Annotated in this window: 45 protein-coding genes, 1 tRNA gene, 1 other RNA gene and 2 pseudogenes (2 of these 49 running past the window's edge); 16 read left to right on the top strand and 33 right to left on the bottom strand. The window is 73.2% G+C overall.

The window, feature by feature from the left end:
* The 4 genes from CP984_RS25430 to CP984_RS25415 all read right to left on the bottom strand — a co-directional run.
* Positions 1 to 622 carry the 5' portion of a S16 family serine protease gene (locus CP984_RS25430; protein ID WP_003985664.1) on the bottom strand. The gene continues 158 nt to the left of window position 1, outside the view, so the window shows 622 of its 780 coding nt (coding positions 1-622); the start codon lies at positions 620 to 622; its stop codon lies beyond the left edge, outside the window.
* A gap of 72 nt (positions 623 to 694) precedes the next feature.
* Positions 695 to 1,336 carry an IclR family transcriptional regulator gene (locus CP984_RS25425; RefSeq protein ID WP_003985665.1) on the bottom strand — a complete coding sequence of 214 codons (642 nt, stop codon included), beginning with the start codon at positions 1,334 to 1,336 and terminating at the stop codon, positions 695 to 697.
* A 406-nt stretch (positions 1,337 to 1,742) separates the two neighbouring features.
* The gene (locus CP984_RS25420; RefSeq protein WP_003985666.1) at positions 1,743 to 3,539 is read right to left on the bottom strand and encodes a DEAD/DEAH box helicase; all 1,797 of its coding nucleotides are present in this window, start codon (positions 3,537 to 3,539) and stop codon (positions 1,743 to 1,745) included.
* A gap of 42 nt (positions 3,540 to 3,581) precedes the next feature.
* Positions 3,582 to 5,135 carry an MFS transporter gene (locus CP984_RS25415; RefSeq protein ID WP_031019972.1) on the bottom strand — a complete coding sequence of 518 codons (1,554 nt, stop codon included), beginning with the start codon at positions 5,133 to 5,135 and terminating at the stop codon, positions 3,582 to 3,584.
* A gap of 160 nt (positions 5,136 to 5,295) precedes the next feature.
* Here CP984_RS25415 and CP984_RS25410 point away from each other — a divergent pair, with 160 nt between their 5' ends.
* The 3 genes and pseudogenes from CP984_RS25410 to CP984_RS25395 all read left to right on the top strand — a co-directional run.
* The gene (locus CP984_RS25410) at positions 5,296 to 5,898 is read left to right on the top strand and encodes a chemotaxis protein CheB (protein WP_031019976.1); all 603 of its coding nucleotides are present in this window, start codon (positions 5,296 to 5,298) and stop codon (positions 5,896 to 5,898) included.
* Between the two features lie 89 nt (positions 5,899 to 5,987).
* Positions 5,988 to 6,059 (top strand) — tRNA-Cys (locus CP984_RS25405).
* 782 nt (positions 6,060 to 6,841) lie between these two features.
* Positions 6,842 to 7,585: pseudogene (locus CP984_RS25395) on the top strand (transcriptional regulator); the annotation flags it as partial.
* Positions 7,586 to 7,669: 84 nt separating this feature from the next.
* Here CP984_RS25395 and CP984_RS25390 read toward each other — a convergent pair.
* The 7 genes from CP984_RS25390 to CP984_RS25360 all read right to left on the bottom strand — a co-directional run bounded on the left by CP984_RS25390 (position 7,670) and on the right by CP984_RS25360 (position 18,292).
* Positions 7,670 to 9,988: a xanthine dehydrogenase family protein molybdopterin-binding subunit gene (locus CP984_RS25390; RefSeq protein WP_003985670.1), complete on the bottom strand. Its 2,319-nt coding sequence runs from the start codon at positions 9,986 to 9,988 to the stop codon at positions 7,670 to 7,672.
* Positions 9,985 to 12,141: a 2Fe-2S iron-sulfur cluster-binding protein gene (locus CP984_RS25385; protein ID WP_226048698.1), complete on the bottom strand. Its 2,157-nt coding sequence runs from the start codon at positions 12,139 to 12,141 to the stop codon at positions 9,985 to 9,987. Before CP984_RS25385 ends, CP984_RS25390 begins: the two co-directional genes overlap by 4 nt.
* A complete protein-coding gene (locus tag CP984_RS25380) occupies positions 12,138 to 13,034 on the bottom strand; it encodes an FAD binding domain-containing protein (RefSeq protein ID WP_030184521.1) in 897 nt (298 codons plus the stop codon). The genes CP984_RS25385 and CP984_RS25380 overlap by 4 nt, the downstream gene beginning before the upstream one ends.
* A gap of 378 nt (positions 13,035 to 13,412) precedes the next feature.
* On the bottom strand, positions 13,413 to 15,086 hold the full coding sequence (locus tag CP984_RS25375; protein ID WP_004571943.1) for a beta-N-acetylhexosaminidase: 1,674 nt from the start codon (positions 15,084 to 15,086) through the stop codon (positions 13,413 to 13,415).
* Between the two features lie 64 nt (positions 15,087 to 15,150).
* Entirely contained in the window at positions 15,151 to 16,041 is an 891-nt protein-coding gene (locus CP984_RS25370) for a carbohydrate ABC transporter permease (protein ID WP_176564550.1), read from the bottom strand.
* Positions 16,038 to 16,997, bottom strand: coding sequence for a carbohydrate ABC transporter permease (locus tag CP984_RS25365; protein WP_004571945.1), 960 nt, complete (start codon positions 16,995 to 16,997; stop codon positions 16,038 to 16,040). The genes CP984_RS25370 and CP984_RS25365 overlap by 4 nt, the downstream gene beginning before the upstream one ends.
* Positions 16,994 to 18,292, bottom strand: coding sequence for an extracellular solute-binding protein (locus CP984_RS25360; RefSeq protein WP_004571946.1), 1,299 nt, complete (start codon positions 18,290 to 18,292; stop codon positions 16,994 to 16,996). Before CP984_RS25360 ends, CP984_RS25365 begins: the two co-directional genes overlap by 4 nt.
* A gap of 299 nt (positions 18,293 to 18,591) precedes the next feature.
* Here CP984_RS25360 and CP984_RS41445 point away from each other — a divergent pair, with 299 nt between their 5' ends.
* The gene (locus CP984_RS41445) at positions 18,592 to 19,017 is read left to right on the top strand and encodes an SSI family serine proteinase inhibitor (protein ID WP_004571947.1); all 426 of its coding nucleotides are present in this window, start codon (positions 18,592 to 18,594) and stop codon (positions 19,015 to 19,017) included.
* 160 nt (positions 19,018 to 19,177) lie between these two features.
* On the opposite strand, the gene CP984_RS25350 is transcribed toward CP984_RS41445, so the two are convergent.
* Both CP984_RS25350 and CP984_RS25345 read right to left on the bottom strand, forming a co-directional pair.
* Positions 19,178 to 19,471, bottom strand: a complete 294-nt coding sequence (locus tag CP984_RS25350) for a DUF3039 domain-containing protein (protein ID WP_030184509.1) — start codon at positions 19,469 to 19,471, stop codon at positions 19,178 to 19,180.
* On the bottom strand, positions 19,458 to 20,639 hold the full coding sequence (locus CP984_RS25345; protein ID WP_004571949.1) for an MFS transporter: 1,182 nt from the start codon (positions 20,637 to 20,639) through the stop codon (positions 19,458 to 19,460). The genes CP984_RS25350 and CP984_RS25345 overlap by 14 nt, the downstream gene beginning before the upstream one ends.
* 215 nt (positions 20,640 to 20,854) lie before the next feature.
* On the opposite strand from CP984_RS25345, the pseudogene CP984_RS25340 reads away from it, so the two are divergent.
* Together CP984_RS25340 and CP984_RS25335 are read left to right on the top strand one after the other, a co-directional pair.
* Positions 20,855 to 21,219, top strand: a pseudogene (locus tag CP984_RS25340) (hypothetical protein).
* Positions 21,220 to 21,356: 137 nt separating this feature from the next.
* A complete protein-coding gene (locus CP984_RS25335; protein WP_004571950.1) occupies positions 21,357 to 22,277 on the top strand; it encodes a LysR family transcriptional regulator in 921 nt (306 codons plus the stop codon).
* A gap of 268 nt (positions 22,278 to 22,545) precedes the next feature.
* Here CP984_RS25335 and CP984_RS25330 read toward each other — a convergent pair whose 3' ends face one another.
* Positions 22,546 to 23,136 (bottom strand): YqgE/AlgH family protein, encoded by a 591-nt coding sequence (locus CP984_RS25330; RefSeq protein ID WP_004571951.1) that lies wholly within the window; start codon positions 23,134 to 23,136, stop codon positions 22,546 to 22,548.
* Positions 23,137 to 23,434: 298 nt separating this feature from the next.
* Here CP984_RS25330 and murA point away from each other — a divergent pair, with 298 nt between their 5' ends.
* Positions 23,435 to 24,781: a UDP-N-acetylglucosamine 1-carboxyvinyltransferase gene (gene murA / locus CP984_RS25325; RefSeq protein WP_004571952.1), complete on the top strand. Its 1,347-nt coding sequence runs from the start codon at positions 23,435 to 23,437 to the stop codon at positions 24,779 to 24,781.
* A gap of 479 nt (positions 24,782 to 25,260) precedes the next feature.
* On the opposite strand, the gene CP984_RS25320 is transcribed toward murA, so the two are convergent.
* The 6 genes from CP984_RS25320 to CP984_RS25290 all read right to left on the bottom strand — a co-directional run bounded on the left by CP984_RS25320 (position 25,261) and on the right by CP984_RS25290 (position 32,686).
* Entirely contained in the window at positions 25,261 to 25,542 is a 282-nt protein-coding gene (locus CP984_RS25320; protein ID WP_004571953.1) for an HU family DNA-binding protein, read from the bottom strand.
* 306 nt (positions 25,543 to 25,848) lie between these two features.
* Positions 25,849 to 27,282, bottom strand: a complete 1,434-nt coding sequence (locus tag CP984_RS25310; protein WP_030183285.1) for an NAD-dependent malic enzyme — start codon at positions 27,280 to 27,282, stop codon at positions 25,849 to 25,851.
* Between the two features lie 510 nt (positions 27,283 to 27,792).
* Positions 27,793 to 30,216, bottom strand: coding sequence for a HelD family protein (locus CP984_RS25305; protein WP_004571955.1), 2,424 nt, complete (start codon positions 30,214 to 30,216; stop codon positions 27,793 to 27,795).
* A 249-nt stretch (positions 30,217 to 30,465) separates the two neighbouring features.
* Positions 30,466 to 31,206 (bottom strand): anti-sigma factor family protein, encoded by a 741-nt coding sequence (locus CP984_RS25300; RefSeq protein WP_004571956.1) that lies wholly within the window; start codon positions 31,204 to 31,206, stop codon positions 30,466 to 30,468.
* The gene (locus tag CP984_RS25295; RefSeq protein ID WP_078575623.1) at positions 31,203 to 31,787 is read right to left on the bottom strand and encodes a sigma-70 family RNA polymerase sigma factor; all 585 of its coding nucleotides are present in this window, start codon (positions 31,785 to 31,787) and stop codon (positions 31,203 to 31,205) included. The genes CP984_RS25300 and CP984_RS25295 overlap by 4 nt, the downstream gene beginning before the upstream one ends.
* A 263-nt stretch (positions 31,788 to 32,050) precedes the next feature.
* Complete coding sequence (locus tag CP984_RS25290) at positions 32,051 to 32,686, bottom strand: CGNR zinc finger domain-containing protein (protein ID WP_004571958.1); 636 nt, start codon at positions 32,684 to 32,686, stop codon at positions 32,051 to 32,053.
* 142 nt (positions 32,687 to 32,828) lie between these two features.
* Between CP984_RS25290 and CP984_RS25285 the strand changes: the two genes are divergently transcribed.
* A complete protein-coding gene (locus CP984_RS25285) occupies positions 32,829 to 33,605 on the top strand; it encodes a methyltransferase (RefSeq protein ID WP_004571959.1) in 777 nt (258 codons plus the stop codon).
* A gap of 70 nt (positions 33,606 to 33,675) precedes the next feature.
* On the opposite strand, the gene CP984_RS25280 is transcribed toward CP984_RS25285, so the two are convergent.
* The gene (locus CP984_RS25280; RefSeq protein WP_004571960.1) at positions 33,676 to 34,908 is read right to left on the bottom strand and encodes a uroporphyrinogen-III synthase; all 1,233 of its coding nucleotides are present in this window, start codon (positions 34,906 to 34,908) and stop codon (positions 33,676 to 33,678) included.
* Between the two features lie 140 nt (positions 34,909 to 35,048).
* Complete coding sequence (locus CP984_RS25275; protein ID WP_004571961.1) at positions 35,049 to 36,449, bottom strand: nitrate/nitrite transporter; 1,401 nt, start codon at positions 36,447 to 36,449, stop codon at positions 35,049 to 35,051.
* A gap of 332 nt (positions 36,450 to 36,781) precedes the next feature.
* Here CP984_RS25275 and CP984_RS25270 point away from each other — a divergent pair, with 332 nt between their 5' ends.
* From CP984_RS25270 to CP984_RS25255, 4 genes are all read left to right on the top strand, one after another.
* Entirely contained in the window at positions 36,782 to 36,925 is a 144-nt protein-coding gene (locus tag CP984_RS25270) for a lasso RiPP family leader peptide-containing protein (protein WP_106434792.1), read from the top strand.
* Positions 36,926 to 37,268: 343 nt separating this feature from the next.
* Positions 37,269 to 39,146 carry an asparagine synthase-related protein gene (locus CP984_RS25265; protein WP_003986506.1) on the top strand — a complete coding sequence of 626 codons (1,878 nt, stop codon included), beginning with the start codon at positions 37,269 to 37,271 and terminating at the stop codon, positions 39,144 to 39,146.
* Positions 39,147 to 39,151: 5 nt separating this feature from the next.
* Positions 39,152 to 39,409 (top strand): lasso peptide biosynthesis PqqD family chaperone, encoded by a 258-nt coding sequence (locus tag CP984_RS25260; RefSeq protein ID WP_003986507.1) that lies wholly within the window; start codon positions 39,152 to 39,154, stop codon positions 39,407 to 39,409.
* Positions 39,406 to 39,816: a lasso peptide biosynthesis B2 protein gene (locus CP984_RS25255; protein ID WP_003986508.1), complete on the top strand. Its 411-nt coding sequence runs from the start codon at positions 39,406 to 39,408 to the stop codon at positions 39,814 to 39,816. Before CP984_RS25260 ends, CP984_RS25255 begins: the two co-directional genes overlap by 4 nt.
* Before the next feature lie 34 nt (positions 39,817 to 39,850).
* Here the strand turns inward: CP984_RS25255 and CP984_RS25250 are convergent, their stop codons facing one another.
* Both CP984_RS25250 and CP984_RS25245 read right to left on the bottom strand, forming a co-directional pair.
* Positions 39,851 to 40,375, bottom strand: coding sequence for a DUF4232 domain-containing protein (locus CP984_RS25250; protein ID WP_003986509.1), 525 nt, complete (start codon positions 40,373 to 40,375; stop codon positions 39,851 to 39,853).
* Between the two features lie 91 nt (positions 40,376 to 40,466).
* Positions 40,467 to 41,438 (bottom strand): LysR family transcriptional regulator, encoded by a 972-nt coding sequence (locus CP984_RS25245; RefSeq protein ID WP_030183288.1) that lies wholly within the window; start codon positions 41,436 to 41,438, stop codon positions 40,467 to 40,469.
* A gap of 108 nt (positions 41,439 to 41,546) precedes the next feature.
* On the opposite strand from CP984_RS25245, the gene CP984_RS25240 reads away from it, so the two are divergent.
* Positions 41,547 to 42,842: an MFS transporter gene (locus CP984_RS25240; protein ID WP_030183291.1), complete on the top strand. Its 1,296-nt coding sequence runs from the start codon at positions 41,547 to 41,549 to the stop codon at positions 42,840 to 42,842.
* A 96-nt stretch (positions 42,843 to 42,938) separates the two neighbouring features.
* Here CP984_RS25240 and ssrA read toward each other — a convergent pair.
* The 5 genes from ssrA to ftsE form a co-directional block, all read right to left on the bottom strand.
* Positions 42,939 to 43,308, bottom strand: a transfer-messenger RNA (tmRNA) gene (gene ssrA / locus CP984_RS25235).
* A 109-nt stretch (positions 43,309 to 43,417) separates the two neighbouring features.
* Complete coding sequence (gene smpB, locus CP984_RS25230) at positions 43,418 to 43,927, bottom strand: SsrA-binding protein SmpB (protein WP_003986511.1); 510 nt, start codon at positions 43,925 to 43,927, stop codon at positions 43,418 to 43,420.
* A gap of 18 nt (positions 43,928 to 43,945) precedes the next feature.
* Entirely contained in the window at positions 43,946 to 45,145 is a 1,200-nt protein-coding gene (locus CP984_RS25225) for a S41 family peptidase (protein WP_030183294.1), read from the bottom strand.
* 67 nt (positions 45,146 to 45,212) lie between these two features.
* Positions 45,213 to 46,124: a permease-like cell division protein FtsX gene (gene ftsX, locus CP984_RS25220; RefSeq protein WP_003986513.1), complete on the bottom strand. Its 912-nt coding sequence runs from the start codon at positions 46,122 to 46,124 to the stop codon at positions 45,213 to 45,215.
* Between the two features lie 32 nt (positions 46,125 to 46,156).
* Positions 46,157 to 46,846, bottom strand: a complete 690-nt coding sequence (gene ftsE / locus CP984_RS25215) for a cell division ATP-binding protein FtsE (RefSeq protein WP_003986514.1) — start codon at positions 46,844 to 46,846, stop codon at positions 46,157 to 46,159.
* 294 nt (positions 46,847 to 47,140) lie between these two features.
* Between ftsE and CP984_RS25210 the strand changes: the two genes are divergently transcribed.
* Positions 47,141 to 47,329 carry a hypothetical protein gene (locus tag CP984_RS25210; RefSeq protein ID WP_003986515.1) on the top strand — a complete coding sequence of 63 codons (189 nt, stop codon included), beginning with the start codon at positions 47,141 to 47,143 and terminating at the stop codon, positions 47,327 to 47,329.
* 169 nt (positions 47,330 to 47,498) lie between these two features.
* On the opposite strand, the gene CP984_RS25205 is transcribed toward CP984_RS25210, so the two are convergent.
* The 4 genes from CP984_RS25205 to CP984_RS25190 all read right to left on the bottom strand — a co-directional run bounded on the left by CP984_RS25205 (position 47,499) and on the right by CP984_RS25190 (position 53,354).
* Positions 47,499 to 48,410, bottom strand: a complete 912-nt coding sequence (locus CP984_RS25205) for a hypothetical protein (RefSeq protein ID WP_030183297.1) — start codon at positions 48,408 to 48,410, stop codon at positions 47,499 to 47,501.
* A gap of 347 nt (positions 48,411 to 48,757) precedes the next feature.
* A complete protein-coding gene (gene prfB, locus CP984_RS25200) occupies positions 48,758 to 49,870 on the bottom strand; it encodes a peptide chain release factor 2 (protein ID WP_003987432.1) in 1,113 nt (370 codons plus the stop codon).
* A 167-nt stretch (positions 49,871 to 50,037) separates the two neighbouring features.
* Complete coding sequence (locus tag CP984_RS25195; RefSeq protein ID WP_030183303.1) at positions 50,038 to 51,378, bottom strand: serine/threonine-protein kinase; 1,341 nt, start codon at positions 51,376 to 51,378, stop codon at positions 50,038 to 50,040.
* A gap of 227 nt (positions 51,379 to 51,605) precedes the next feature.
* Complete coding sequence (locus tag CP984_RS25190) at positions 51,606 to 53,354, bottom strand: serine/threonine-protein kinase (protein ID WP_003987336.1); 1,749 nt, start codon at positions 53,352 to 53,354, stop codon at positions 51,606 to 51,608.
* A gap of 480 nt (positions 53,355 to 53,834) precedes the next feature.
* Here CP984_RS25190 and CP984_RS25185 point away from each other — a divergent pair, with 480 nt between their 5' ends.
* Together CP984_RS25185 and CP984_RS25180 are read left to right on the top strand one after the other, a co-directional pair.
* Complete coding sequence (locus tag CP984_RS25185; protein WP_030183305.1) at positions 53,835 to 57,245, top strand: FtsK/SpoIIIE domain-containing protein; 3,411 nt, start codon at positions 53,835 to 53,837, stop codon at positions 57,243 to 57,245.
* Between the two features lie 228 nt (positions 57,246 to 57,473).
* Positions 57,474 to 57,671, top strand: partial view of an ABC transporter substrate-binding protein gene (locus CP984_RS25180; protein WP_078575620.1) — the beginning only. Its footprint extends 1,239 nt past the window's final position; only the first 198 of its 1,437 coding nucleotides appear in the window; the start codon lies at positions 57,474 to 57,476; its stop codon lies beyond the right edge, outside the window.

Genomic DNA, 57,671 nt, shown 5'->3' with positions numbered 1-57,671 from the left:
GGCCCGCGGCCTGCGTCTTCAGGGACACCCCGCCGACCGCGCCGACCTCGCCGTCCGCGGTGATCGTTCCGGTGCCCGCGATCTTCTGCCCGCCGGTCAGGTCGCCGCCCTGGCCGTCCCCGGCCAGCTTGTCGATGATGCCCAGCGAGAACAGCAGGCCCGCGCTGGGCCCGCCGATCGTGCCCAGGTCCAGCTTGACCTTCACGTCCTTGTCGCTCTTGTGCAGATAGTTCAGGGCGGCGCGGGTGGCGACGTCCTGGGAGGAGCGCATGTCCTTCAGGTTGTGCTCCACGGCCTTCTCTGCGGTGTCGCCGACCGGGTAGACCGACTCGACCGGCATCACGGCCTGGTCCGTACGGAACCAGCCCTTGACGATGTCCGGCAGCCGCACCGTGGCGTCCGGGCCGGTCGCCACGATCGCCGCCATCCGCAGCTGGCCGCTGGTCTCCCGGGTCGGCGCGCCGCTGATCGTGATCACCTGTTTGCCCTTGTGCTTGCCGAGCACATCCGCCGTGTCGCCGGGGAAGGCGACCGAGAACGGCAGCGGAGCGAAGGCCGCGGTGGCGAGGAGCGCGAGGACGAGGGCGGTGCAGATCCCGAGGGCGCGAGTGCGAGAAGACACCCCGCCACCCTAGATGACCTGTGGCCCGGGCCGGTCACCACGGGCGCCGCCCGGGTGCTCCGCCGTACCGGATCACCGCAGCGCTTCGGACACCTCACGGGCCGCCTCGACCACCCGCGGCCCGACCCGCTCCGGCACCGTGTCGGCGAGCATCACCACGCCGACGCTGCCCTCGATGCCGCTCACCCCGAGCAGCGGGGCCGCCGCGCCGCTCGCGCCCGCCTCCAACTCGCCGTGCGTCAGGGCCAGTCCGGCATCCTCAAGATGGCCCTGGCGGGCCTTGAGTATCGCCCGCCCGGCCGCGCCCCGGTCCAGCGGATGCCGGAAACCCGCGCGGTAGGCGACGTGGTAGTCGGTCCAGGACGGCTCGACGACGGCCACGGCCAGCGCCTCGGTGCCGTCCACGAGCGTGAGGTGGGCGGTGGCGCCGATGTCCTCGGCCAGCGCGCGCAGGGCGGGCAGCGCCGCCTCCCGCACCAGCGGGTGCACCTGGCGGCCCAGGCGCAGCACGCCCAGGCCCACCCGGGCCCGGCCGCCGATGTCGCGGCGTACCAGGGCGTGCTGCTCCAGGGTGGCGAGCAGGCGGTAGACCACGGTCCGGTTGACCCCCAGTTTGGTGGACAGCTCCGTGACGGTCAGGCCGTGGTCGGTGTCGGCGAGCAGTTTGAGGACGCGCAGTCCTCGGTCGAGCGTCTGGGAGGTCTCCGCGGTCACGACGCCCCCTCCTCGGGTGAGTGGCGGCTCATGGCGCGGGGTGCGCTGCCGGTCCCGGGGCAGCGCGCGCAAAGAGGCCGCCGGCCGCATGGCACCGGCTGCGCTCCGCGGCGGCGCTGCCACGGGGCGTGTGCGTGACCGGGACAGTAGCGAGCCGGTCCGGTCAGCGGAAGAGTCCGTCCAGAATCCGGTCTTCCGTGCCCGGAATGTCCCTGAAGATCCTCGGGGCGCGGTGGGGCGCCGGGGACGCGGCCCCTTTCGGTCTGGGTCACAACACCCGCGCACCCGGCCATGGCGACACGCGTCCGGTCAGGGACACGACAGCGGGGCAGCACACGGCATCCGTGTGCTGCCCCGCCGTAAGACCGCGGCCCGGACGCCGCATCGGTGTCCGGGCCGGGTCACCTCACTTCATGCGCGTGGCCCACTCCCGTACCTTCTTGATCCGCTCGTTGAGCTGCCCGGCGGTGGCCTCCGCGCTCGGCGGGCCGCCGCACACCCGGCGCAGCTCGGTGTGGATCACGCCGTGCGGCTTGCCGCTCTGGTGGACGTACGCGCCGACCAGGGTGTTCAGCTGCTTGCGCAGCTCCAGCAGCTCCTTGTGCGTGACCACCGGGCGCCGCTCGGCGGGCAGCTCCAGCAGGTCGGCCTCCTCGGCCGGCTTCTTCTTGCTGTGCGCGATCTGCCGCGCCTGCCGCTTCTGGAGCAGCATCTGCACCTGGTCCGGCTCCAGCAGCCCGGGGATGCCGAGGTAGTCCTGCTCCTCCTCGCTGCCCGCGTGCGCCTGCATACCGAACTCGGCACCGTCGTAGAGCACCCGGTCGAAGACCGCCTCGGACTCCAGCGCCTCGAAGGAGAACTGCTCCTGCTCCCCCGTGTCCTCGTCCTGCTGCTTGTTGGCCTCGTCCATCTCCTTCTCGGACTCGGCGTACGGGTCCTCCTCGCCGTCCTTCTTCGGCTTGTCCAGGACGTGGTCGCGCTCGACCTCCATCTCGTTGGCGAAGGTGAGCAGCGAGGGCACGGTGGGCAGGAAGACGGACGCGGTCTCGCCGCGCTTGCGGGACCGTACGAAGCGGCCCACCGCCTGCGCGAAGAACAGCGGCGTGGAGATGGTCGTCGCGTACACGCCGACCGCGAGGCGCGGTACGTCGACGCCCTCGGACACCATGCGGACCGCGACCATCCACCGGTCGTCGGAGTGCGAGAAGTCGTCGATGCGCTGCGAGGCGCCGCTGTCGTCGGACAGGACGAGGGTGGCGCCCTCACCCGTTATCTCGCGGATCAGCTTGGCGTACGCGCGCGCCTGCTCCTGGTCGGAGGCGATCACCAGCGCGCCGGCGTCCGGTATCGCCTTGCGGACCTCGGTCAGCCGCTGGTCGGCGGCCTTGAGCACCTTGGGCATCCAGTCGCCGCGCGGGTCCAGCGCGGTGCGCCACGCCTGCGAGACGGCGTCCTTGGTCATCGGCTCGCCGAGGCGGGCCGCGATCTCGTCGCCGGCCTTGGTGCGCCAGCGCATGCTGCCGCTGTACGACAGGAAGATCACCGGGCGGACGACGCCGTCGCTGAGCGCGTTGCCGTAGCCGTACGTGTAGTCGGCGGCGCTGCGCCGGATGCCGTCGTCGCCCTCCTCGTACGTGACGAAGGGGATCGGGTTGGTGTCGGAGCGGAACGGCGTACCGGTCAGCGCGAGCCGCCGGGTGGCCGGCTCGAACGCCTCCAGGCACGCCTCGCCCCAGGACTTGGAGTCACCGGCGTGGTGGATCTCGTCGAGGATGACCAGCGTCTTGCGCTGCTCGATGCGGTTGCGGTGCAGCATCGGACGCACGCCGACACCCGCGTACGTGATCGCGATGCCGTGGTACTCCCGGCCGAGCGGACCCGCGCTGTACTCCGGGTCCAGCTTGATGCCTACGCGGGCGGCGGCCTCCGCCCACTGCTTCTTCAGGTGCTCTGTGGGCGCGACCACGGTCACCTGCTGCACGACATGGTGGTGCAGCAGCCAGGAGGCGAGGGTGAGCGCGAAGGTGGTCTTGCCCGCGCCGGGCGTCGCGACCGCGAGGAAGTCGCGCGGCTGCGTCTGGATGTACCGGTCCATCGCGGCCTGCTGCCAGGCGCGCAGCTTGTTGGCGGTACCCCACGGGGCCCGTCCGGGAAAGGCCGGGGACAGGTGGTGGTTGTTGGTGGCGCTGGTGGTGGTAGTCACGGTCTCCGTCGGGCTGGCTCGGCGATCGGCAACCGCGTCAGCCTAACGCTCCGCGGGGGCCGGCGGCGTGCGCGGCCCGGACACCGGTGCCGCCGTCCCGCCACCGGCGGCGGCCGTCGCGAGGCCGTCACGGGCGGGCTTCAGGCGCGTGGCCACCCACGATCCGGTGAGGGCCACGGCCGCCATGGTGACGAAGACCGCGGCGAAGGCGGCGGGCTGCCCCCCGGATGCGGCGTTGGTCACGTCCGGCGTGGCGTGCGCGTCGACCGCGCCGCCGCCGAAGGCGCTGAACAGCAGTCCGCTGATCCCGACGAAGGTGATGTTGCCGAGGGCGTCCGAGACCTGGAGCGAGGCCGAGTTGCTCCCCGCCTCCTCCGGCGGGGACAGCTTCAGCAGCAGCACGCTCCCGCTGGAAATGTTCAGCCCCATGCCGAACCCGGCCACGATCCACGCGACCGCCACGATCCATACGGGCACACCGTCGACCAGCGCCCACGGCACCACCAGGATCGCCGCCGTCATCAGCAGCATCCCGATCCCCATGATCCGCTCCCGGTACGGCTCCAGGCGCGGCCGGCTCTGGGTGTACGAGCCCAGGGCCCAGGTGAGGCCACCGCCGGTCAGCGAGAGCCCGGCCAGCGTGGTGGACAGACCGCGCTCCGTGACGAGCATCAGCGGAATGAAACTCTCGGCGGCGAGCAGCGAACCGGCCGCCAACCCCCGAATCAGAACCACAGAGGGCAGCCCGCGGGCAGCCCGGAACGTCCCCCTGGGCAGCAGCCGAACCACGGCCGGCACCAGCAGCGCGAGCCCGGCGACCGCGGGCAGCACGGCCACCCAGTCGCGCCGCTGCGCCGCGTACTGAAGGAGCCCGGCGCCCGCGGCCACCGCGAGCGCGAGCAGGATGCGGCGCCGGTCCATCCGCTCCTCCCCCTGCCGGGGCGGCAGCTTGCGCAGCGCGGGCAGCATGACCGTCAGCGGCAGCAGCACGAGTACGGGTATGGACAGAAACACCCAGCGCCAGCCCAGCTGCTCGGTGACCGTCCCGGCGACCAGCGGCCCGACGATCACCGGCAGCACCCACGCGGCGGAGAAGGCCGCGAGCACGGACGGCCGCAGCGCCTCCGGATACGCGCGCCCCACCACCACGTACAACGCGACGATCACCAGTCCGCCCCCGATCCCCTGCACCCCGCGCCCCACCACGAACAGCCACATTTCCGGCGCGCACCCGGCGACCACCAGCCCCGCCCCGAACGTGGCGATCCCGGTGAACAGGGGCACGAGCGGCCCGCTCCGGTCGCACCACTCCCCCGACAGCGCCATCGCGAACAGGCTCGCCGTGAAGTACGCGGAGAAGGCGAACGCGTACAACGCGATCCCGTCCAGGGCCTGCCCGACCGCCGGCATGGCGGTGGTCACGGCACTCGCCTCGAACGCGATGAGCGAGACGACGGAGATGATCCCGAGGGTCAGGGCGCGGTAGGTACGGCCGAGGACGCCGCCGGGGGGCGGATCGGCCGGTACGGCCGCCGGGCCCCGAGCCGGGGCCCGGCGGGGATCATCGAGGGCATCAAGCGGGTCCACGGCAGTCATGCGGTCAGCGTAAGAGGCGTAACTCAGGTGCGCCCCTGTCGCGGGACGGAGATCTTCTCGGCCCTTGGAACTAGGTGCGCCGCCCCGCGGCCACCAGGGTGCGCCGCCCCGCGGGCCCTTGGGTGTGTTGCCCCGCGGGCGCTCCCCCTAGGCTCCCGATATGGCACCGCCGCAATGCATCGACGAGAGCTGTGCCGTAGTGGCCATCGCCGCCTCCGCGGGCGGGGTGTTCGCGCTGCTGGAACTGTTCGGCTCGTTCACCTCGGGCCCTCCGGTACCGACGCTGGTGGTGCAGCACCTCAGCCCGCGGCACCGCACCGTGCTCGACACGGTCCTCCAACGGCGCACCCGGGTACCGGTCACACTGGCCCGGGACGGCGAACGGGCCGTCGCCGGCCGGGTCTACCTGGCACCCCCCGACCGCCATCTGCTCATCGAGCCGGACGGCACACTGCGGCTGGCCGACACGGCGCGCGTCAACAGGGTCAGGCCCGCGGCGGACCGGCTGTTCACCTCGCTCGCCGAGCACTATGGGCAGCGGGCCTGGGTCTTCGTGCTCAGCGGTACGGGCCGTGACGGCGCACAGGGCGCCCAGGCCGTCAAGGACCGCGGCGGCACCGTGGTGGTCCAGGACCCGGACACCGCCGAGTACCCCGGCATGCCCGAGGCCACCCTGAAGGCCGGCGCCGTGGACCACGTACTCCCCCTGCACGCCATCGAGACCATGCTCCGCTCCTTCGCCCACCCCGCCCCGGCCCCGTGAACACCACATTGCAACCTCATGGCACCCCGCCCAGAACCCTTGCCCCGCCCCCGACCCACCGGCCTATTCTCAAAACACCACACCAACACGGCCGTGTGCCCGAGCGGTTGAGGGGCCGGACTGCAAATCCGGTTACGTCGGTTCGAATCCGATCACGGCCTCGTATATGCGTGAAGGCGGTTTCGTACTCGTACGGGACCGCCTGCACGTGCGTTCGGACTCCTCTACTGCTGCGTCGACGGCTTCACCCGATGTCTCGGATGACGTCCGATTTCGATTGCCGCGCAAACCGCTACAGCCATGAACCCCAGGTCGAGGGCCTGCCGGCGCTCATCGGCCTTCTCCTGGCACACGGAGCAGCCTTCAACGGGCGACGGATCCAGGTCGAATGGTTCCGTTAGATGGACGGGTGGGCTGAGGTATCCGCCGGGTGTCATGGGGATCGCCTCCGTGTCGTAGTACCGGGGCGGCCATTTCGCGTTCGCCCCCGGTAGCCAGCCGGAGCCCGGAAGCCCCTGCCGTCCAGTCGTTTCCTACCGAATCCACGAGCAGCACTCGGCCCCCGACCTCGCGCAACACCTTGCCGACACGGCCGTTACTCCGGTCGAACACCCAGACGCCTTTTCTGTAGGTCATCTCTCACAGCCTTCGCTTCATCCCTGCTGAGGAACCTTTACGCAAAGCCAACCGCCACGGTCCGAGGAGGGATAGCGTGGGAGGGGTAGTGAAAGGCAGTGAATTTTCTTGGCCTTTACAGCCAGCCGTGCCAATCGGGCGGGAGTCGACCGTGGCGAAAGTTCCGAATGACAAGTTGGCCGACTGGCTGGAGCGCTCGGGCTGGAGCAAGCGCGCACGGGGCCGGGCCGTACAGGTGAAGGCTGCGGAACGGGGCCACCCTCACGTGTCTTCCGACACGGCCCGTTGACCGGGCGCTCACGTAGAGGCCCTCTGTGAAGCGGCGAGCGAGCAGACCTACTTGGCCGGGTGGATGGCCTATGACAATGGCGAACACGGGACGGCCCAGCGGTTTCTGATCCAGTCGCTTCGGTTGGCGGAGGAGAGCGGCAATGCTGCCCTGGGCGCCCATGTGCTCGCCGGTATGGCCGACCAAGCCACACTGGTGGGGCACCCCGCCGAGGGCCGTCGGCTGGCCCAGGCCGGGCGGCACGGGCTGGCGAAGACCATGTCGAACGCATGCCTGGCCGACCTGTGGACGCTGGAGGCGCGCGCCCTCGCCGTACTCGGTGAGCCGAAAGCCGCGGCTCATGCGATTCATGAGGCACAGACCGCGTACACCAAGGTCGACCTGGCCGATGAGCCCGAGTGGGCGGCCTTCATCGACCCCGCCTATCTCGGCGGTGAATGGGCGAACGCTTTCCGGGACATGGGGCAGCCGGGCCACGCGGAGGAGCACGCGCAATCCTCGATCCGCCACGCGGAGCGGCAGAAGCGGGCCCGTCGTGGCGCCATGTCGCAAGCCGTGGTGGCGGTGTCCCATTTGCAGCGCAACGATCTCGATGCGGCGCACGCCGCCGGCGTACGGACGCTGTACCTGGCTTCCCAGGTGAAGTCGAGCCGTTGTGTGGAGGCCGTGCAGGACATTCAGCGCCGGATGGTTTCCTTTGGGAAGAATCCGCTTGTGGCCGACTTCAATGAGCGGGCCCGCTCGCTGGTCCGCGCCGCATAGCCGTGTAGCCGTAGCCATATGGCCGCATAGCGGAAGGCGGGCCCGTACGAGTACGGGCCCGCCTTTCACGCGCGTACGCCGCGCCTACTGCTGCGCCACCGCCGCCTGCGGCCGGATCGGGAGGCGGCCTATCGGGCGGCCCGTGGCGGCGCGTACGGCGGAGGCTACCGCGGCCGGGGAGGTGACGACCGGGACGGCGCTGGCCGGTTTGGCGCCGAAGGGGGCTACTACGTCGCGTTCCTCGACCAGTTTGACGATGCGGATGTCGGGGGCGTCGAGGGCCGTGGGCATGACGTAGCCGGTGAGGTCGGGGTGGCGGATCTGGCCGCGGGTGGTGCGGAGGTTTTCCATGAGGGCCGCGCCGAGGCCCTGGGTGACTCCGGCCTCGATACGGGCGCGCAGTTGGCGGGGGTTGAGGACGCGGCCGACGTCCTGGGCGACGGTCATCTCCACGACGCGGACGGTGCCGAGTTCGATGTCGACGTCCGCGACACAGCGGATGGCGCAGAAGGCGAGGCCGACGAAGGCGTCGCCCTGGCCGGTCTCGTCCAGGGGCTCGGTCGGGTGGGGGCGGCACTGGGCGGTGGCCCAGAGTTCCTTGCCGTCGAGGGCCTCGGCGACGGTGGTGCTGAGCACGCCGTCGTACGAGGTGATCTTGCCGTCGGTGATCTGGAGGAGTTCGGTGGACATGCCGAACTTGTGGGCCAGCGGCTGGAGGAGCTGGGTGCGCACCATCTTGGCGGCGCGTTCGACGGCACCGCCGGAGACCCAGGTGTGCCGGCCGTGGCAGGCGCGCCCGGCGGACGGCTGGTCGGTGTCGACGGGGGCGACGTGCACCTCTTCGACGCCCAGGGTTTCCTGGACGATCTGCCGGGCGAGGGTGGAGAAGCCGGATCCGGTCTCGACCGCGGCGCACAGCACGGTGGCGACCGAGCCGCTGACCTTGACCGTGGCGGTGGAGACCTCGTCGGCGCCCTCCGCGCCGAGCATGTGGACCATGCCGAGCGCGTAGCCGACGCCGCGGCGCACCGCGGACGGCTCGCCCGCGCCCTCCAGGCCGCCGGGCAGCAGCCAGTCCTCCTCGGGGGTGTCCTTGGGGAGTTCGGGCAGCGGCTCGTCCTTGACGGCGCGCAGCAGTTCGGCGACCGGCGCCGGGCAGGTGACGGTCTGGCCGGTGGGCAGCAGGTCGCCGGTGGCCATCACATTGCGCAGCCGCAGCTCGGCGGGGTCCATGCCCAGCTTGGCGGCGAGCTTGTCCATCTGGCCCTCGTAGGCGGCGCACACCTGCATCGCGCCTTCGCCGCGCAGGTGCCCGGACGGCGGGTTGTTCGTGCGGACCGCCCAGCCCTCGACGAAGGCGTGCGGGACGACGTACGGGCCGCAGGCGAAGGAGACGGCGGCGGCCAGCGCCTCGGCGGAGGTGTCCGCGTACGCGCCCGCGTCCATCAGGATCTGCGCCTCGACCTTGACCAGCTTGCCTTCGGCGTCCGCGTGGTGGCGGTAGCGCAGGAGGGTGGGGTGGCGGTGGGCGTGGCCGAGGAAGGACTCCTCACGGGTGGCGGTCAGTTTGACCGGGCAGCCGGTGCGCAGGGCGAGCAGCCCGAGAGCGAGCTGCATGCCCGGGTCCTCGCGGTCCGCGGTGGCGCCGGGCACGCCGGTGACGACGACGCGGACCCGCTCCGGTTCCAGCCCGAAGCAGGCGGCGGCCAGGTCGCGGTCGGCGTGCGGGTCGGTGGAGGCGGTGTAGATCTCGACGCCGCCGTCCGGGCGCGGCACCGCGAGTCCGGCCTCGGCGCCGATCGGCGCCGGGTCCTGGCGGCCGATGCGGTACAGGCCCTCGACGATGGTCTCGCCCACCACCTCGGGGTCGCCGAAGTGCAGCGGGATGTGCCGGATCAGGTTGCCGTCCGGGTGCAGCGGCTCGGCCTCGAAGGCGAGTTGGGGGTCGGTGACCGGCTCCAGCACCTCGTACTCGACGGCGATGGCGGCCGCCGCCAGCCGGGCCGTGTCGGGATGGTCGGCGGCGACGGCGGCGATCGGCTCGCCGTGGTGGCGGACCACGTCGTGGGCGAAGACCGGGCGGTCGGGCGTGCCCCGGCCGTGCCCGGGGTCACCCGGTACGTCCGCGTGTGTGACGACGGCCCGTACGCCCGGCATCTCGGCGGCCGGCCCGGTGTCCACCGACAGGATGCGGGCGCTGGCGTGCGGGGAGCGCAGCACCGCCGCCCACAGCAGGCCCTCGGCCCATAGGTCGGAGGCGTAGGGGAAGACGCCCTCCGTCTTGGCGGGGGCGTCGGCGGACGGCAGGGAGACGCCGAGGCCGTGCGGGGGCGGCTCGGCGGGGAGGGGGACGCCCGCGGCGGGGGTGGCGGTGACGGCGCCGCCCTCGGGTGTGCCGGTCATGCGGAGCCTCCGGACTGCGGATCTGCGCCCGGGCCGTGGGGGTGCGGCCCGTGGGGGTGGTGGCCGTGGGATGCGGGGCCCTGCGGGTCGGCGGGGCCCGCCTGGTGCGGGATGCGCGGGGTGCCGGGCTCCTCGGGGGCGGCGGCCGCGGCCTCTTCGGCGGCTGCCGCGGCGTCGGCACGGTTACGGGCGACCTCGTTGACCGCGTCGAGTACGCCCCGGTAGCCCGAGCAGCGGCACAGGTTGCCGCACAGCGCCTGGCGCGTCTCCAGCTCGGTGGGCGCGTGGTTGCCTTCCAGCAGGTCGTGGACGGTCATGGCCATGCCGGGGATGCAGAAGCCGCACTGGACGGCGCCGGATTCGGCCAGGGCGCGCTGCACGTCGGAGGGCGCGCCGTTCCGGGCCAGGCCCTCGACCGTACGGACCTCGCTGCCCGCGGTGGTCGCGGCGGGCACCAGGCACGACGCCACGAGCCGCCCGTCGACCTGTACGGAGCAGGCCCCGCACTCCCCTTGCGAACAGCCGTCCTTGGCCCCGGCGAGGCCGAGGCGCTCGCGCAGCACGTACAGCAGCGACTCGCCGATCCAGGCGTCGGTGACGGGGCGGTCGGTGCCGTTGACGGTCAGGACGTAGGAGGTGTGGGGGTGTTCGTCGTGGTCGTCGTGGGTGGTGGAGAGGGGGTCGGGGGCCGGTTCGGGGGTGGGATCGGCTGCGGCCGGGTCCGCCGCCGTGGTCGACTCCTGGGCCTCCAGGGCCGGGGCGGGCCGAGAGGTCGCGTCCTGCTGAGCCGTGGGTTCGGCGGGGGCTTCCTCGGATGCTTCCGTTTCGGGTGCTTCCCCTTCGGGTGCGTCCGGGGCCGCGGCGGGCGCCTCCGGGGCCGCGGCGGGCTCCGGCGCCGCCGGGGCGTCGGATGCTGCCTCGGGGACGGTCTCGACGTCGGCCTCGACCGGTGCGGGAACGGTTGCGGGAGCGGCTTCGGGAGCGACTCCCGGGGCCACGGCCGAAGCGTCGGCGCTCGTGTCCGTACGGGGCTCATCCGCGCGGGGCTCATCCGTACCGGCCTCGCCCGTACCCGCCTCCGTACGCGCGTCAACGGGCACCTCGGTGTCCGCCTCAGCCGTGCCCGCCTCGGCATCCGCCGGGGCATCCCCCGGAGCCTCCGCCTCAACCACAGGCTCCGGCTCAGGAACCGCCTCCGGCTCCGGCTCCGCCCGCACCTCCTCGCGCGGCATCGGCGGCCACTGCGCCAGCGCGTCGGCGGGCAGCGACCAGTTGCCGCCGCCCAACGTGCCGCCGTCGTAAGGAGCTTCAGTCGCCGGGGGCACGCCGTGCGCGGGGTCGTAGCCGGGCGTCACCTGGTCCGCCGGGCGGTGCTGCTGCGGCGGCTGGTGCTGGTGCGGCTGCTGGTGTGCGGGCTGGTCGTACGGCAGGTGACCGGCGCCCGGGTGCTGGTCCGTGGTGAAGTTCCAGTGCCCGGTCGCGGCCGGGTCGGCGGGGAGGTGGCCGTGTTCGACGTGGCCGTACGCGTTCCCGTAACCGGAGGCGGGGTTGCGGTCGTCGCCGAGCAGGTACTCGCCGGACTCCTCCAGCACCTCGTCCGGGGCGGTGGGGATGGCCCACTGGCCGGTGGTGCCGCTGCCGCCGTCCGCGCCCGGCCAGGCGTCGTGCGGCGCGGCGTCCTGGCCGCCGTCGGCGTAGTGGCCGTGCGGGCCAGGGTCCGGCATGCCGTGCGCGGGCAGGCCGGTGGCCGGTGCGTCGGCGAACGGCATCGTCCACTGGCCGGTGGCCGACGGGTCGGTGGCCGCGCCCGCGGTCGGCGGCGCGAAGGAGGACGGCGGGGTGTAGCCGTGGCCGGGCGCGGCGAGCGGGTCGGCGCCGTACCCGTCGTGGCCGGGCGCGCCACCGTGGCCGTCCGGCGCGCCGGGGGCCTGGTGGGGGTCCGGGTAGGCGGGGTAGCCGTAACCGCCCGGGTACGGGCCGCTGGTGAAGCCGTCCGGGAGCTGGACGAAGGCGGTGGCCTCCTGCTCGTACTCGTTGCCCTGGGGCAGTGGCTCCCACCGCTGCCGGTCCTGCGGGCGCACCACGCGCAGCGGCTGGGTGTCCTCGGGGCTGTTGCGCCCGTCGGGACGGTCGGGGCTGTCGGCGTCGCTCACGAGAGCGCCCTCCCAAGTGCTCGGCGGGCCAGGGCAGCCACCGTACGGCGCAGGTGCAGCGCGGCGGGCGGCAGGGTCTGCGGCTCGGTGCCGTCCGGCGGCGGGGGCGGGTCGGGGATGCAGGCGGCGGCGACGTAGTCGCCGAAGGCGGCCAGCGCTTCGGGGACCAGGGTGCGTTCGCCGTCCCAGTCGATGATGGAGGCCACCCACTCCTCGGCCTCCAGGGGGCGCAGCGGCATGGCGGCCACCGCGCCGACCGCGCAGCGCACGCCGCGCCGAGCGGGGTCGAGGACGAGGGCCACCGAGGCGGTGGCGCGGCCGGGGCCGGTGCGGCCGGTGGCCTTCAGGAAGGTCTGCGGGGCGTGCAGCAGCGGTACCCGTACGTAGCCGACGAGTTCGCCGGGGCGCAGCATCTCGCGGCCGGCCAGCAGGTGGCTGACCGGGATCTCGCGGCGGGCGCCGCCGGGACCGGCGATGACCAGGTTGGCTTCGAGGGCGGCGAGCACGGGGAGGGTGTCGCCGGTGGGGGCGGAGGTGACGATGTTGCCGCCGAGGGTGCCCGCGTTGCGGACCTGTGGGGGGCCGGCCGCGCGCGCCGCGGCGGCCAGGCCCGGGATGAGGGCGGCGAAGTCGGGGCGGCCCATCCGCGCGAGGGTCAGTCCGGCGCCGAGGAGGGCGTGGCCGTCCTGGTACTGCCAGCCGCGGATCTCGCTGATCCGGCCGAGCCCGACCAGTCCGGCGGGCCGCAGCAGCCCGGAGTTGACGGCGGCCATCAGGTCCGTACCGCCCGCTACGGGCACGGCGGTGGGCATGGCGGTGAGCGCCGCCACGGCCTCGTCGAGCGAGGCCGGCAACGCCACGGATGACGAAGCCTGCGGTGCGTGCGTGGTCAACCCAGCTGCCCCTTCCCCGGTGTCCCGGCTGTTCCGCTCCGCCGTACGGTACGTGCTCACGGTCCGGACGTGGCAACTCTGGCACATCTTTGCAGGCCCGCGGCGCCAGGGCCCGTCTTCCAGGCGCGCTCGCACGGCATCGGGCGCCTCCGGCGCGTGACAAGGCCGGTGTTCGGGGCGTACGGGATGTTCGGGACGCCAAGCGGAGTGGGGCTCCGCCGTGGCCGCGGGCGCCGGCGGCCGGGGGCCGTGGAGCGTGCGGATGGGCACGCTCCGAGGGACTTACCGGACATACATCACCTTGACCGCCGTGGGTGCGTTGGGCGGGAACCACCGTCCCAGCAACCGGCCGCCCCGGCCGCCCGCATCCGCCCCGGCTCACACGTTTGGGGGCGACCCCTCGATCGGGCGTCCGAGCAACCCGGGGCGCCGCTGCCACGGGAGGGGGCCGCCGGGCGGCCGGTAGTCGACGCCGAGCGCGTCCAGGCGGGCGTAGTGGGCGGCCATCCGGCGGGTGAATCCGGCGTGGTCGCGCTCCGCGGGCGGCGGCAGCTCGGACCAGGCGACCTCGGCGAACGCGGCGAGCCGCGGGAAGACCTGGTAGTCGAGGCGCTGCGGGGTCTCCATCACCTCGGTCCAGACGTTGGCCTGGGTGCCGAGCACGTGGGCGGCCTGTTCCGGGGTCAGCTGGGGCGGTACGGGCTCGAAGCGGTAGACGTCCTCCAAGGTCCGTACGTAGCCGATCGGTACGGGCTCGTCGGGGCCGTCGTGCTGCCGGTGGTCCAGGTAGACCTGCTGTTCGGGGCACATGACCACGTCGTGGCCCGCCCGCGCCGCGGCGATGCCGCCCGCGTAGCCGCGCCAGGAGGACACCGCGGCGCCCGGCGCGAGGCCGCCCTCCAGGATCTCGTCCCAGCCGATCAGGCGGCGGCCCCGGTCGGCGAGCCAGCGGTCGAAGTGGCGGATGAACCAGCTCTGCAGTCCGTCCTCGTCGCCCACGCCGAGTTCCTTGATACGGGCCTGGGCGTACGGCGACGCGCGCCACTGGTCCTTGGGGCACTCGTCGCCGCCCATGTGCACGAAGCGGGAGGGGAAGAGGGCGAGCACCTCCTCCAGGACCCCTTCGTAGAAGCGCAGGGCGTTGTCAGTGGGCGCCAGTACATTCGGATTGACGCCCCACGTGTCCCAGACCCCGAGGGAGTTGGTGTCGATGACGTCGGTGTTGCCCAGTTCCGGGTATGCCGCGATGGCGGCCTGTGAGTGGCCCGGGATGTCGATCTCCGGGACGACGGAGATATGCCGCGCGGCGGCGTAGGCGACGATCTCGCGGATGTCGTCCTGGGTGTAGTAGCCGCCGTGCGGGCGGTCGTCCCACAGGGGTGAGGCCCGGTGGCCGAGTTTGGTGCGCTCCCGCCAGGCGCCGGTCTCGGTCAGCTTCGGATAGCGCTCGATCTCGATGCGCCAGCCCTGGTCGTCGGTGAGGTGGAGGTGCAGGACGTTGAGCTTGTGGGCGGCGAGCAGGTCGAGGTAGCGCAGCACACCGTCCTTGGGCAGGAAGTGCCGTGCGACGTCGAGCATCATGCCGCGCCAGGCGAAGCGGGGCGCGTCCTCGATGCGTACGGCCGGTACGGCCCAGCGGTGGCCGGGGCGCAGCGGCGCGCGGCGGTGCGCGGCGGGCCCGAGCAGTTGCCGCAGCGTCTGGGCGCCCCAGAAGGTGCCTGCCGCGCCGCCGCCGAGGAGGGTGACGCCGGTGTGGCCGACGGTCAGCCGGTAGCCCTCGGGGCCGAGTGCGTCGGCGGTGTCGGCGTCGACGCGCAGGCGGATGACGCCGTCGTCCGGGCCGGTCCCGGCGCTGCCGGGTGGCAGTGGCAGGCCGGTCGCGGCGCCGACGGTGCCGCGCAGCCAGGCGGCGGTGGTCTCCGTACCGGGTCCCGCGTCCAGGACGGTGGCCGGGCCGAGGAGGAACGCGCCGTTCTCCGGGCGGGTGTCGCGGGGCTGCGGTATCAGGCCGGTCGCCGCCCGGGCGGCGTCCGCCGTCACTGCGTCGTCCATGTGCTGAGCCTTCCGTCGTGGGCTTGAAGGAGAGCGGGGGTGGTGAGCACGGTCAAGGGCATCGTCAGTCCTTCACCGCACCGCCGAGTCCCGACACCAGCCTGCGCTGTACGAGCACGAAGAACACCAGCACGGGCACGGTCATCACGGTCGACGCCGCCATGATCCCGCCCCAGTCGTTCTCGTCCGGCTTGAAGAAGACCAGCAGGGCCATCGGGAGCGTGGAGTTCTCCGTCGCGCTGATGATGAAGGACTTGGCGAAGAGGAAGTCGTTCCAGGTGCTGATGAAGGAGAAGACGCTGGTGGCGACGAGGCCGGGGAAGACGAGCGGGAAGAGGATCTGCCACAGGAAGCGCGAGCGGGACGCGCCGTCCAGACAGGCGGCCTCCTCCAGCGCCTCGGGTACGGCCTTGACGAAGCCGCGCAGCATCCAGATCGCGAAGGGCAGGGAGAAGGCGAGGTGCGGCAGGATCAGTGAGCCGAGGGTGTTCAGGCCGATGCCCGGTACGGCGTCGCCGACGTCGCGCATCAGGAAGAAGAGCGGAATGGTCAGCGCCTCGACCGGCACCATCTGCGCAACCAGGAACATGATCAGCAGGGTGGTGCGGAACCGGAAGCGGAAGCGGGTGACGGCCGTCGCCGCCAGGAAGGCGATCAGCGCGGAGGCGATGACGACGACGCCCGCCACGAACAGGCTGTTGAGGAAGTACCGCCCGAAGTCCTGCTGCTGGAAGACCCGCCGGAAGGCGTCCAGCGAGGGGTGCAGGGTCCAGGGCAGCGGCTCGGTGGACTGCACCTCGCCCGCCGGTTTGAAGGCGGACAGCACCATCCAGTAGAGGGGAAAGGCCACGGCGGCGGCGATCAGCAGCGCGCCCGCCTCGGCGGCCAGCCGCCCCGGCCGCCGGATCCGCGGCGTACGGACCGTACGCACAGTTCCTTCCCGGACCGTACTCACAGTTCCTCCCCCTGTCGGCGCAGCAGGCGCAGGTAGACGAGCGTGACGGCCAGCAGGATCAGCAGCATCACGATGCCGATGGCCGAGCCCAGGCTGTACTGGGACGAGGCGAACGCCTTCTGGTAGGCGTACACGTTCAGTACGAGGTTCTGCCCGGCGATGCCGCCGCCGTTGGTCATCACATAGATCTGGGTGAAGACCTTGAAGTCCCAGATGACGGACTGGATGGTGACGACGACGAGGATCGGCCGCAGCATCGGCGCCATGACCGAGCGCCAGATGCGCCACTGTGACGCGCCGTCCAGGGCCGCGGCCTCCAGGACCTCCTCCGGAATGGCGCGGATGCCCGCGTAGACGGTGACCATCACGAACGGGAACGAGCACCACACGACTTCCAGCAGGACCAGCGCGAAGGCGCTGTAGCGTCCGTAGGTCCACGAAAAGTCGCCGAGGCCCAGCACCCGGTTGACCGGCCCGAAGTCCGGGTCGAAGAGGAAGACCCAGACGGTGGAGCCGGTGATGGCGGGGGTGGCCCAGGCGCCGAGCGCGGCCAGCATCAGGGCCAGGCGCGGCACCGCCCGTATCCGGGTGAGCAGCACTGCGAACGAGCAGCCGACCGCCAGCGTGCACACGACACAGGCCGCGGCGAACACCACCGTGGCGAGCAGCACCTGCCAGAACTGACCGTCCCCGAACAGCTCGGCGTAGTTCGCCAGCCCCTGGAAGCTGGTCGGTTCACCGCCGCTGACCTGGGCCTGGGTGTATTCGAGGAACGAGATCAGGCCGAGCTGGTAGATCGGGTAGACGAGCAGGCCACCCAGCACGACCAGCGCGGGCGCGAGATAGAGCCAGGGCGTCCAGCGGCTTCCTCGGCGGGACGGCGGCCGTACGCGGCGGGCGCCGGTGAGCGGCGTCCGGCCGCCCCCGGCGCGTGCTTCCTTGACCGTGAGCGTCACTTCTTGAACGCCTCGTCCATCTTCTTGGCCGCGTCACCGGATGCCGTGGCGACGTCCTTCCGGCCGCTGACGATCTCCTGGTACATCGTCGGCAGTACGAGCGAGGCGTCGATGGTGGCCCAGGCCGGGGAGACCGGCACGAACTTGGCGCCCGCGTCCAGCGTCCGCACGAACGGCTTGACGAACGGCTGCTTCTTCGCCGCCTCGGCCCGTACGTCGGTGTACGTCGGCAGGAAGCCCATCGCGTCGAACAGCCGCCGCTGGGTGTCCTTGCCGGCCAGCTGCTTCATCAGGTCCACGGCCAGCGTGCGGTGCGAACTGCTCTTCAGGACGCCGATGTTGTTGCCGCCCGCGAAGGCCGGGGCGATCGAGCCCTTGGTGGTGCCGGGCAGCGGCACCACCGCGTACTTGCCCTTCACCTTGCCGGCCTCCACGGCCTGGTGGCTGAAGTCGCCGCCGATCGCCATGCCCGCCTTGCCGGCGGCGAAGGCGGCGACGGTGTCGTTGCCGCCCATCTCCGCGCACTTGGCGGCGGGGCAGTTGGCGTCGCCGAAGAGGTCCGCGTACGCCTTGATCCCCGCCTGCGACTTCTCGCTGTTCACGGCGGCGGTGAAGTCCTTGCCCCGGCCGGTGGCCAGCTCGCCGCCGTGCGCCCACAGGAAGGGCAGCGCGCCGTACGTGTACGCGCCGCCGACGGCGATCCCGTACAGCTCGGGCCGCTCGGCGCGGATCTTGCGGGCGGCCGCGGCGACCTCGTCCTGCGTGGTGGGCACGGCGATGCCCAGTTCCTTGAACACATCGGTGCGGTAGTACAGCGCCCGTACGCCGACGAACAGCGGCGCGCCGTAGACCTTGCCGTCCACGGTCACCGACTGCTTGGCGGTGGGATCGGTGTCCTTGGCCTCCTGCCAGGCGCCGAACTCCTGGCTGACGTCGGCCAGTCCGCCGTCCTTCACGTACCCGGCGGTGTCGGTGTTGCCGTACTCGATCACGTCGGGGGCGCTCTTGGGGTCGTTGAAGGCGGCCTTGATGCGCTGGGCGCGGGTGTCGACCGGGATGTAGTCGACCCGGACGTCGGTGCCCCGGTGCGCGGCCTTGAAGTCGGCCACCGCCTTGCCGACGGCCGCCTCCTTGGGCTTGTTGTTGACCTCCTGGAAGAGCCAGACCCGCAGCGTGCCGGTCTTGGTGTCCTCCTTGGCACCGCCGCCGGAGGTGGGCGGGGCGCAGCCGGCGGCGGTGGCGACGGCCAGGACAAGTGCGGCCGCGCGGGCGGCTGTTCGGGCGGAGAGCTGCATTGGGGACCCCCTGAAAGGAACGTTGCAGCATGTGCAACGGGCGTTTCGCCATGCACAATCCTCAGGAGGCTAAGCGCGCCGACGCTCCCCGACAAGAGCCGATCAGGCAACGCCGCGGGCGACACGCCACCACTGGCCCACAATCGCCGCCGTTCGGTCCCGGTACGTCTATCTATGAATCAGATGTCCCTCCTCTGCTACCGCAAGCAGCACCGGGCGCCGCGCGAGAACCAGGCTCCCGGCCGCGGCCCCCGGCAGCAGCACCCAGCCGCACCCCACACAAAGGACCGACCGAAGCCATGCGCGCCAGACCCGTACGCACCGCCCTGCTGACCGTCGCCGCCCTGGGGCTGCTGCCCTTCGCGGCCACCCCCGCCGCCGCGCACCCCCAGCCGGAGACCGGCGGCCGCCAGCACATCGCCGTCCACGAGGGCACCGGCCCCTCCGGGCCCCTCCTCGCCGCCGCCCGCCTGTACTGCTTCCCGACCGGCGGCGACCACCCGGACCCGGCGGGGGCCTGCCTCAAGCTGGCCATGGCCAACGGCGACTACACCCGCGTCCCGGCGGAGCACCGCGCCTGCCCGCGGATCTACCAGCCGGTCACGGTCGTCGCCCACGGCACGTGGCACGGCAGAACGACCGCCTACCAGCACACCTATCCGAACCAGTGCGTCGCCAACGCCGAGAGCGGCGACATCTTCAACATCATCCCCTGGCGCGACTGACACGCCCCGCACCGTACGGCCGAGGCCCGGCCCCCACACGGGGACCGGGCCTCGGTACCACGGCACAACGCACGCGGCCCGCTCCTCGTACGGGAACGGGCCGGACACGCGCAGAGCGGGCGGGAGCCGCGCGGCAGGGCGCCGGCTCCGGCGGGACGGACTACTTCTTGCCGCCGTCCTTGCCGCCCTTGTCCTTGTCGCCACCGGCGCCCATGGACTCGTAGATCTCCTTGCACATGGGGCAGACCGGGTACTTCTTCGGGTCGCGGCCCGGGACCCAGACCTTGCCGCAGAGGGCGACGACGGGGGTGCCGTCGAGCGCGCTCGCCATGATCTTGTCCTTCTGGACATAGTGGGCGTAGCGCTCGTGGTCGCCGTCGCCGTGCGACGTCTGCGGCGTCGGCTCTACGAGGGTCCCCGTACCTGCCCCGCGCTCGGGCTCAAGAGTGCTCATAACCGCCAAGGGTACCGACGCGCGCGGCGTGCCGGGAGCGGCGGCCCGCCCACAGGTGGAGCACCAGTCCGAGGGCCGCGACACCACCCGCCGCCCAGGGCAGCGCGTACCCCTCGGCCCCCGCGGCCAGGGCCAGCCCGCCCAGCGCGGAGCCGACCGCGCTGCCCAGATAGAGGGCCGAATTGTTCAGGGCGAGGGCGACCGAGCCGCGGTCGTCACGCAGGGCGAGCAGCCGGTGCTGCTGCGGCACCTGGAGCGCCCAGCCCGCCGCGCCCCAGAGCACCAGGGCCGCGGCCGCGCCCGGCAGCGCGGCGGAGGCCAGCAGCGGCAGCAGGACCTGGGCCACGGCGACCGTCACCAGCACCCCGCCCACCAGGGCCGCGGCTTTCCCCGTACGGTCCACCAGCGGCCCGGCGACCAGGCTCCCCACCACGCCGCCGATCCCCCACGCCCACAAATACGGGCCGACCTCTGTCACGCCACCCGCGGAGGCCAGCACCGGCGCCAGATACGTATAGAGCCCCAGACTCGCCACCGCCGCCAGGAACGACACCCCCACGATCGGCGCCACCTCCTGGTCCGCGACGGCGGCCAGCCGGGCCCGCGCCGGCACCGGCGGATCGGCCGGCACCGGCGGCAGCAGCGCGGCCAGCCCCACCAGGGCCACCGCCCCCAACCCCGTGACCAGCCACATCGTCGACCGCCACCCCGCGTGCCCGGCCAGCAGCACCCCCACCGGCACACCGAGCACGGTCCCCGTACTCATCCCGCCCATGACCAGCGCCAGCGCCCGCCCGCGCCGCTCCCCCGGCACCAGCGCCGACGCGGCAGCCGTGGACAGCGCCGCGTAGACCCCCGCCCCGGCCCCCGCGACAACCCGCGCCGCGAGCAGCGCGCCCAACGAGGGGGCGAGAGCCGTGACCGCATTGCCCACCGTAAAAACGCCCAACGCGACCACAATGACCACCCGCGGCCGCACCCCCGCCATCAGCCCCGCGACCAACGGCGCCGCAACCGCATACGCCAAGGTGAACACCGTCACCATCTGCCCCACGAGCGACACGGACGCCCGAAGATCACCGGCAACCACGGGCAACAGCCCCGCCATCACATAAGCATCCAACCCCAGGGCAAACGCCCCCAGAGCCAACAGCCAGACTTTACCCATTGCCGTCAACTCCCCTTGCTTCCCTACTGCGGCGCATCGACCGGGGAAACGTAGGAGGGCTTCGGGGGGTGGGGGAAATGTTGGTGGGGGGTGATTTATGTCTGGGGGGAATGAGTGGTGGGAAAGGAACGGGAAAGGCCCGGTGGGCAAAGAGCGGAAAGGCCCGTGGACTCCGTGCCCCGTGCCATGGGTTCGGCCCGATGAGAGGGATCGGCATGTCGCGGACCGAAGGTGCACGGCTGTTCCGGGACGCCTGGATCGCGGGAGTGCGTCGGCATTTCCCCGGGGAGCCCAAGGCGGGCTACGTCACTCCGTGGGATGACACGCCGCAATGGGAACGCGAGGCCGCTGGGGCCGTTTACGAGCAGGTGCGCCGATTCGTCGAGGTCAGCGGCGGCCGTACGGCGAAACTGTCGCGTGAGCAGAAGAGCAGTTCGTAGCGATCTGCTGGTCGGCCCAGATGCTCAAGCACTTCGAGGACCCGAAGCCCGGCTATGTGGCCGATTGGTCCGCCCTTCCGTCCTGGCAACAGGAGACCGACGCGGACATTTTTGAAGCCATCGAGAAAGGGTCGGGCTGATCATTCGGCCGGGCCGGTACGGGAAGTACGGGCGCTCCCCTGCTGTTCGGGGAGGTACCCGCGCGGAGGCACGCATGCTCGGCGGGAGCAGATGCGGATGCGCGCGGAGCCTTGCCGGCAGAGGTGGGAAGCAGGACATGGACGAGACGGTGAACGCGGACCCGGCCCCGGTCGGTCCCCGAGGGGCGGACGGCCTCGACGGTGTCGAGCTGCGGCATCTGCGGGCCTTCATGGCCGTGGCCGAGGAGCGGAGCTTTACGTATGCCGCTGATCGGCTGCGGGTCGGGCAGCCGGCGCTGACCCGGACCGTACGGGCGCTGGAGGAGGTCCTCGCCACCCGGCTGCTGGACCGCACCACCCGGCGGGTCGAGCTGACCGACGACGGGCGTCGCCTCTATGCGGAGCTGGCGCCGCTGCTGCCCCGCCTGGCCGCCGCGCTGCGGGCGCCCGGTGGGCAGCCCCTGTTGCGGCTCGGTTTCACCTCGCTGCTGCCCGCCGCTTGCGCCGGGCTGAACGCGGCGTTCGAGGCGGCGACCGGGGCCGGGGTGCGGCTGGTGCGCCGGGACACGCCGCTGGCGGGGCTGGACACCGGCGAGTCGGACATCGCGGTGCTGCGCGGGGACGCCCCGCCGGACGCGGATGTCCGTACCCGGGTGCTGCTGTACGAACCGCGGGTCGCCGCCGTCGGCCGGCTCGGCGCGGCCGCGCCCCTGGCACGCCGCCGCGTACTGGACTGGGGCGAGCTGGCGGACCACCCGCTCGTGGTGAACACCGTCACCGGCAGCACCCGGCCCGAACTGTGGCCCGAGGAGCGGCGGCCGCGACTTGCCTGTACTGCGGACAATTTCGACGAGTGGCTGGAGGCGGTGGCCGCCGGGCACGGGGTGGGGGTGGCGCCGCAGGAGGTGGCCCACCGGCACACCCACCCGGGCATCCGCTTCGTACGCCTGAAGAACGCACCGCCGGTGACCGTCCGCTTGGCCGTGCCCGCACGCGGCGCCCACCCACTGGCGGAACGGTTCTTCGGGATGGGTGGGGAGGGGGGCGAAGGGCGGTGAGGTGGGGCGGGGCGGGGGATGCGGCCGAGGGGGTGGGGGTGAGCCGGGCCCGAGGGGGCGGGGCCGAGGGGCTGGGGCGCGGGGCCGAGGGCCGGGGCGCCGCAGGGCCTGAGTGCCGGGGCCGAGGCCAAACCGGCCCGCCTACAGGCCGTGCCGCCACATCCCCCCAGCGGGGGCTTACCCAAGGGGGGTCGCACGGAACCCCCGCCCCAGCCCGCCCGCGCGGCCCATCCGTCCACGTAGGGCCCACCCCTCCACGCACAGCCCATCAGTTCAGCGACGGATCATCCGGATACGTGGCCACCATCGCCAGCTCGTTCCGCTGGCGTCGCAGAACCGCTCGCCAGAGTTGTTCCGGGTCCGGGGAGGAGACGTCGCCCGGTTCGGATTCGACGACGTACCAGGCGCCCTCGACCAGTTCCTCCTCCAGCTGGCCGGGGCCCCAGCCCGCGTAGCCGGCAAAGATGCGCAGGCTGCCGAGCACCGTGGACAGGAGCTCCGGGGGCGCTTCCAGGTCGACCAGGCCGATCGCACCGTGGACGCGGCGCCAGCCCAGCGGCCCGTCGCCGCCCGGCGCGCTCTCCGGCGCCTCCGGGCCGCCCGGCACCACGGCCACGCCGAGGGCCGAGTCCAGGGAGACCGGGCCGCCCTGGAAGACCACGCCGGGCTCGCCGGCCAGGGACGCCCACGGTTCGAGGATGTCGCCGACACCCACGGGCGTCGGGCGGTTGAGGACCACGCCGAGGGACCCCTCCTCGTCGTGATCGAGCAGGAGCACCACCGCACGGTCGAAATTCGGGTCGGCGAGCGCCGGTGTGGCGACGAGCAGCCGGCCGGTGAGCGAGGACACCTCGGTCATGGGGACATGATCCCGCACATCGCACCGCGGCGGGGAGTCAACAGCGGTACCCGGACGAGAGCAGCGCAGGGCGTACGACGGCAGCCCCGGCGCACGGTTCCGCGCCACGGGCGGCACACCGGGACACACCCGTACGGACCATCCCGAATGTCGATTACAGAACAAAGGCGGACGGTAGCGCAGGGTGTTGTGACAAAGCCATTACATGCCCCGGACCGGCTCCGGCCTACGGGCAACCCCTCCGGCGCGCTTACCATTTCCCCTTGGCCCCCTGTCCGTCTCCAGGAACGCGAGATCCATGACCGTCTCTACCGACGACGTACTGCTTGTCCACGGCGGCACCCCGCTGGAGGGCGAGATCCGGGTTCGCGGCGCGAAGAACCTCGTGCCCAAGGCCATGGTCGCCGCCCTGCTCGGCAGCAGCCCGAGCAGACTGCGCAATGTGCCCGACATCCGCGACGTACGCGTCGTACGCGGCCTGCTGCAGCTGCACGGCGTCACGGTCCGCCCCGGCGACGAGGCGGGCGAGCTCATCCTCGACCCGTCGCACGTGGAGAGCGCCAACGTCGCGGACATCGACGCCCACGCCGGGTCCTCGCGCATCCCGATCCTCTTCTGCGGCCCGCTGCTGCACCGCCTCGGCCACGCCTTCATCCCGGGCCTGGGCGGCTGCGACATCGGCGGCCGGCCGGTCGACTTCCACTTCGACGTGCTGCGCCAGTTCGGCGCGACCATCGAGAAGCGGGCGGACGGCCAGTATCTGGAGGCCCCGCAGCGGCTGCGCGGCTGCAAGATCCGCCTGCCGTACCCGTCCGTCGGCTCGACCGAGCAGGTGCTGCTGACCGCCGTCCTGGCGGAGGGCGTCACCGAGCTGTCGAACGCGGCCGTGGAGCCGGAGATCGAGGACCTGATCTGCGTACTGCAGAAGATGGGCGCGATCATCTCCATGGACACCGACCGGACCATCCGGATCACCGGTGTCGACAAGCTGGGCGGCTACAACCACCGCGCCATCCCGGACCGCCTGGAGGCCGCCTCCTGGGCGTCCGCCGCGCTGGCCACCGAGGGCAACATCTACGTGCGCGGCGCGCAGCAGCGCTCGATGATGACCTTCCTGAACACCTACCGCAAGGTCGGCGGCGCCTTCGAGATCGACGACGAGGGCATCCGCTTCTGGCACCCGGGCGGCTCGCTGGACGCGATCGCCCTGGAGACCGACGTGCACCCCGGTTTCCAGACCGACTGGCAGCAGCCGCTGGTGGTCGCCCTGACGCAGGCGTCGGGCCTGTCCATCGTCCACGAGACGGTGTACGAGTCCCGGCTCGGCTTCACCTCGGCGCTCAACCAGATGGGCGCGCACATCCAGCTGTACCGCGAGTGCCTGGGCGGCAGCGCCTGCCGCTTCGGGCAGCGCAACTTCCTCCACTCGGCCGTGGTCTCCGGGCCGACCAAGCTGCAGGGCGCCGACCTGGTCATCCCTGACCTGCGCGGCGGCTTCTCGTACCTGATCGCCGCCCTCGCGGCGCAGGGCACGTCCCGTGTGCACGGCATCGACCTGATCAACCGGGGCTACGAGAACTTCATGGAGAAGCTCGTGAGCCTGGGGGCGCACGTGGAGCTGCCGAACGGGGCGCTCGAAGCCTGACGGGCGCGCCGGACGGCTCAGGACGCAAGGGGCGGCCACCCGAGTGGGTGGCCGCTCCTTCGTACGTCGACATAAGGGTTCACCTGTTTGCTGGAGCGAATGGTTGAAGCCGGGCCTTTCGGTCGGGTCCCGACGGCTCCCTCCGCTCCGGCGCGTTGCGGTTGCGACGGGATGCGCAGGCGGGTCAAGTGACCGGACGACCGGGCTACGGGACGGGCCGACCGTTTCGTACGAGCCGCACTCCCCGCACTCCCCCTTAACCCCTGCCCCCCTCTACGGCCCTGTAGAGCCACAGAAACGCCTACAGAGCCCCAGGCGGCGCAAGAGCCCCACAGACCCCGCTTCCGGCCCTCCTGAGGCCCGCTTCCGGCCCTCCTGGGGCCCGCCGCGGGCCCGGACACGGCAAAGGGCGGCCGTTCCCCCGAGGGGAACGGCCGCCCGCACGCCTTTGGTGACCGGGACCTTGCGGCCCCGGCGGCTTACTTGCCCTTGGCGGCTTCCTTGAGCTTGGAGCCCGCGGAGACCTTCACGCTGTAGCCGGCCGGGATCTGGATCGGGTCGCCGGTCTGCGGGTTGCGCGCGGTGCGAGCGGCACGGTGGGTGCGCTCGAAGGTCAGGAAGCCGGGGATGGTGACCTTCTCGTCGCCCTTGGCGACGACCTCGCCGACGGTCTCGGCGAGCGCGGCCAGAACGGCGTCGGCGTCCTTGCGGGTCACCTCGGCGCGGTCGGCCAGAGCGGCCACCAGCTCACTGCGGTTCATGTTTGTACTCCCGTGTTCTTCTTGCCAATGAGGCGTGAGATCGAAGCCGATGCTGCCAGGGCCCTTGGACGGTGCCCGGACCCGGGTCTGCTGACAGACCCTCGCGCCCGGGTACGCATCCTGCCCCCACCTGCGGCGGTAAAGCCAATCCGGCACCCAGGAGGGTCACACGAAAAGCGCCACTGCCTCATAGTGGTGACGTCCCGCACCGTGCCTCACCGGGCCGGCCCCGCAGGGCGGCGACCGTTTGCTGCCCGCCACCCTATGGGGGCCCCACAGGCCCGGCGGCACGCGACGCGCCGGGCGTCAGGCCGTCGTGGCGGCCGTCACAGCCTCCCCCGCGGCCTTCGCGGCTTCCTTCACCGCGCCGGCCACCGCGCCCGCGACCTTCTCGTTGAAGACGCTGGGGATGATGTAGTTCGCGTTGCGCTCGTCGTCGAGGACGACGTCCGCCAGGGCGCCGGCCGCGGCCAGCATCATGTCCGTGTTCACCGTACGGGACTGGGCGTCCAGCAGGCCGCGGAAGACGCCCGGGAAGACCAGCACGTTGTTGATCTGGTTCGGGAAGTCGGAGCGGCCGGTGGCCACGACGGAGGCGGTCTGCCGCGCGATCGCGGGGTCCACCTCGGGGTCCGGGTTGGCGAGTGCGAACACGATCGCGCCCTTGGCCATCTTGGCCACGTCGTCGCCGTCGAGGACGTTGGGCGCCGAGACGCCGATGAACACATCGGCGCCGACGATGGCCTCCTTGAGGGTGCCGGTCTCGCCCTCCGGGTTGGTGTTGTCGGCGATCCAGCGCAGCGGCGAGTCGGGGTCGGCGTCGACGAGGTCCTCGCGGCCCGCGTGCACCACGCCGTGGATGTCGGCGACGACGGCGTGCTGGACGCCGGCCGCGATCAGCAGCTTGAGGATGGCCGTGCCGGCGGCGCCGGCGCCGGACATCACGACCCGGACGTCCTCGGTCTTCTTGCCCACCACGCGCAGCGCGTTGGTCAGCGCGGCCAGCACCACGATGGCGGTGCCGTGCTGGTCGTCGTGGAAGACCGGGATGTCCAGGGCCTCGCGCAGCCGGGCCTCGATCTCGAAGCAGCGGGGCGCGGAGATGTCCTCCAGGTTGATGCCCGCGAAGCCGGGGGCGATGGCCTTGACGATCTCCACGATGGCGTCGGTGTCCTGGGTGTCCAGGCACAGCGGCCAGGCGTCGATGCCGGCGAAGCGCTTGAAGAGGGCTGCCTTGCCCTCCATGACGGGCAGCGCGGCCTTGGGGCCGATGTTGCCCAGGCCCAGCACGGCGGAGCCGTCGGTGACGACCGCGACGCTGTTGCGCTTGATGGTCAGGCGGCGGGCGTCGTCGGGGTTGTTGGCGATGGCCTGGCAGACCCGCGCGACACCGGGGGTGTAGACCATGGACAGGTCGTCACGGTTGCGGATCGGGTGCTTGGACTGCATCTCGATCTTGCCGCCGAGGTGCATCAGGAACGTACGGTCGGAGACCTTGCCGAGCGCGACACCCTCGATGCCGCGCAGCTTCTCGACGATCTCGTCCGCGTGGGCGGTGGAGGTCGCGGCGATGGTGACGTCGATACGGAGCTTTTCGTGGCCGGAGGCGGTCACGTCGAGGCCGGTGACGGAGCCGCCCGAGGACTCCACGGCCGTGGTGAGCTGGCTGACCGCCGTACCGCTCGCGGGAACCTCCAGCCGCACCGTCATCGAATACGAGACGCTAGGCGCCGTTGCCATGGCCGACTTCCTCTGCTTTCCCTTGTTTCTCTCTGCGCGCCGCTCCGGGGTCCACGAGGGGACCGGGCCGGAGCGCGAGGACCGATCGTCCCACCTACCAGCCGGTACACGGTAACCAGCCACCGTTTCCGGAAATGTTCTTCCACATTACGAGAGAACATCGGCGGGCGGAAGACCCGGCCGCCAACCGCGGATGAACGCGGATGAACGGTGCGCGAACGGCGACGGGGCCGCGTACGAACGGCGACGGGCGCCTTCCGAAGTGCTCGGAAGGCGCCCGTCGGGGTGCTTCAATGACACCGACCCGCCATGCTCGCCTCGCGGCAAGTGGTCGCTCGTAGCGACTATGGTTGGGCCCGGGGGCTTGGATCGGGCCGGTGCCACCACCAAGGCTAACAAACCATCCCTGGAAGCGAATCCCGTCCCGCCACCTTCTTTCCCGGCGGCGCGGGGACTCCCCCGCCCGGCCCTGCGGGACTCCCCCGCCCGGCCCCGCGCAGTGTCCGCCGTTCAGTCCCTCAACAGGTCCGGCACCCCGTCCTCGTCCGGCTCGTCCCGCGCGCCGGACAGTACGGTCAGCTGCTGGGTGGCCCGGGTCAGCGCCACGTACAGCACCCGCAGCCCGGCCGGCGACTCGTCGGCGATCTCGGCGGGCGAGACCACCAGCGTCGCGTCGTACTCCAGGCCCTTGGCCTCCAGCGAGCCCAGCGCCACCACCCGGTCGCCCAGGTCCGCCAGCCAGCGGCGGGCCTCCGCGCGGCGGTCCATCGCCACCACGACGCCGACCGTGCCGTCCACCTCGTCGAGCAGCAGCCGGGCCGCGTCCCGTACGGAACCGGCCAGGTCGGCGCCGTCGGCGACCACGAAGCGCGGGGTCAGGCCCGTGGAGCGGACCGCCTCCGGCGCCGTCATGCCCGGCATCGCCAGCGCCAGCACGCGCGCCGCCAGCTCCGCGATCTCCGCCGGGTTGCGGTAGTTGACGGTGAGGGTGAAGCGGCGGCGGGGGCGGGTGCCCAGCGCCTCGTCGCGGGCGACGGCGGCCTCGTCCGGGTCGGACCAGGACGACTGCGCCGGGTCGCCGACCACCGTCCAGGTCGCGTGCCGGCCGCGGCGGCCGACCATCCGCCATTGCATGGGCGTCAGGTCCTGCGCCTCGTCGACGATGACGTGGGCGTAGTCCGTGCGCTCCTCCTCCAGGCGCTCGCGGCGGCTGCGCCCTCCGCCGGACATCCGGTCGGCGTACGTGCTCAGCTCCTCCAGGCCGCTGAGCTGGTCCAGCGGGTCGGCCTCGCGCGGCTTCGCGGGCCGCGCGGGCGTGCCGAGGATCAGCTGGAGCTCGTCCAGGAGCGCCACGTCGTGCACCGACAGCGGCCCCTGGCCCCTGGCGTCCAGGCGGCCCAGGGAGCGGGCCAGCCGGCGCGCCTCGCGCTGGTTGAGCACCCGGCGCGACCAGCGGGCCAGCCGCCGCTCGTCGGCCATGGCGGCCAGGACGCCGCGTGGGGTCAGCTCCGGCCACCAGGCGTTCAGGAAGTCCTGGAAGGCGTCCTCGGTGATGATGTCGTCGTCGAACGCCTGGCGGGCCTCGGCGGCCAGTTCGGGGTCCGTGTAGCGCTTGGGACCGCCGGACTTGGACCACAGGGCGTCCAGGATGAGGCGGCGGGCGCGCGGGCGCAGCAGGTTGACGGGCGCGGTGCCGCCGAGGGCGGACTGCCGGATGCGGTGCAGCTCGTTGGCGTCCAGTTCGATACGGGCGCCGAAGACGACCACCCGCAGCCGGTCCGGCGGGCCCGCGGGAGTCGCCGTCTCCTCGTCCTCCTCGCCGAAGGCGAGCTGGCCGTCGGCCGGCGCGGTGCCGGCGGCCCCCGCGGACGCCGTCCCGGCCAGTTCCAGGGCCCCGCGCGCCGCCTTGCGCAGCAGTTTCTGCATCCGGCTGGAACCCTTGATGCGGGCCACGGCCGGGGAGTCGTACGCGGTGGCCTCCGCACCGTCCACCAGGGAGCCCAGCGCCCGGATGGCGACCTGGCCCTCCTCGCCGAGGGACGGCAGGACGCCTTCGGTGTACGCGACGAGCAGCGGCGTCGGGGAGACGATGAGGATGCCGCCCGCGTAGCGGCGGCGGTCCTGGTAGAGGAGGTAGGCGGCGCGGTGCAGGGCCACCGCGGTCTTGCCGGTGCCGGGGCCGCCCTCGACCTCCGTGACGGAGGCGGCGGGGGCCCGGATGACCATGTCCTGCTCGGCCTGGATGGAGGCGACGATGTCGCGCATCATGTGGCTGCGGGCCCGGCCCAGCGCGGCCATCAGCGCGCCGTCGCCGACCGCGGGCAGCTCTTCGCCGTTCAGCGTCGCGGTGATCTCCGGGCGCATCAGGTCGTCCTCGACGCCCAGGACGCGGCGGCCCTTGGAGCGGATGACCCGGCGGCGTACGACACGGCCGGGGGCGACCGGGGTGGCCCGGTAGAAGGGGGCGGCGGCGGGCGCGCGCCAGTCGATGACCAGCGGGCTGTAGTCGGCGTCCAGCACGCCGAGGCGGCCGATGTGCAGGGTCTCGGCGATCTCGGCGCGGCCGTCGGCGATCGCGCCGTCGGCGGGCTCGACCGAGGTGTACGCGCCGTCCGGGCCCTTCTTGCCGTCCTTGCCGAGGAGCAGGTCGATCCGGCCGAAGAGGAAGTCCTCGTACTCGTAGTTGAGCCGGTTCAGGTGGGCGCCGGCCTGGAAGACCTGGGCGTCCCGCTCGGCGAGCGCGCCGGGCGTGCCGACCTGGCCGCGTTTGGCGGCGTCGTCCATGAGGAACTCGGCCTCGTGGATCTTCTCCTCAAGACGCTGGTAGACGCGGTCGAGGTGTTCCTGTTCGGACGCGATCTCGCGGTCGCGGATGCTGTCCGGCAGGGCGTCGTCGACGGAGTCCGGCGCGTGCGTGGCATTCTGCGCGGCCACCCAGGCCCCCTTCTTCTGTGCGTAGGGCAGCCGTCAACCGTACGCGAACCGGGCACCGGGCGCACCTGACCCAAAGGACGAAATCACCACCGGGCGGGACCAAACCGGGCAGCCCGGGTGGCCATTGCGCACGGAATCAGCGGCTCCGTTCTGTTATGGGTGCAGGGATGGGCCCTGGTCCGGGAGGAAAGGGGCCGGGAGGCGGGACCGCAGGCTCCGCGCGGGCGGCGGCCGGTGGCGCGTGGCCGGTCAGACCTTGATCTGGGCCAGCCGCCTGCCGTCCAAGGTGCGGACCTCGAAGCGGTCGATGTTGGAGCGGTTCATGGCCGAGCCGCCGTGGGTGTAGAGGGGTTCCTTGTTCCACTTGGCGGCGCCGTCCTTGAGACCGTAGCCGCCCGGGGGCACCGCCCAGGTCGTCACGGTCTGCTCGGCGCCGCTCTTGCCGATGGCGACCAGATCGCAGGTCAGGGGGCCGCGGACGTTGCCCAGCCGGAGGGCGACGTGGGTGCCCCAGGGCTTGCGCTCCATGGAGACGCTGGCGGCGACCTTGGTCACCGGGTCGACGGTGCCGGCCTTCTCGCCGTGTTCGTACATCGTGCGGGCGTAGCTCGCCAGGTGCTCGGGGCTCTCCTCGGCGCCCTGTGAGGTCAGCGCGTACGTGGCGAGGGGGCCGCCGGCGACGAGCACCGCGGCGGCGGCGACCAGGTACAGGCGGCGCCGGCGCCGGACCCGGCGGGCCGCGCCGGCCTCGGCCAGCAGCCCTTCCAGGACGGCGGGGCCGGGGACCGCGACGACCGCCTCCGCGTCCGGCGCGGACTCCCTGACCTCGGCGAGCAGGGGCGGCAGGTCCATCAGGTCGTCCAGTTCGGCGGCGCACCGGTCGCAGCCGGCCAGGTGCTCCTCGAAGCGGGCCGCCTCGGCGTCGTCCAGGACGCCCAGCGCGTAGGCGCCGACGTCGGTGTGTTCCACGGGTTCGCTGGGCCGCGTCACGCCGTCACTCCTCGTTCTTCGAGCGAGAGCTTCAGGGAGCGCAGCGCGTAGAAGACGCGGGACCGCACGGTCCCGGCCGGCACGTGCAGCACCTCGGCCGCCTCGCTGACGGTACGTCCCTTGAAATAGGTCTCTATCAGGGCCTCTCGGTGGGCTTGGCTGAGGTCGCCGAGCGCTTCGGTGATCGTCATCAGGCGCAGGGCCCGGTCGATCTCGTCGGCGGCCGGCATCGATTCCAAGGGGGCGGCGTCGACCTCCTGGGGCCGGGCCTGACGGCTGCGGTGGCTGTCGATGACGATGCGCCGGGCGACGGTCACCAGCCAGGGGCGGATGGAGCCGGTCGCGTGCTGGAGCCGGTCGGCGTTGCGCCAGGCCCGCAGCAGGGTCTCCTGCACCACGTCCTCCGCCCGGTGCCGGTCGCCGGCCACCAGGCGCAGCACGAAGGCGAGCAGCGGGCCGGCGTGCTCCTCGTAGAGGGCCCGCATCAGCTCCTCGTCCGGCGCCGTACTGTCTGCCACGACGGCATCCTTGCGCACGCCAACTCCCGGGTCGATAGCGCGGATCGGACAATCGCTGCGCATGCGTATCAGCACCCACGCGTGTCGCCGGTGTCACAGCGGTCGCCGTCCGCACCGTCGTTCACCTCGTCCCGCCGCCCGCGGCTGGGTTCGCGCATGTCCGGCCTCCTCGTCTCGCATCCCGTACCGGGCCAGGCCCGTTCAGCCAGCAGTACGGGTACGGAGGGGCGCCGACTCAGTTCCGTACGGGCGGAATCGGTGGGTGCCGAAGGAAAACGCGCGCAGGGGCCGCCGTACGCCCGTACGCGCACTCGTGCGGACCGCGCTCAGCGGACCCCGGCGACCGGCGCCCCGCCCACCGCCTGCGCCTTCGCGTCCGCAACCGCGCCGTCGGCCCGGCGGGTGGCCCGCCTGCGGTGGCGCGCCACCCGCTCCCGGTTGCCGCACACCTCGCTGGAGCACCACCGGCGCCGCCGGCCGCGCGAGGTGTCCAGATACACCAGGGTGCAGCTCTCGCCCTCGCACTGCCGCAGCCGGCCGCGCTCCGACGCGTCGGTCAGCATCCCTATGGCGTCCCGCGCGACCGCCGCCAGCAGTCCGGCGCAGTCGGGCGGCCCGGTGAACGCCCGTACCAGGGCTCCGTCCTCGGCGCGTACGGCGCGGGCGGGCGGCACCGCTGCGGTGGCGGCCGCGTTGAGCAGGCGCAGGTCGGCTTCGGCGGCCCGGCCGCACAGTTCGTCGTGGACGACGCGGCGCAGCAGTTCGCGCAGCATCCGGAAGCGTACGACCCAGCCGCGGTCGACGGCGCCGAGCTGGGCGCTGCCGGGGACGACGCCCGAACCCACCAGCCAGGCCGCCAAGTGTTCGGGGCCGGCCAGGCGTTCGGCGGAGCGGCCGGTCGTGGCCATCAGGTCGAGGCAGATCCGCCCGCAGTCGAACCGCAGGTCAAAAGGCGCCGCCATGTGCCCGTCACTCTCTGGGAGACAACCCTTGCCCTATCAGAGTGCCCGGCACGGCCCGGGGCCGGAACCCTCGGCACCGCCGCACGCCACACCGCACGGCGTCTATACATCGCATGTATACAGCTGTTGTATAGTCCGGGGCATGTCGGCCAAGACCCTGATCAAAAACCGCGCCAGCCTGTCGCACAAGGTCCGTTACGCCATCAACCACCCCGATCGCATCGCGCCGTACCTCAAGCGCACCGCCCGGGACGGCTGGCTGCGCCTGAAGCACCCCGACCACATCGCGTACTACCGCGCCGTGATGGCCTCCGACGCCGGCCGCAGCCCGGAGGCGGCGGTCGGCAGCCGCAGCCACGAACGGTGGCTGGCGCTGGGCGAGATGCAGTTCGGCTACCTGAAGGAGCACGGTCTGCGGCCGGAGATGCGGATGCTGGACATCGGCTGCGGCAACCTGCGGGCCGGCTGGCGCTTCATCGGGTACCTCGACAGCGGCAACTACTACGGCATCGACATCTCCCCCGACATCCTCGTCTCCGCCAAGAAGACGCTGGTCACCTACGAACTCCAGGACAAACTGCCGCATCTGACGGTCACCCAGGACCTGACCTTCGACTTCCTGCCGGACGCGCACTTCGACGTGGTGCACGCGCACAGCGTCTTCTCCCACTCGCCGCTGTCCGTCATCGACCAGGGCCTGCGGCACGTCGGCCGCATCCTGGCGCCGGGCGGGTTCTTCGACTTCACCTTCGACCGCACCGAGGGCGCCGAACACCAGGTACTGCGCGAGGACTTCTACTACCGCACCGAGACGCTGCTCGCGCTGGCCCGCAAGCACGGACTGGAGGCCCGGTTCATGGAGGACTGGGAGACCCGGCCGCACGGCCAGTCGAAGATCCGGGTGACGAACCCGGCGTAGCGGCAGTCGGGCGAGCGTCCGGGCACGGCTTCACGGGACAGGGCCGGACGCGTGCGTACAGGGCGCTACGTCACACGTCGCCGTACTTGGCCCCGACCCGTGGATCCAGCGCCAGCCGGTACCCCCGCTTGACCACTGTCTGGATCAGCTTCGGCGCCCCCAGCGCGCTGCGCAGCCGGGCCATCGCCGTTTCCACAGCGTGCTCGTCCCGTCCGGCGCCCGGCAGCGCGCGCAGCAGATCGGCGCGGGAGACCACCCAGCCGGGCCTGCGGGCCAGCGCGCGCAGCAATGCCATCCCGGCCGGGGGCACGGGCCGCAGGTCGCCGTCCACCAGAACGGCCTGCCCGCGCAGTTCCAGCCGCCGCCCGGCGATCGTCAACGGGCGTGTGCGGTGCGGCAGTTCCTGGCACAGGAGCTGGACGAGCGGGCCGAGCCGGAAACGTTCCGGCTGGTACGTGGTCACCTCGTGGGCCTCCAGCGGCAGCGCGGTGACCGGTCCGACGCAGGCGGGCATGACGTCGTGCCGCAGCGCGTGCAGCAGTTCGTCGCGCATGCCCCGCTCCTCCGCACGGCGCAGCAGCGAGGTGGCGGCCGGCGCGCTGGTGAACGTGACCGCGTCCAGGCCTCGGGTGACCGCGGCATCCAGCAGCCGGTCGACGGGCCCGATGTCGGCGGGCGGCATCCACCGGTAGACCGGGACGCCGACCACCTCGGCGCCGCCCGCGCGCAGCGACTCGACGAAGCCGGGCAGCGGTTCGCCGTGCAACTGGAGGACCACCCGCCGCCCGCGCACCCCCTCCTCCAGGAGCCGGTCCAGCACCTCCGCCAGCGATTCGGACGCCGGCGACCAGGTCTCCGTCAGCCCGGCGGCGCGGATGGCGCCCTTGACCTTCGGGCCGCGGGCGAGCAGTTCGACCGCGCCGAGCCGGGTGAGCAGCGCCGCGCCGAGCCCCCAGCCCTCCGCGGCCTCGATCCAGCCCCGGAAGCCGATCGCGGTGGTCGCGATCACCACGTCGGGCGCCCGGTCGATCAGGTCCTTGGTGGCGGCGAGCAGTTCCGCGTCGTCCGGCAGCGGCACGATGCGCAGCGCGGGGGCGTGCACGACCTGGGCGCCGCGCCGTTCGAGCAGCGCGCCCAGCTCCTCGGCGCGGCGGGCCGCGGTCACCCCGACCGTGAACCCGTCCAGCGGCCGGACCTCGGGCCCGGTCCGCGACCGGCCGTCGCGCTGCCGCCCGCCGTCCTCTTCGCCGTGCCGCGCGCCGTCGCCCCGCCGCTCGTCGTGCTCGTGCTCGCCCTCGTCCATCGTCCGTCCCTGGCTCGTCCCGGCTCCGGTGCCGCCGGGCACCGGTGGTGATCCGAGCCTGCCAACCGCCGGTGACAGGCTCGCTCCCGCAGTATTTCCCAGCTGTTACGGACCGCTGCCGGCACCCGCCGCCCCGCGCGTCACACCTCCGCGAGCGCGGGCTCGGACGCCTCCGGTTTTCGGACGGGACCGGTGGGCGCCGCGCGCCTCAGGTATACGGCCCAGGTCACCGCGGAGCACAGCGCGTAACAGCCGAGGAACGCCACGAACGCCGGGATGCCCGTCCCCGCCGCCTGGAACGCCTGCCGGAAGGCGAGGTTGATGCCCAGCCCGCCGAGCGCGCCGACCGCGCCGATCAGGCCCATCGCGGCGCCGGACAGCCGCCGCCCGTGGGCCGCCGCGGCCGCTCCCGTCAGACCCTTCGCCAGCGCCTTGGCGTGGAAGATGCCGGGGATCATCTTGTACGTGGACCCGTTGCCGAGCCCGGACAGCGCGAACAGGGCGACGAAACCGGCGAGGAAGACGGGCAGCGAGTGCCGCGCGGACGCCAGGATCACCACGCCGGTCGCGGCGGCCATCGCCGCGAAGTTCACCAGGGTGATGCGGGCCCCGCCGTACCGGTCCGCCAGCCGGCCGCCCACCGGCCGTACCAGCGAACCGAGCAGCGGCCCGATGAAGGTCAGCGACGCCGCCTGGAGGGGCGTGCGCGCGAACTGGGTCTGGAGGACGAGGCCGAAGGCGAAGCCGTAGCCGATGAAGGAGCCGAACGTGCCGAGGTAGAGCAGCGAGACGATCCAGGTGTGCGGGTCGCGGGCCGCGTCCCTGGCCGCGCCGGTGTCGTTGCGCACCGGCCGCAGATTGTCCATGAACAGCGCCGCCAGCACCGCGGCGGCCACGGTCAGCGGCAGGTAGACGGCGAGCAGGAGCCGGGGGTGCGACGCGCCCGCGGTGGCGATGACGAGCAGGCCGAGCAGCTGGACGACGGGCACGCCGAGATTGCCGCCGCCCGCGTTCAGGCCGAGCGCCCAACCCTTCTTCCGTAGCGGATAGAAGGAGTTGATGTTCGTCATGGACGAGGCGAAGTTGCCGCCGCCGACCCCGGCCAGGGCCGCGACCAGCAGGAAGACGGGGTACGGGGTGCCCGGCCGCAGGGCGAACGCCGCGGCGGCGGTGGGGACCAGCAGCAGCGCCACGCTGAACACCGTCCAGTTGCGCCCGCCGAACCGCGCCACCGCGAAGGTGTACGGCACCCGCAGCACGGCCCCCACCAGCGTCGCCACCGCCACCAGGAAGAACTTCCCGGCCGCGTCGATCCCGTACTCCGGCCCCAGGAACAGCACCAGGACCGACCACAGGCTCCACACGGAGAACCCGATGTGCTCGCAGAGGATGGAGAGCACCAGATTGCGCCGGGCGATCCGCCGCCCGTGCTCCGCCCAGAACGCCGTGTCCTCCGGGTCCCACCGTTCGATCCAGCGGCCCGCCCCCCGCGCGGGGAGACGCGGAGGAGATCCGTCCGTGGCCGTTCCCGTGTCTGTCATCGCGCCTCCCAGCTCGCGGTATGTCGCCGTACCTGGACGCTAGGGAGGGCGCGTTTCCCCTCTGTGGCGGTGCGTGACCACCGCGAAACCTTGCTCTCACCGCGCCTGGGAGCGCGCGGTGAGCGGTCCGCACTCCGGCGGCGCACAACCGCCGGAGGTTACGCCAATGCACCCCGCACGCCCCCGACATCACTCGTTAGGGGCAATGGCAGGCGGCGTGGACGCTGGCAGCATCTTCCCCGAAAGCGCTGCGTAATCGCACGAGCACCCTGTGTGTTCGACCGTGCGGCACGGCTAGGAGAGCGGCACGGCTGGGAGAAGGGACCGAACCGATGCGGGAAGCGCCGGAAGCGAACGAGACGGCCGAATACGAACCACCCGAGCTGGCCGAGGCCGGTGCTTTCGCCGAGCGGACACTCGGCTTCACCGGTGAACTCTCCGACAGCTGGGGCGGCCAGCACAGCACCTTCTGGTGACGCCCGGGTGCGGGCCCGCCGACGCCTCCAGCCATCCCTCCCCGCATTCCCGGCCGGGCGGCGTCGCGGTCCCGCCCCAGACCGGCGGTCCCTGCCCGGGCGTGCACCGCCCGTCCCGGCAGGGGCCGCCCCCACCGACGCGGACGGCCGGCCGTCCGGCGCCGCGGGCCCAGCCGCCCCGCGGCACACCGGCCGCCGCGTCCGGCCCACCCGTCCCGATCCCCGTCCCCACCGAACCAGGAGCGCCGCCCCTGTCCCCGCCGAACCGGAGCGACCGAACCGGACCGACCGGACCGACCAACCGTCACACGCCCGAACCGCACGCCCAGGGTGGTAAGTCATCGTGGATTTCGTCATCTTCCCCGACCATCCCGCGACCGATCCGCTGTGCCTGTGCCTGAGGCGCGACCCCACCGTGCGGACGGTGCGCCACCCCTCCGGGCGCCCCTGGATCATGGGGCACTGGGCCGATGACGAGGTCGTGGCGGCCGAGGCCGGACCGGACCGGCTGCTGCTGTTCGGCACCACCTCGGCCGACGCCGGAACCCTGGACCGGCTGCTGCGCCGGCTGCGCGGCCCGGACGACCTGGACAGCCGGGTCCGCGAACTCCCCGGCAGCTTCTTCCTCCTGGCCGTGATGGGCCCGCACATCCGCTGCCAGGGCAGCCTCTCGACGATCCGGCAGGTCCACCACGCGGGCATCAACGGCGTGACGGTCGCGGGCAGTCATCCGCAGGACCTGGCCGCGCTGGCCCGCGAGGCGGCCGCCGCCGGCCTGCCCACCGGAGCGCCGGGCCTCGGCTCGGTCGACGCGGACACCCTGGCCCTGCGGCTGCTCACCCCGTTCCCGCCGTTCCCCCTGGCCCACCGCCCGGCCTGGCGCGCGGTCCACGCCGTGCCTCCCGGCCACTGCCTGACCCTCGGCCCCGACGGCCGGCACGGCATCACGCGCTGGTGGCATCCCCCGCGCCCCGACCTCTGGCTGGAGGACGCCGCCGAGGCCGTACGGGACGCGCTGACCGAGGCGGTGCGCGCCCGGGCCCGCCATCCGACGCTCAGCGCCGACCTGTCCGGCGGCATGGACTCCACCAGCCTGTGCTTCCTCGCCGCCCGCGAGGACACCCGGCTGATCACCACGGCCTGGGTGTGCCGCGACGAGGCCAACGACGACAACGCCTGGAGCGAGCGCGGCGCGGCCCTGCTCCGCTCGGCGGAACACCTGTCGCTGTCCCACACCGAAGCGCCCACCTGGTACGCGCCACCGCGGTCCGCGCACGCCGACCCGGCCGGCCCGCTCGCCGTGGTCCGCGAGAGCGTCCGCCTCGCCCATCAGGCCCGGCTCGTCGCCGCCCGCGGCTCCCGGGTCCACCTGGTCGGCGTCGGCGGCGACGAGCTGTTCGCGCCGCGCCCGGTGGCACTGAACTCCCTCGCCCGTACGGATTTCCGCTCCGCCGCCCGGCGCGCGTGCGCCGCCCGCCGCCTCGGCCGCTGGACGCTCGTCGACACCCTGCGCACGCTGTTCGGCGGCGCCCCGTATCCCCAGTGGCTGGAGTCCTGCGCCGACCGGATCGTGCCCGGCGTGCGGTCCGGCGTCAGCGGCGCCGACTGGGAGGTCGTGCCCAGCATGCCGGCGTGGGCCCATCCGGACGCGGTGGCCACCGTCCGCCGCCTGGTGCGCGAGGCCGCCGCCGGGGAGCCCGAGCCGTTCGCGCCGCTGCGCTCCCAGCACGAGACGCTGCGGGCCGCCGCGCGCGCCGGGGAGATCGTGCGCGGCGCGGCCGCGCTGACCGGCCGGCACGGCGTCGCCTTCGAGGCCCCGTTCCTGGACGACACCGTCATCGAGGCGGCGCTGACCGTCCGCCTCGTGGACCAGGTCGCCGTCGGCTCGTACAAGCCCCTGCTCGGCGCGGCCATGGACGGCATCCTGCCGGACGCGCTGCGGACCCGCGGCACCAAGGGCGAGCACAGCGCCGAGGTCTACGCGGGCCTGCGCCGGCACCGCCGCGCGCTGACCGCGCTCTGCGACGACTCGCGGCTGGCCGGGCTGGGCCTGATCCGCCCCGAGGTGCTGCACACGGCCCTCACCTCGCTCCAGCCCCACTCGCACCTCCTGCAACCCCTCGACCCCACCCTGGCGGCCGAGTACTGGCTGCGCTCCCTCCAGGAGACGCAGGCCCCCGTCCCGTCCCGTCCCACCGTTCCCGCCGCGGAAGGAGCCTGAGCCCGATGGCGTTCACCCTCGCCCCCCACGTCAGCAGTGTGCGCACCCCCGGAGGGATGGTGCTGCTCAACGCCCGTACGGGCCGCTACTGGCAGATGAACGACACCGGGGCGTTCGTCCTGGAGCACCTCCTGGCGGGCGGCACCACCGCATCGGCCGCCGACGAGCTGCGCAGCCGCCACCCCTCGGCGGCCCACCGGGTGGCCGCGGACGCCGTGGCGCTGCTGGAGTCGCTCCAGTCGGCGAAGCTGGTGACCTGGTGAGCGTGCCCGTCGCCCTGGGCGAGCGCGCGCGGCTGTCCTTCGCAGAGCGCTGCGCCGCCCTCGGCTGCGCGGCCGTGGCCCGCGTCCTGGTGTCGTGTTCGCCGCGTACGCTCTGCCGCGTCCTGGAGGCCGTACGCCGGGGAGCCCGCCCCGCCACCGAGCCGCAGGCCGCCCGCGCCCGGCACGCCGTCGTCACGGTCAGCGTGCGCTGCGCGGGCAACGGCTGTCTCCAGCGCTCCGTGGCCACCGTCCTGTTGTGCCGCCTGCGCGGCCGGTGGCCGCAGTGGTGCACGGGTGTGCGGACGGAGCCGTTCCGCGCCCATGCGTGGGTGGCGGTGGACGGCCGTCCCGTAGGGGAGCCGGACGACACCCGGCTCTACCGGCCGCTGCTGCGCGTCCCGCGCTGAGCGCCGAGGTCCGGCCGGTGCGGGCGCGAGGCGGTCAGCCGGCCGCCCGCGGGGGCGCCATGGAGATGCGGTAGTCGCACAGCACCATGTCGGTCTTCCGGCCCTTCTCGTCCTGGGCCTTTATCGCGGTCCGGCTGCCGTCTCGGGGCGCCCCCACCACGACGTCGTCGCCCTTGGCCCAGCAGCCGCCGTCTTCGGTGGGCTTCACCTCGGCATCCCGGTAACGCAGGTCGACGACCACGCCCTTACCGCTGGGCAGGCTCACCGGGCGCGTCCGGCCCTGGCCCACGGCGTCCGCCTGCCATGCCTTGCCTGCGTGCACCATGAAGTCCGGGTAGCCGCGGAAGACGCACCCGTTCGCACCGGTGTTGACCGCCGAGAGGCGGGCCTCCCGGTGCGGTGTGCGGGCCTTCTTCTTCAGTACCGTCACCTTCCACTTCAGGCCCTTGGTCGTACAGTTCGCCTGGAACGCGTCGACACGCGGGTCGTCGCAGGCGACCAAGCCGCCGCTCAGCACGAGCACGGCCAGAGCCGCCACGGTCAGCGGACGCTTTCGCACAGGGACCCCCAACAGTCCGGCTATGGTTCTTGCCGTCGGTAAGGAGGGGTTCCCGGGCTTATAGGTTGCTTATACGGCAAAAGTTCGGCCATCAGCCCAACTGCGCCATCACGGCCGCGTCCTCCTCGGGCAGCCACACCGGGCCGTCCGGCCGCCGCAGCCAGCCGCGCCCGGCGGCCAGTTCCCGGCAGGCCGTACGCAGCGCGTCCAGGCCCGTGTGGCGCAGGCCGCGCCGCCACACCAGGGATATCGGGGACAGCGGTACGGGGTCGGTGACCGGCCGCAGCACCATCCCCGGCACATCGATGAACTCGACGCTGGCCAGCACCGACCAGCCCTGTTTGCGGACCACCCGCAGGAACTCCGCCTCCCCGTCGATCTCCGGGAACGGCTCCGCCATCGCGATGCCCCGCCCGGCGAAGAGGCGGGCGGCGAGGTCGGTCCACTCGGCGGTGTGCGGGTTCCCGGCGGCGGCGTACAGGGTCTCGCCCGCGAGCGCGGACAGCGGGACGGCGGGGCGGGCCGCCAGGGGATGACCGGCGTCCAGCAGGACGGCCATCGGCTCGAACCGTACGGGCTGGTGTGCCAGGCGGGACCGCAGCGACGCGGGCAGCCCGGCGAAACGGCCGAAGGAGACGTCCAGCCGCCCGGCGGCGAGTTCGGCCGCCGCTCCGGTCAGGCCGCTGTGGAAGCGCGCGACGAGTTCACAGTCCGGGGCCCGGCGGCGGGCCTCCTCCAGGGCGGTGTGCGCCGTGCCGATGGGGACGCCGACGTCGACCAGCAGGGGGCGGTCCTCGGGCGCGCGGAAGGCGGCGGCCAGGTCGTCGTGGGCGGCCAGCACCCGGCGCGCGTACGGGAGCAGGCGGGTGCCGTCCTCGGTGAGGGCGACCCGGCGCGTCGTACGGTCGAAGAGGTCCGTGCCCAACTCCCGTTCCAGGCGCCGTATGTCGCGACTGAGCGCCTGCTGGGCGACGTAGAGGCGGGCGGCGGCGCGGGTGAAGTGCAGTTCGTCGGCGACGGTGGTGAAGGCGCGGAGCAGGCGCGGGTCGAGGTCTCGGGGCACGGGCACATCGTGCCACCGGCCGCACGGCCGTGATTGACAACGGGAGTGCGTGAATGCGCGCGGATCAGGTGTTGGACGGGGAACGGGCCGCGCCGCGACCGTAGTCGGGTGATCCTCTTCCTCGCCTCCCGGCCCGTGACCACCCCGCCCGTCCGCCCCGTCCGCCGTCCGCGCCGCCGCTGCCCCGCGGTGCTCCGGCGCGCGCTCGGGCCGTACGGACGGATCTTCACCGTCCCCGGCGCGCGTGCCTTCACCGCCGCCAACCTGCTCGCCCGGCTGCCTATGGGCATGTTCAGCGTCAGCGCGATCCTGATGATCGCCGGGTCGCGTGGCTCGTACGCGCTGGCCGGGGCGGTCACCGCGACCGGGCTGGCGGCGACGGCGGTGGCCGGGCCGTGGACGGCGCGGCTGGTCGACCGCTACGGGCAGGCCAGGATCGCCGTACCCGCGACGGCGCTCGCCGTCCTCGGCTCGCTGGCCCTGGTCCTCTGCGTCCACCTGGACGCGCCGTCCTGGACGCTGTTCGCCGCGTACGCCTGCACCGCGACCACACCGAACACCGGCGGCATGGCCCGCGCGCGCTGGGCCCACCTCCTGCGGGACGACCCACGCGCGCTGCACACCGCCAACTCCTTCGAGCAGGCGGCGGACGAGGTGTGCTTCATGCTCGGGCCGGTGCTGGCGGCCTTTCTGTGCACCGCGCTGTTCCCGGAGGCCGGCACGCTGACCGGCGCGGTGCTGCTGCTGAGCGGGGTGCTGCTGTTCGCCGCCCAGCGCCGCACCGAGCCACCGGCCACACCGGCGTCCGGCCGGCGCGGCGCCGGGCGGCTCGTCACAGCGCTGCTGCCGCTCCTGCTGACCTTCCTCGCCACCGGCGCGGTCTTCGGCTCGCTGGAGGTCGTCACGATCGGCTTCACGGACGCGCACGGGCAGCGCGCGGTGGCGGGCGCGCTGCTGGCCCTCCAGGCGGCGGGGTCCTGTGCGGCGGGACTGCTGTACGGGGTGCTGCGCCCGGCCGGGCCCGCGGGACGCCGTTTCCTGCGGTGCGTCGCGGTGATGGCCGCGCTGACGTGGCTGCCCCTTACGGCCGCGGGCGCGGGCGGCGGGTTCCTCCTGGCGGCGGGGCTGCTGCTCGCCGGGATGGCCACCGCGCCGACCATGGTCACCGGCATGGGGCTGATCCAGTCCCGGGTGCCGCAGGGGCGGCTGAACGAGGGCATGACGCTGGCCGTCACCGCGCTGCTGACCGGCATCGCGGCGGGTTCGGCGACGGGCGGCTGGGCCGTACAGCACCTGCCGGAGGGCACCGCTGCGGGGTACGGCGTGCCCGCGGCGGCCGCCGCCCTGGCGCTGGCGGTGGCCGGCACCGCCCACGCCGTACGGCCCGCCCGGCGTCCGGCATGAGCCGCGGAACGACGAAGGCCCCGCTGCCGGGGCAGCGGGGCCTTCGCCTCACATGGGGTGACGGGTCCGGGGGCCGGGGCCTCCGGTTTCTCCGTCGAGTGGAGATGGCGGGAATCGAACCCGCGTCCAACGGTGCGGAAACAGGGCTTCTCCGAGCGCAGTCCGCTGCGATTTTCTCGGCCCCGGAGATCTCGCGGACAAGTCTCCGACGGGCTCAGTCACTGTTTGATTTCCTCCTAGGACCCGTGACCGGACCTAGAAGTTTAGTTCCCTAGCTGATGCCAGGATCCGGGTCGGGAACACCCCCGGGCTGACACTTCGCAGGTCGCTACTTAGGCAGCGAGGGCGAAGGAATCGCGCTTGGTGTTGGCGATTATTTTTTGCGACATATGGTTTACGAGATCATTGCCGCTTCCTCGGCTCGCTTCCCCTGCTTCGACATCCGCTGTCGAAACCGATCATCCCCATGTTGTTTTATCAAGGTGGTGCCTGCACCGGCGTGCGGTGCGTAGCCCATCGTACGTGACCAACGCGCGACGATGCCAGCGTATTCCGGCGGCCGGGCCCCGCGGCGCTCAGGCCCGCTCGCGCCGCTTGGCCGCCGAGATCGCCCGGTCCGCCTCGCGCCGGTCCTGCTGCTCGCGCAGCGTCTGCCGCTTGTCGTACTCCTTCTTGCCCTTCGCCAGCGCGATCTCGACCTTCGCGCGGCCGTTCTTGAAGTACAGCGACAGCGGCACGATCGTGTGGCTGGTCTCCTGCGACTTCGACTCCAGCTTGTCGATCTCCATGCGGTGCAGCAGCAGCTTGCGCTTGCGCCGCGCGCTGTGGTTGGTCCACGTGCCCTGGGCGTACTCCGGGATGTGCACGTTGTGCAGCCACGCCTCGCCGCGGTCGATCTGCACGAAGCCGTCCACCAGGGACGCCCGGCCCTGGCGCAGCGACTTGACCTCGGTGCCGGTCAGCACCAGCCCGCATTCATAGGTGTCCAGGATGAGGTAGTCGTGCCGCGCCTTCTTGTGCTGGGCGATGAGCTTGCGGCCGGACCCGTCGTCCTTCTTGTCCTTCTTCTTGTTCGCCTTAGCCATAGTGGCGCCATTTTCGCACTACGCCCCGCCCCCGAGGCCACTCAATACCGTACGGGCGCGGTCCTGGGCGTCGTCCTCGGCGATCAGGTCCGGGGTGATGCCGCGCTCGTCCACCGTCCGGCCCGAAGGGGTGCGGTAGCGGCCGACGGTCAGCTCGGCGACCGAGCCGTCCGGCTGCCGGCTGGGCAGCTGCACCGAGCCCTTGCCGAAGGTCGGGGTGCCGACCACGACCGCACGGGCGCGGTCCTGGAGCGCCCCGGCGAGGAGTTCGCCGGCACTCATCGTGCCGCCGTCCACCAGGACCGCGAGGGGGATCTGCGTGTTGCCGCCGTCCTCGGCGTACAGGGCGCGCTGGCTGCCGTGGACGTCGTACGTGGCGACCAGGCCGCCGTCCAGGAAGGCGGAGGCGGCGGTGACCGCCTCGCGCACCAGGCCGCCGGTGTTGCCGCGCAGGTCCAGCAGCACCCCGCCGCGCGGGGAGGCGGCGCGCACCGCCCGGCGGATCTCCTCGCCGGTGCCGCTGCTGAAGGCGCCGACCCTGATGCGGGTGGGGCCGTCCGGGCCGTCGGGGTGGTCGGTGATCACGTTCTGGTCGCGCAGGTGGGCCCGGTGCAGGGTCTCGGCCCACTGCCGCGTGCCGCGGCGCAGCTCCAGCTCGACGCGGCTCCCGGCGCCCGGTGGAGATCCTTCCGCGGCCGCTCCGGCGTTGCCGCGCAGCCGCGCCACCACGTCGGTGACCTGGGCGCCGCGCGAGGCCACGCCGTCCACGGTGCGCAGCTCGTCACCGGGCCGGATGCCGGCCGCCGCCGCGGGGCCGCCGGGCCGCACCCGGGAGACCAGGACGCGGCCGTCCGCCGCCTGCCGCAGCCACAGACCGACGCCCACGTAGGCGCCGTCCAGTTCCTGCTGGAACTCTTCGTACTCGCGCGCCGAGAACGCCGTCGACCAGCGGTCGCCGCTGCGGCCGACCACCTCGCCCGCCGTGCCGGCACCGGCCGCGGCCGGCCCGGCGGCGTGCCGGTCCGCGCGCTTTTGCCGGTGGACGCTGTCGGCCTCGGCGGCCACCCGCTCCGGTATCCGCCGTTCCTCCGGCCGCCGCCCGCTCTCCTCCCAGGTGCCCGCCGCGGCGCCGGTGGCCAGGACGCTGACGAAGACCAACGTCAGGGCCGCCCCGCGGCGGTTGCGGCGGGGCCGGGCGAACAAACACGGGCCCGTCATGCCGGTGAGTGTAGGCCAGAAAGAAGCGCCGTACGGGCAGTTGACCGTACGGCGCTCTTGGCATGAGTCACACCTTGAGGTACTTGCGGAGCGCGAAGAACGCGGCGAGCGCCGGCATCAACAAACCGATCAGCAGCACCAGCGGCAGCACCGCCACGACCGAATCCCAGCCAATGAACTGGATGACCTGGATCCGCGCCGCCAGCCAGTTGTTGATCAGCACCCACTTGCCGCCGACGATCAGCACACAGGCGAACACCGCGCCGAGCAGGCCCGCGATGGCCGCCTCCAGGATGAACGGCATCTGGATGTAGAAGCTCGACGCGCCCACCAGGCGCATGATCCCGGTTTCCCGGCGCCGGCTGAACGCGGACACCCGTACGGTGTTGACGATCAGCATCAGCGCCACCAGCAGCATCAGCGCCATCACCACCAGCGCGGCGATGTTCATGCCGTTGAGCAGGTTGAACAGCGGCTCCACGGTGTCCCGCTGGTCCTGCACCTCCTGCACGCCCGGCCGCTCGGAGAACGCCGACTTGATCACTTCGTACTTCGTGGGGTCCTTGAGCTTGACCCGGAAGGACTCCGGCATCTGATCCGGGGTGACCAGGCCCGCGATGGGCGTGTCGCCGAACTGCTCCTTGTAATGCTTGTACGCCTGGTCGCTGGACTCGTGCTGCACGTTCTGCACGATCGGCAGGCGGTCCAGCTCGGCCTTTATGTCGTCCTTCTGCTGCTGGGTGGCGGGACCCTTGGCGCAATGGGCGCCGGTCTCGCTGTCGTTCTTGTTGCAGAAGAAGATGGAGACATTGACCTTGTCGTACCAATAGCCCTTCATCGTGCTGACCTGGTCGCGCATCAGGAGCGAGGCGCCGAACAGGCCGAGGGAGAGGGCGACGGAGACGATGACCGCGAAGGTCATCGTGAGATTCCGGCGGAGACCGACGCCGATCTCCGACAGGACGAACTGGGCGCGCATGGCGTCCTTTCAGTGCTGGGGGCCGTACACGCTTAGTGCTGGTAGCCGTACACGCCGCGCGACTGGTCGCGTACGAGCCGGCCCTTTTCGAGTTCCATGACCCGCTTGCGCATCTGGTCGACGATCTGCTGGTCGTGGGTGGCCATGACCACGGTCGTACCGGTGCGGTTGATCCGGTCCAGCAGCTTCATGATGCCGACCGAGGTCTGCGGGTCGAGGTTGCCGGTGGGCTCGTCGGCGATGAGCAGCAGCGGGCGGTTGACGAACGCCCGCGCGATGGCGACGCGCTGCTGCTCACCACCGGACAGCTCGCCCGGCATCCGGTCCTCCTTGCCGCCGAGGCCGACGAGGTCGAGGACCTCGGGAACCGTCTTGCGGATCTGGCCGCGCGGCTTGCCGATGACTTCGAGGGCGAAGGCGACGTTCTGCCCCACCGTCTTGTTGGGGAGCAGCCTGAAGTCCTGGAAGACGGTGCCCACCTGGCGCCGCATCTGCGGCACCTTCCAGTTGGAGAGCTTCGCGAGGTCCTTGCCCAGAACGTGCACGGCGCCATGGCTGGCGCGCTCCTCGCGCAGCAGCAGGCGCAGGAAGGTGGACTTGCCGGAGCCCGAGGAGCCCACCAGGAAGACGAACTCGCCGCGCTCGATCTCCAGGGAGACATCCCTGAGGGCGGGGCGGTTCTGCTTCGGGTAGGTCTTGGATACGTTGTCGAATCGGATCACTGATGCACCACGGTCGACCTGGGTAGCGGCACGGGATGCCCCGGTTGTGGCTCCCGTCGGTGAGCGTGACCCTACGCGAGTTCCGCGCGACGGCGCAGTCGCCGTTCGGGGTTGGTGCGTTTATTCACGGCATCTACGGGGACAAACCGAACACATTCCGGCCCGCCGGCCCGGCGGATGCCGCCGAAAAGGCCGGAAGGTGACCGGGGCGCGCCCTTCTGCCGCCGAGCTGGCACAGTGGTAAGGGAACCATCGTGGTTGCCTGCGCGTTGCAGCGGTTGAGGAGGAGGTCGCATGACGTACGACCGGCTGGTGTGCGCCAACTGCGCGGCCCCTGTGAATGAGGGCCGCTGCCCCGTGTGCCGGGCCAGCAGGGAACGGCTGCAGGAGACCGGGCTGTTCGGCCAGGTGACGCCCGCGGCGCTGGTGGCGCTGCTGGTGGCGCTCATCGCACTTGCCGTGCTGGTGCACCAGGCCGCGTGAGCGCGGACCGCCAAGTGCGGGTCGGTTGACGCGTTGTGTACAGAGCGTCGCTCCGGGTGAGCGGCAGTGCGCGTACCGATGCCGACGAGAACACCGAAGGGCCCGGAGCGCCGAGTGCGCTCCGGGCCCTTCGTCATGCGCTGCCCCGGGTGCGGGGCGGGGCCTGATGTCAGGCCGCGGCCGCGCCGCCGCCCTTGTTGATCAGGCGCGGCATCAGGCGGAAGCCGATGCCACCGGCGATCATCGTCGCCGCGCCGACGAGCAGGAAGGTGGTGCCGGAGGCACCGGTCTCCGCCAGCTCGCCGCCCTTGGCCTGCTGCTTCGGCTGGCCGGGCGTGTTGACGATCTGCTCGTTGCCCTCGCCGGGCTGCTCGATGGGCGCGGTGCCCTCGTTGTCGGTACCGGTGCCGGTGCCGTCGTCGCTGCCACCGGTGCTGCCACCGGAGCCGCTGCCGCCGGTGCTGCCCGAACCGCCGGAGTCACCGGAGCCGCCGGTCTGGCCGCCGCTGTGGCCGCCGGACTGGCTGCCGCCGGTCTGCGAACCACCGGTCTGGGAGCCGCCGGTCTGCGAACCGGACTGACCACCGGACTGGGTACCACCGGACTGAGTACCGCCGGACTGCGTGCCACCCGACTGGGTACCACCGGACTGGGTGCCGCCCGACTGCGTACCACCGGACTGCGTACCGCCCGACTGCGTACCACCGGACTGGGTACCACCGGACTCGCTGCCGCCGGTCTGGGAACCACCGGTCTGGGAACCACCGGTCTGGCTGCCGCCAGTCTGCGAACCACCGGTCTCGCTGCCGCCGGTCTGCGAACCACCGGTCTCGCTGCCACCGGTCTGCGAACCACCAGTCTCGCTGCCACCGGTCTGGCTGCCACCGGAGTCGGAACCGCCCGAGTCGGAGCCGCCGATGATCCCACCGATGACTCCGCCGATGATCCCGCCGTCCGGCGAGCCCACCGTCTGATCGGTACCGACCGCCGAGGCGGCCCCGGCCGCGGTGAGCGACGCACCGGCCGCGATCACCGCGCCGGCCGCAATGCGCGCTACGCGCAGCCGCGTCTTCTTCGTCATGTGCCTGCTACCCCCAGTAGCTCTACTCGTCTGTGGAGCATCGCTGTTCGGGGCGGCGGCCGACCCGGGTACACGAGTCGCGGCGCCGCCCGGCGGCCGTCGCACTCAGATCCCCGTTCCCGCACACGCCCCGAGACATACGCATGCCGCGTACCACCCTTCCCAGTTCTCACATCGCCGTCAAGGTCAAATAAAGGCGCGATGACCGAATTGAGATGAGTTGCGGGGTCCATGGACGTATGACTGTGACCAAATTGCCACAGAGGCACCGGGCAGCAAAAAACAACTGCCGCTCGAAAAGCGGCAGTTGTTTTTCACCGAAAATTCGGACGGCTTTCCGCCGCTCCTTACTTGCCCTGCTCCTGCTGCTTGCGCCAGCGGATACCGGCCTCCAGGAAGCCGTCGATGTCGCCGTCGAGCACGGCCTGTGGATTGCCGACCTCGAACTCGGTACGCAGGTCCTTGACCATTTGGTAGGGGTGCAGGACGTACGAACGCATCTGGTTGCCCCAGGAATTGCCGCCGTCGCCCTTGAGCGCGTCCATCTTGGCCTGCTCCTCCTGGCGGCGGCGTTCGAGCAGCTTCGCCTGGAGGACGTTCATCGCGGTCGCCTTGTTCTGGATCTGCGAGCGCTCGTTCTGGCAGGAGACGACGATGCCGGTCGGGATGTGCGTCAGGCGCACCGCGGAGTCGGTGGTGTTGACGCCCTGGCCGCCGGGGCCGGAGGAGCGGTACACGTCGACGCGCAGCTCGGACTCGTCGATCTCGATGTGGTCGGTCTGCTCGACCACCGGCAGCACCTCGACGCCCGCGAAGGACGTCTGGCGGCGGCCCTGGTTGTCGAAGGGCGAGATGCGCACGAGGCGGTGGGTGCCCTGCTCGACGGAGAGGGTGCCGTAGGCGTACGGCACCTGGACGGCGAAGGTGGTCGACTTGATGCCGGCCTCTTCGGCGTAGGAGGTCTCGTACAGCTCGGTCTTGTACCCGTGCCGCTCGGCCCAGCGCAGGTACATGCGCTGGAGCTTCTCGGCGAAGTCGGCGGCGTCCACACCGCCGGCCTCGGCGCGGATGTTGACGACGGCCTCGCGGGAGTCGTACTCGCCGGACAGGAGGGTGCGTACCTCCAGCTCGTCGACCGCCTTGCGGACGTCGGCCAGCTCGCCCTCGGCCTCGGCGCGGGCCTCCTCGTCGCCCTCGGCCTCGGCGAGCTCGAAGAGCACCTCGAGATCGTCGACCCGGCCGCGCAGCTCCTCGGCCCGGCGCAGCTGGCCCTGGAGGTAGGACAGCCGGCTGGTGATCTTCTGCGCGCTCTCCGGGTCGTCCCACAGGGACGGCGCCGCGGCCTGCTCCTCAAGCGCAGCGATATCGGCCCTCATCTTGTCGAGGTCCAGGACGGCCTCGATCGACCCCATGGTCGAGGAGAGGGACTTCAGCTCTTCGGATACATCGACGACTGCCACGCACCCCAGCCTAACGGCTGCCGCCGCATCCATGCCCCGACCCTCGCGCGGCGTCCCGGGCGCGGGCGCGTGGCCGCAGGTGGGGTGGGGTGCGGCGGCGCCGGTACGGGCCGTCCGGCCCCGTGCGGGAGCGGACGGCCGTCCTCAAGGCGTACGGCCCACGGGGCTCAGCGCACGGGCCGGGTAGTGGACGTCTCGGACTGATGCACGCCCGGCTTGGCGTCGCCGGAGTCGCCGTGCTGCGCGGCGAACCACCCGCCGATCCCGGCGGCGGCCACCACCGCGGCGGCGGCCAGGCCCAGCTTGACCCGGCGGCGGCGCACCGCCTCCCGGTGCCGGGCCGACCCCGCCCGGCGCTCGCCCGCGGCGCGCGGCGCGCGGGCCGTGCCGTGGGCGCCGCCCGCCAGCTCGTCCGGGCCGGGGACGCGCATGCTCGTGTGGGTCTCGCGGTTCGAGTCGGGGGCGGCGGAGCCGTGTACGAGCGGTACGGCGCCGCGCGGCCGGGTGCCGCCCGGGGCGACCGGCGGGTAGAGGGCTTCCTCGTACGGGCCGGAGGCGGTCGCCGCGCCGGACGCGTACGGTCCGGTGGCGCCCTCCCCGGACTCCTGCCCGGCCTGCTCGGACGTTTCGTCGCCCGGCTCGTCGATGTCCAGCGGCGGGTGGCCGGCCAGGCCCGGCAGGATCTCGCGCAGCCGGGAGGCCAGTTCGGAGGCGCGCAGCCGGGAGGCGGGCGCCTTGGCCAGGCACTGCAGGAGCAGCTGCCACAGTTCGTCCGGAATGCCGGGCAGCGGCGCCACGGATTCGGTGACGTGGCGGCGCAGCACCGCGCCGGGGTGGCCGCCGCCGAACGGCGTGAAGCCCGCGAGCAGCTCGTAGAGGACCGTGGCGAGCGCGTACACGTCGACGGACGCGCGCGGCGGCAGGCCCTCGATGATCTCGGGGGCGAGGTAGTCGGGGGTGCCGATCACCTTGGCCGAGCGCGGCCCGCCGGCCGGGGCCTGGTGGAGGCGCGGCGCGTCGACGAGGCGGGCGATGCCGAAGTCGGTGAGCAGCGCGGGGTGGGCGCCGCCGGGGCCGAGCGGGCCCTGCATGTCCAGCAGGACGTTCTCCGGCTTGACGTCGCGGTGCACGATGCCCGCCTTGTGGGCGGCGGCGAGGCCGTCGGCCACGTCGGCGACGATGGCGACGGCGGCCTCGGGGGCGAGCCGGCGCTCCCGCTCCAGGCGGGTGCGCAGGTCCGTGCCCCGTACGAGGTCCATGACCAGGGCGAGGTCGTTGCCGTCGACCACCAGGTCGCGCACGGCGACGACGTGCGGGTGCTCCAGGCCGAGCAGCGCCGCCCGCTCCTGCACGAAGCGGCCGACCAGCTCCTGGTCGGCGGCGAGGTCCTCGCGCAGCAGCTTGATGGCGACGGGCCCCTCGGGTCCGTCGCCGAGCCATACCGTGCCGGCGCTGCCGCGACCAAGGATCTGGTGGGTGGTGTACCGGCTGCCGATCTTCCGTGCCAAGACTGCTCCGACGTGTCGGGCCCGCTGAGCGTCCTCAGGGGGCTGAAGGTGGCGTCAAAGCTACGCGGGTCGCAGGGGGTTGCGTGCCCAGGATCGCCCGGGGCATCACTTCTGTGGGGGAAATCGCCCTTTGGAAGTCGACAAATCTCCTTGGTCGCGTGCCGCGCGCGGGCCGGCCGCCATCCGGGCGCGCGCCGGATCCGCCCGTACGGCCCGGCGCGCAGCCGTCACTTGAACCAGTTGCCGATGTCCCTGACGAAGTCCCGGACGCCGCCGATGACGTCGCCGATCTGTTCGAAGTACCCCTTGGTGGTACCGATCCACTCCTGGAGCGGGGAGAACTCCCAGACCGCCCAGCCGCCGACGAACAGGATCACCAGCACGAACAGACAGCCCTTGAGGCAGCCCAGACCCGGGATGCGCATCGGGTTGGCGCTGCGCTGCCGTGGCTCGCGGCGCGGGCGGGGCTCCCGCTCGCGGGGCGGCTCGGGCTCGTAGTGCCGGGGCGGCGGCTGCTGGCGGCGCGGCGCCTGCTGCGGCTGGTGCTGCGGGGGCTGGTAGGGCGCCGGGGCCTGCTGCTGGTACGGCGCGGGGGCCTGCTGCTGGTACGGCTCCTGGTAGCGCGGCGGCTGCTGCTGGGGGCGCTGCGGCGGCTGCGCGGGCTGCCGCTGCGGGCGGCGGCGCAGCGGGTCCTCGCCCGGGTCCAGGTACTGCGTCTGCTCGTTGCGGTCCCGGGCGGCCCGCATCTGGGACTCCCAGGGGTGCGGCCCGTCGGGTTGGCCACCGGGCGGGCCGGGCGGTACGGGAGGCATCGCGCGGGTCGGGTCGGCGCCGCCCTGGCCGTTGCCGAAGCCCTGGCCCTGGCCGCCGGGGCCCGAGGCGAACACCTGGGTCGGGTCGGCGTCGGGGCCGCCGCCCTGGCCGCCGGTGGACGGCAGTACGGCGGTCGCCGCGGCCGGGTCGTACGCGCCCGCGCCGCCGGTGGACGGCAGCACCTGGGTGGGATCGGCGTCGCCGGAGCCGTCCGCGCCGGTGCCGGGCACCGTGGCGGGGGACGGGTCGGGCGCGAGCAGGGCGGCGACGCCGAGCGCGGCCTCGGCCTGGGCGGCGGTGGCGTGCACGCCCACGCCCGCGGCGACCGTGCGCAGCGCGCGGGCCAGGTTCTCGGCGCTGGGGCGCTCGCCCGGCTCCTTGCGCAGGCAGTGCTCGATGACCGTCCACAGCGGCTCGGGGACGGTGGACGGGCGGCGCGGCTCCTCGCTGAGGTGGCGGTGCAGGACTTCGAGCGCGCTGGCGCCGCCGAACGGCGGGCGGCCGGTGACCAGCTCGTACAGCAGGATGCCGGCGCCGTAGATGTCCACGGCGGAGGTCTGCGGGCGGCCCTCGGCGGACTCGGGCGCCACGTAGGCGGGGGTGCCGACGAACTCGTGGGTGCGGGTCAGTCCGGGCGAGTCCGCGAGGCGGGCGATGCCGAAGTCGGTGAGCATCGGGTGCAGCTCGGCGGTGTCGCCCTCGCCGGTGCCCTTGAGCAGGACGTTGGCGGGCTTCAGGTCGCGGTGCACCACACCGTCGGCGTGGCTGGCGGCCAGCGCGTCGGCGATCTGGGCGGTCAGCAGGGACGCGGCGACGGGGCTGAAGGGGCCGTTGTCGCGGAGGTGGCGGTGCAGGTCGGGGCCGTCGATCAGGTCCATGACCAGCGCCAGCAGATCGCCCTCGACGACCAGGTCGCGGGTGCGCACGATGTTCGGGTGGGTCAGCCGCAGCAGGACCGAGCGCTCCCGCAGGAAGCGCATGACCACGTCCGCGTCGTGCGCCAGCTCCTCCTTGAGGACCTTGATCGCGACCGTCTCGCCCGGCTCGCCGGCCACCGCGGCCTCGGCGCCCGCCGTCTCTCTCTGCCGGGCACGCCAGACAGTGCCCGTGGCACCGCGTCCCAGCGGCTCCTCAAGCAGGTACTTGCTGCCTACCGGCCGCACGTGCGCTCCCTGGTCGTGGTCGATCCTTGCCGGGCCCGGTGGGTCGCCGCGGCCCGTCGCCCCACTGTAGTGCCGCCGTACCGGCCGTACGCCGGGACGATCGGGCGGGGCTTGCAGGAAAGACGCGCATTCAGGACAGATGGTTGCCGCCGCTTCCGGATCGATGTCCACGTCAGGCCGAACAGCGAACGCCGATGATCGAAAATTGGACTTTCGCAGGGCACGATCAGGCGGTTTTGCGTCCGGTGCCGACCAATCAAGATCACTGAGTGATGGTCGGCGGGCGTGTTGTCAGTGGCAGGTGCGAGGATGCACCCAGCACGGGAGCGGTGGGGGTGCGGGGCCCCCGTCGCGCGCGTGCGGCGCGGGAGCCCGGTGCTCCCCGCGTCGGGACTTGTACGTGCCGAAGTGCCCGGGTGCGGTGGGGGAGGTCACGGGGCCCCCGCCGAACGGTCCGGGCGGAAGGGACCGTTGACGGCGATGCAGATCCGGCTGACCGTCCTCGCGCCGCGCAGCGGCCACCCCACGCGGGCCTGTGACGTCCTCGTCACGGCCCCCGCCGGGACGGCGCTCGCCACGGTCGCGAGCGGCCTCGCGGCGGCCGTCGCCGGGTCCGGCGCGGACATCGGCGCCTCCGGCAGCGGCAGCAGCGGCAAGGCCGGCGGCGCCGCGGGCGCCGCGGGCGGCCCCGTCGTGCTGTACGCCGGCACCGACCGCCTGGACCCGCAGCGCGCCGCGGTCGGCGAACCCCCGCTCATAGACGGCGCGGTGCTCTCGCTCGGCGCCCCCGGCCCCGCCCCCGCGCACGGCCTGCCGCACGGCGCCCCCCGGCTGCGGGTCGTCTCCGGGCCCGACGCCGGCGGCGTCCACCTCCTGCACGGCCAGGGCGGCGCGATCCGCGTCGGCCGCTCGGCGCAGGCCGACGTGCCCCTCGACGACCCGGACGTCTCCCGGCTGCACTGCGCGGTGACGGTCGAGCCGGACGGCTCGGTGCTGGTCGCCGACCTCCGGTCGACCAACGGCACGGCCGTCGGCGGCGCCGAGGTCGGCGAGCACCCGGTGCCGCTGCCGCCCGGCGCGCTGCTGCGCATCGGCGAGTCCGCGCTGCGCCTGACGCCCGCCCCGGCCGAGCCCGACCCGGCCCTGGTGTGCGCGCCCGACGGCGAGGGCCGGCTGCGCGTCTCCCAGCCGGAGGCGGACGCCCCGGGGGCCGACGGCGGCCCCCTCCGCCCCGGTGTCCCCGCCGCCCGGTCCGGCGCCCCGCGCCCCGGGACACCGGACCACCGCTCCCCCGCCGCACCCCCGGCCGCCCCGGAGGCCACGGGCCCCTATGCCGCCCCGTACGGCGCCGGGCATCCGCGGGAGGAACTGCCCGCTGCGTACGACAGCCCGGGCCGCCGGGGCACCCCCCTGCGCGGCACCCCGTATCCCGGCAGCCCCCAGGAGCGGTACGAGCCGTACGGTGACGGGCAGACCCATGGCGGCCGGCAGGGCTTCGCCCCCGCCGACCTGCGCGAAGGCCCACACGGAAGCTCACAAGGAGGCCCGGACGGCGGCCCCCTCGAAGACCCCCACGACGATCCGCGCGAAGACCCGCGCAAGGCCGCGCGCCGGGGCGGACTCGGCGCCTGGGCCCGCCGGCTGACCGGCGCCCGGCCCGCCGCCGAGCGCCCCGGGCAGGCGCCCGCCCCCGCGCCGACGGTCTGGGAGGAACAGCAGCGGCAGTCCCGGGAGGCCGCCGGGGCCCCGGCCGACGAGGCGTACCGGCCCGCGGCCGAGCGGCTGAGCCCGGAGGCCGCGGACGAACGCTGGCCCGACCCGGCGACGATCCTGCTGACCGCGCTCGGCCCGGGCCCCCGCCTGTGGGAGCGCGGCCCGGACCACCCCGACGCGCTCACCGTCCGGCTCGGCACGGCCCCGCAGGACGGCGGCCGGTCCGCGGCGCCCGTGACGGTCGAGCTGCGCAAGGCGGGCGCCCTCGGACTGGCCGGGCCGCGTACCCGGCTCGGCGGCCTGGCCCGCGCCGCCGTGGCCCAGCTCGCCGCGCTGCATTCCCCCGCCACCCTCGAAATCGTGCTCCTGAGCACCGACCGCGCCCGCTCCCTCGAAGACCGGCTGGCCGACTGGTCCTGGCTGGGCTGGCTCCCCCAGGTGCGCCCGGCCCACTCCCAGGACTGCCGGCTGCTGCTCGCGTACGACAAGGAGCAGGCCGCCGCGCGTACGGCCGAGCTGGCGCGCCGCCTCGACGACGGCCCGCTGGGCCCGCAGTGGGCCGCCGCCGAGCGGTCCGCCGTGGCCTCCGCCGCCGCCCGCTACAACGGCCCGTACACCCTCCTGATCGTGGACGGCGACCCCGGTTCCCCGGCGCTGCGCGAGACGACCGCCCGGCTCGCGGCGAGCGGCCCGGCGGCCGGCATCCATGTGCTGTGCCTGGCCGAGACCCCGGCCGCCACCCCCGCCTTCCCGCTCGCCTCGACGTACGAGGCGGCCCGCGCGGCGTCGCCCGCCTTCGGCGAGTGCGGCGCGGTCGCGGTGCTCAGCGGCGACGTGGCCACGGCGCTGCGCGTCGTCCAGCCCGGCACGGGCCCGAACGGCACCGTCGCCGCGGTCGACGCGGTCTCCGGTGCCTGGGCCGAGCGGTTCGCGCGCGCCCTGGCACCGCTGCGCGAGGCCGACACGGGCACCGGCCTCGGCGGGCGCCCGGCGCGCAGCGCGGCCGTCCCCCTGCCGGACGCCTCCCGGCTGCTGGACGAACTGGGCCTGGCGCGGGCCACCCCGGCCTCGCTGATGGCCCGCTGGGCCGCCGCCTCCGACACCGGCCGGTCGGGCGCCGCTTCGGACACCGGCCTGCCGGGGGCCGCCGCCGTGCTCGGCGCGGGCCCGCACGGCCCGGTCTGCGCCGATCTCGCCGCCGACGCCTGCCATCTGCTGGTGACCGGCGGCCCGGGCAGCGGCAAGACGGAACTGCTGCGCTCGCTGGCCGCCTCGCTCGCCGCCGCCGACCGCCCGGACCTGCTCTCCCTGGTCCTGGTGGACGGCGCGGGCCCGGAGCGCGGCGAAGGTCTGCGGCTGTGCACGGACCTGCCGCATGTGACCACCCATCTGACGGCCTCCGATCCGGTGCGTATGCGGCAGTTCGCGCAGGCGCTCAGCTCCGAGCTCAAGCGCCGCGCCGAGACCCTGGCCGGCACGGACTTCGCCGAGTGGCGCGCCGCCCACCTGCCGGCGCCGCGCACCCCGGCCCCCCGCCGCTCGCCCGAGGCCGCGTCCGGCTCCTCACTGGCCGAGCGGGACGGCTCGTCCACCGGCACGCTGCGGCTGCGCGCGCGCAGTGTCCCCGGGCCCGGCGGCGAGGCGCAGGCGGTGCAGTCGGCGCCGATGCCCCGGCTGTTCGTGCTGGTCGACGACTTCGACGCGCTGGTCGCCCCGGCCCTCGGCAGTACGGGCCGCCCCGCGGCCGGTTCGGTGGTGCGCGCCCTGGAGGCGGTGGCCCGGGAGGGCGCGGCGCTCGGCATGCACCTGATAGCGGCCACCGGCCACCCGGACCGTACGAGCGACACGGCCACGGACCGGGCGGCCGGACTGCGGGTGGAGCTGGGCCCGGCGGCGGACGCGGCCGAGCCGGTGCCGCCGGGGCGCGGGCGCCTGCACCGCGCGGCGGACTCCTCCGTCACCCCGTTCCAGGCCGGCCGAGTGACCGGGCGCATACCCCGCACGTCCACGCTCCGCCCCACGGTCGTACCGCTGGAGTGGGAGCGGATGGGCGATCCGCCGGCCCGCCGCCCGCTGCGCGAGCTGGGCAACGGCCCCACCGATCTGGCGCTGCTGGCCAGCGCCCTGCAGCGGGCCGCCCAGTCCTGCGGCGCGCCCGCCGTACCGCCGCTGCTCTGACCGGGCCGCCCCGGCCGCCGTACGAACCGGTCCGGGCCGCCCGCCCGCGGCGCGCCCGCGAGGTGTACGCGAGGGGTAACGGGCCGGTCACGAAAGGCCAGTTGGGGCGGGAGGCGGTATTGCGGGGCCGGTGATCCGGGCGTAGACCTGAGCGCGGCGGGCCGCGCCGCGCGTGCGGGGGGCCGCCATTCGGCGCTCAAGTGCACCGCACGGGAGGGGCTTACGGGGATGGGCACTTCACGCATACGGCGCGCGGCCGCGCGCACCGCGACACCCGGCAGCACGACCGGCGGCACGCCTGCCGCCCGCACCCGCACCGCGGCGACCACCCGCGCCGCCCTGGCACTCGCCGCCGCGGGCGCGCTGACGCTGTCGGCGTGCAGCGGCAACGGCGGCGACGGCGGCAAGAGCGAGGGCAGCAGCACG

It is taken from the genome of Streptomyces rimosus (assembly GCF_008704655.1).
GTDB classification, from domain to species: Bacteria; Actinomycetota; Actinomycetes; order Streptomycetales; family Streptomycetaceae; genus Streptomyces; species Streptomyces rimosus.
This window is presented reverse-complemented; position numbering and strand designations above follow the sequence as displayed.

Bases quoted from the DNA above. Each gene is read 5' to 3' on its own strand.
- CP984_RS25270 (WP_106434792.1), top strand. From the start codon at position 36,782: ATGCGGGAAGCGCCGGAAGCGAACGAGACGGCCGAATACGAACCACCC.
- CP984_RS25310 (WP_030183285.1), bottom strand. From the start codon at position 27,282: ATGGCAACGGCGCCTAGCGTCTCGTATTCGATGACGGTGCGGCTGGAG.
- ftsX (WP_003986513.1), bottom strand. From the start codon at position 46,124: ATGCGCGCCCAGTTCGTCCTGTCGGAGATCGGCGTCGGTCTCCGCCGG.
- CP984_RS25320 (WP_004571953.1), bottom strand. From the start codon at position 25,542: ATGAACCGCAGTGAGCTGGTGGCCGCTCTGGCCGACCGCGCCGAGGTG.
- CP984_RS25210 (WP_003986515.1), top strand. From the start codon at position 47,141: ATGACGTACGACCGGCTGGTGTGCGCCAACTGCGCGGCCCCTGTGAAT.
- smpB (WP_003986511.1), bottom strand. From the start codon at position 43,927: ATGGCTAAGGCGAACAAGAAGAAGGACAAGAAGGACGACGGGTCCGGC.
- murA (WP_004571952.1), top strand. From the start codon at position 23,435: ATGACCGTCTCTACCGACGACGTACTGCTTGTCCACGGCGGCACCCCG.
- CP984_RS25205 (WP_030183297.1), bottom strand. From the start codon at position 48,410: ATGACGAAGAAGACGCGGCTGCGCGTAGCGCGCATTGCGGCCGGCGCG.
- CP984_RS25415 (WP_031019972.1), bottom strand. From the start codon at position 5,135: ATGACTGCCGTGGACCCGCTTGATGCCCTCGATGATCCCCGCCGGGCC.
- CP984_RS25330 (WP_004571951.1), bottom strand. From the start codon at position 23,136: ATGACCGAGGTGTCCTCGCTCACCGGCCGGCTGCTCGTCGCCACACCG.
- CP984_RS25290 (WP_004571958.1), bottom strand. From the start codon at position 32,686: ATGGCGGCGCCTTTTGACCTGCGGTTCGACTGCGGGCGGATCTGCCTC.
- CP984_RS25260 (WP_003986507.1), top strand. From the start codon at position 39,152: ATGGCGTTCACCCTCGCCCCCCACGTCAGCAGTGTGCGCACCCCCGGA.
- CP984_RS25410 (WP_031019976.1), top strand. From the start codon at position 5,296: ATGGCACCGCCGCAATGCATCGACGAGAGCTGTGCCGTAGTGGCCATC.
- CP984_RS25375 (WP_004571943.1), bottom strand. From the start codon at position 15,086: ATGGACGACGCAGTGACGGCGGACGCCGCCCGGGCGGCGACCGGCCTG.
- CP984_RS25185 (WP_030183305.1), top strand. From the start codon at position 53,835: ATGCAGATCCGGCTGACCGTCCTCGCGCCGCGCAGCGGCCACCCCACG.
- CP984_RS25275 (WP_004571961.1), bottom strand. From the start codon at position 36,449: ATGACAGACACGGGAACGGCCACGGACGGATCTCCTCCGCGTCTCCCC.
- CP984_RS25390 (WP_003985670.1), bottom strand. From the start codon at position 9,988: ATGACCGGCACACCCGAGGGCGGCGCCGTCACCGCCACCCCCGCCGCG.
- CP984_RS41445 (WP_004571947.1), top strand. From the start codon at position 18,592: ATGCGCGCCAGACCCGTACGCACCGCCCTGCTGACCGTCGCCGCCCTG.
- CP984_RS25360 (WP_004571946.1), bottom strand. From the start codon at position 18,292: ATGCAGCTCTCCGCCCGAACAGCCGCCCGCGCGGCCGCACTTGTCCTG.
- CP984_RS25285 (WP_004571959.1), top strand. From the start codon at position 32,829: ATGTCGGCCAAGACCCTGATCAAAAACCGCGCCAGCCTGTCGCACAAG.
- CP984_RS25280 (WP_004571960.1), bottom strand. From the start codon at position 34,908: ATGGACGAGGGCGAGCACGAGCACGACGAGCGGCGGGGCGACGGCGCG.
- CP984_RS25345 (WP_004571949.1), bottom strand. From the start codon at position 20,639: ATGGGTAAAGTCTGGCTGTTGGCTCTGGGGGCGTTTGCCCTGGGGTTG.
- CP984_RS25225 (WP_030183294.1), bottom strand. From the start codon at position 45,145: ATGACGGGCCCGTGTTTGTTCGCCCGGCCCCGCCGCAACCGCCGCGGG.
- CP984_RS25295 (WP_078575623.1), bottom strand. From the start codon at position 31,787: ATGCGCAGCGATTGTCCGATCCGCGCTATCGACCCGGGAGTTGGCGTG.
- CP984_RS25350 (WP_030184509.1), bottom strand. From the start codon at position 19,471: ATGAGCACTCTTGAGCCCGAGCGCGGGGCAGGTACGGGGACCCTCGTA.
- CP984_RS25335 (WP_004571950.1), top strand. From the start codon at position 21,357: ATGGACGAGACGGTGAACGCGGACCCGGCCCCGGTCGGTCCCCGAGGG.